The sequence below is a fragment of the Nostoc sp. genome (assembly GCF_036917635.1).
Classification (GTDB): Bacteria; Cyanobacteriota; Cyanobacteriia; order Cyanobacteriales; family Nostocaceae; genus Nostoc.
In genome coordinates, this window is sequence record NZ_JBALCW010000037.1 from 1 (window position 1) to 57,671 (window position 57,671).

General features: G+C 41.1%; 54 protein-coding genes and 3 pseudogenes (1 of these 57 running past the window's edge). 36 read left to right on the forward strand and 21 right to left on the reverse strand.

Going from position 1 to position 57,671, the window contains the following annotated elements; genetic code table 11:
- The first annotated feature begins 962 nt into the window (after window positions 1–962).
- The 4 genes from V7K32_RS09935 (at window position 963) to V7K32_RS09950 (ending at window position 5,204) form a co-directional block, all read left to right on the forward strand.
- On the forward strand, window positions 963–1,532 hold the full coding sequence (locus V7K32_RS09935) for a photosystem I assembly protein Ycf4 (RefSeq protein ID WP_334992629.1): 570 nt from the start codon (window positions 963–965) through the stop codon (window positions 1,530–1,532).
- A 149-nt stretch (window positions 1,533–1,681) separates the two neighbouring features.
- The gene (locus V7K32_RS09940; protein ID WP_334992631.1) at window positions 1,682–2,479 is read left to right on the forward strand and encodes a peptidylprolyl isomerase; all 798 of its coding nucleotides are present in this window, start codon (window positions 1,682–1,684) and stop codon (window positions 2,477–2,479) included.
- Between the two features lie 75 nt (window positions 2,480–2,554).
- Complete coding sequence (locus V7K32_RS09945) at window positions 2,555–3,709, forward strand: beta-ketoacyl-ACP synthase (RefSeq protein WP_334992633.1); 1,155 nt, start codon at window positions 2,555–2,557, stop codon at window positions 3,707–3,709.
- Window positions 3,710–3,914: 205 nt separating this feature from the next.
- Window positions 3,915–5,204: a Glu/Leu/Phe/Val family dehydrogenase gene (locus V7K32_RS09950; RefSeq protein WP_334992635.1), complete on the forward strand. Its 1,290-nt coding sequence runs from the start codon at window positions 3,915–3,917 to the stop codon at window positions 5,202–5,204.
- 264 nt (window positions 5,205–5,468) lie between these two features.
- Here the strand turns inward: V7K32_RS09950 and V7K32_RS09955 are convergent, their stop codons facing one another.
- Window positions 5,469–6,368: a LysR family transcriptional regulator gene (locus tag V7K32_RS09955; RefSeq protein ID WP_334992637.1), complete on the reverse strand. Its 900-nt coding sequence runs from the start codon at window positions 6,366–6,368 to the stop codon at window positions 5,469–5,471.
- Window positions 6,369–6,477: 109 nt separating this feature from the next.
- Between V7K32_RS09955 and V7K32_RS09960 the strand changes: the two genes are divergently transcribed.
- From V7K32_RS09960 to minE, 9 genes are all read left to right on the forward strand, one after another.
- Complete coding sequence (locus V7K32_RS09960; RefSeq protein WP_334992639.1) at window positions 6,478–7,368, forward strand: aspartoacylase; 891 nt, start codon at window positions 6,478–6,480, stop codon at window positions 7,366–7,368.
- 74 nt (window positions 7,369–7,442) lie between these two features.
- Window positions 7,443–8,210, forward strand: a complete 768-nt coding sequence (locus V7K32_RS09965; RefSeq protein WP_334992641.1) for a hypothetical protein — start codon at window positions 7,443–7,445, stop codon at window positions 8,208–8,210.
- Between the two features lie 466 nt (window positions 8,211–8,676).
- On the forward strand, window positions 8,677–9,297 hold the full coding sequence (locus V7K32_RS09970) for a Uma2 family endonuclease (protein ID WP_334992643.1): 621 nt from the start codon (window positions 8,677–8,679) through the stop codon (window positions 9,295–9,297).
- Between the two features lie 84 nt (window positions 9,298–9,381).
- Complete coding sequence (locus tag V7K32_RS09975) at window positions 9,382–9,879, forward strand: DUF29 domain-containing protein (protein ID WP_334992645.1); 498 nt, start codon at window positions 9,382–9,384, stop codon at window positions 9,877–9,879.
- A gap of 41 nt (window positions 9,880–9,920) precedes the next feature.
- On the forward strand, window positions 9,921–10,583 hold the full coding sequence (locus tag V7K32_RS09980) for a hypothetical protein (protein ID WP_334992647.1): 663 nt from the start codon (window positions 9,921–9,923) through the stop codon (window positions 10,581–10,583).
- A 56-nt stretch (window positions 10,584–10,639) separates the two neighbouring features.
- Window positions 10,640–11,962: a four-carbon acid sugar kinase family protein gene (locus tag V7K32_RS09985; RefSeq protein ID WP_334992649.1), complete on the forward strand. Its 1,323-nt coding sequence runs from the start codon at window positions 10,640–10,642 to the stop codon at window positions 11,960–11,962.
- 145 nt (window positions 11,963–12,107) lie between these two features.
- Complete coding sequence (gene minC / locus V7K32_RS09990; RefSeq protein WP_334992651.1) at window positions 12,108–13,148, forward strand: septum site-determining protein MinC; 1,041 nt, start codon at window positions 12,108–12,110, stop codon at window positions 13,146–13,148.
- A 167-nt stretch (window positions 13,149–13,315) separates the two neighbouring features.
- Window positions 13,316–14,122 carry a septum site-determining protein MinD gene (minD, locus tag V7K32_RS09995; protein ID WP_100900385.1) on the forward strand — a complete coding sequence of 269 codons (807 nt, stop codon included), beginning with the start codon at window positions 13,316–13,318 and terminating at the stop codon, window positions 14,120–14,122.
- A 35-nt stretch (window positions 14,123–14,157) separates the two neighbouring features.
- On the forward strand, window positions 14,158–14,448 hold the full coding sequence (gene minE, locus V7K32_RS10000; RefSeq protein ID WP_334992653.1) for a cell division topological specificity factor MinE: 291 nt from the start codon (window positions 14,158–14,160) through the stop codon (window positions 14,446–14,448).
- 484 nt (window positions 14,449–14,932) lie between these two features.
- Here minE and V7K32_RS10005 read toward each other — a convergent pair whose 3' ends face one another.
- On the reverse strand, window positions 14,933–16,261 hold the full coding sequence (locus V7K32_RS10005; RefSeq protein ID WP_334992655.1) for a hypothetical protein: 1,329 nt from the start codon (window positions 16,259–16,261) through the stop codon (window positions 14,933–14,935).
- A 431-nt stretch (window positions 16,262–16,692) separates the two neighbouring features.
- On the reverse strand, window positions 16,693–16,935 hold the full coding sequence (locus V7K32_RS10010; RefSeq protein WP_334992657.1) for a hypothetical protein: 243 nt from the start codon (window positions 16,933–16,935) through the stop codon (window positions 16,693–16,695).
- Window positions 16,936–17,115: 180 nt separating this feature from the next.
- Between V7K32_RS10010 and fmt the strand changes: the two genes are divergently transcribed.
- A complete protein-coding gene (gene fmt, locus V7K32_RS10015; RefSeq protein WP_334992659.1) occupies window positions 17,116–18,117 on the forward strand; it encodes a methionyl-tRNA formyltransferase in 1,002 nt (333 codons plus the stop codon).
- A gap of 54 nt (window positions 18,118–18,171) precedes the next feature.
- Here the strand turns inward: fmt and V7K32_RS10020 are convergent, their stop codons facing one another.
- Together V7K32_RS10020 and V7K32_RS10025 are read right to left on the reverse strand one after the other, a co-directional pair.
- On the reverse strand, window positions 18,172–18,537 hold the full coding sequence (locus V7K32_RS10020) for a DUF6464 family protein (RefSeq protein ID WP_334992661.1): 366 nt from the start codon (window positions 18,535–18,537) through the stop codon (window positions 18,172–18,174).
- A 107-nt stretch (window positions 18,538–18,644) separates the two neighbouring features.
- Window positions 18,645–20,156: a hydroxysqualene dehydroxylase gene (locus V7K32_RS10025; protein WP_334992663.1), complete on the reverse strand. Its 1,512-nt coding sequence runs from the start codon at window positions 20,154–20,156 to the stop codon at window positions 18,645–18,647.
- 289 nt (window positions 20,157–20,445) lie between these two features.
- On the opposite strand from V7K32_RS10025, the gene V7K32_RS10030 reads away from it, so the two are divergent.
- From V7K32_RS10030 to ribD, 5 genes are all read left to right on the forward strand, one after another.
- On the forward strand, window positions 20,446–21,348 hold the full coding sequence (locus V7K32_RS10030) for a class I SAM-dependent methyltransferase (protein WP_334992665.1): 903 nt from the start codon (window positions 20,446–20,448) through the stop codon (window positions 21,346–21,348).
- A gap of 329 nt (window positions 21,349–21,677) precedes the next feature.
- The gene (gene modB, locus V7K32_RS10035) at window positions 21,678–23,492 is read left to right on the forward strand and encodes a molybdate ABC transporter permease subunit (protein ID WP_334992667.1); all 1,815 of its coding nucleotides are present in this window, start codon (window positions 21,678–21,680) and stop codon (window positions 23,490–23,492) included.
- A 150-nt stretch (window positions 23,493–23,642) separates the two neighbouring features.
- Window positions 23,643–24,143: a hypothetical protein gene (locus V7K32_RS10040; RefSeq protein ID WP_334992669.1), complete on the forward strand. Its 501-nt coding sequence runs from the start codon at window positions 23,643–23,645 to the stop codon at window positions 24,141–24,143.
- Between the two features lie 693 nt (window positions 24,144–24,836).
- Window positions 24,837–25,436 (forward strand): MBL fold metallo-hydrolase, encoded by a 600-nt coding sequence (locus V7K32_RS10045; protein ID WP_334992671.1) that lies wholly within the window; start codon window positions 24,837–24,839, stop codon window positions 25,434–25,436.
- 217 nt (window positions 25,437–25,653) lie between these two features.
- Window positions 25,654–26,865, forward strand: coding sequence for a bifunctional diaminohydroxyphosphoribosylaminopyrimidine deaminase/5-amino-6-(5-phosphoribosylamino)uracil reductase RibD (ribD, locus tag V7K32_RS10050; protein ID WP_334992765.1), 1,212 nt, complete (start codon window positions 25,654–25,656; stop codon window positions 26,863–26,865).
- Between the two features lie 42 nt (window positions 26,866–26,907).
- On the opposite strand, the gene V7K32_RS10055 is transcribed toward ribD, so the two are convergent.
- Entirely contained in the window at window positions 26,908–27,126 is a 219-nt protein-coding gene (locus tag V7K32_RS10055) for a hypothetical protein (protein ID WP_334992673.1), read from the reverse strand.
- A gap of 153 nt (window positions 27,127–27,279) precedes the next feature.
- On the opposite strand from V7K32_RS10055, the gene V7K32_RS10060 reads away from it, so the two are divergent.
- Complete coding sequence (locus V7K32_RS10060) at window positions 27,280–27,480, forward strand: hypothetical protein (protein ID WP_334992674.1); 201 nt, start codon at window positions 27,280–27,282, stop codon at window positions 27,478–27,480.
- Between the two features lie 463 nt (window positions 27,481–27,943).
- On the opposite strand, the pseudogene V7K32_RS10065 reads toward V7K32_RS10060, so the two are convergent.
- Window positions 27,944–29,387, reverse strand: a pseudogene (locus tag V7K32_RS10065) (amidohydrolase).
- Window positions 29,388–29,468: 81 nt separating this feature from the next.
- On the opposite strand from V7K32_RS10065, the gene V7K32_RS10070 reads away from it, so the two are divergent.
- Together V7K32_RS10070 and V7K32_RS10075 are read left to right on the forward strand one after the other, a co-directional pair.
- A complete protein-coding gene (locus V7K32_RS10070) occupies window positions 29,469–30,248 on the forward strand; it encodes a cysteine hydrolase family protein (RefSeq protein WP_334992676.1) in 780 nt (259 codons plus the stop codon).
- 268 nt (window positions 30,249–30,516) lie between these two features.
- Entirely contained in the window at window positions 30,517–30,972 is a 456-nt protein-coding gene (locus V7K32_RS10075) for a cupin domain-containing protein (protein ID WP_334992678.1), read from the forward strand.
- A gap of 307 nt (window positions 30,973–31,279) precedes the next feature.
- On the opposite strand, the gene V7K32_RS10080 is transcribed toward V7K32_RS10075, so the two are convergent.
- Window positions 31,280–31,621, reverse strand: a complete 342-nt coding sequence (locus V7K32_RS10080) for a winged helix-turn-helix transcriptional regulator (protein ID WP_334992680.1) — start codon at window positions 31,619–31,621, stop codon at window positions 31,280–31,282.
- Window positions 31,622–31,740: 119 nt separating this feature from the next.
- Window positions 31,741–32,484: a ferritin-like domain-containing protein gene (locus tag V7K32_RS10085; protein ID WP_334992682.1), complete on the reverse strand. Its 744-nt coding sequence runs from the start codon at window positions 32,482–32,484 to the stop codon at window positions 31,741–31,743.
- A 114-nt stretch (window positions 32,485–32,598) separates the two neighbouring features.
- Between V7K32_RS10085 and V7K32_RS10090 the strand changes: the two genes are divergently transcribed.
- Window positions 32,599–33,168 carry a thermonuclease family protein gene (locus tag V7K32_RS10090; protein ID WP_334992684.1) on the forward strand — a complete coding sequence of 190 codons (570 nt, stop codon included), beginning with the start codon at window positions 32,599–32,601 and terminating at the stop codon, window positions 33,166–33,168.
- 225 nt (window positions 33,169–33,393) lie between these two features.
- Here V7K32_RS10090 and V7K32_RS10095 read toward each other — a convergent pair whose 3' ends face one another.
- A complete protein-coding gene (locus tag V7K32_RS10095; protein WP_334992686.1) occupies window positions 33,394–34,275 on the reverse strand; it encodes a carbohydrate ABC transporter permease in 882 nt (293 codons plus the stop codon).
- A gap of 24 nt (window positions 34,276–34,299) precedes the next feature.
- On the opposite strand from V7K32_RS10095, the gene purN reads away from it, so the two are divergent.
- The gene (gene purN, locus V7K32_RS10100; protein ID WP_334992688.1) at window positions 34,300–34,950 is read left to right on the forward strand and encodes a phosphoribosylglycinamide formyltransferase; all 651 of its coding nucleotides are present in this window, start codon (window positions 34,300–34,302) and stop codon (window positions 34,948–34,950) included.
- A gap of 261 nt (window positions 34,951–35,211) precedes the next feature.
- Here the strand turns inward: purN and V7K32_RS10105 are convergent, their stop codons facing one another.
- Together V7K32_RS10105 and V7K32_RS10110 are read right to left on the reverse strand one after the other, a co-directional pair.
- On the reverse strand, window positions 35,212–37,797 hold the full coding sequence (locus V7K32_RS10105) for a GAF domain-containing protein (protein ID WP_334992690.1): 2,586 nt from the start codon (window positions 37,795–37,797) through the stop codon (window positions 35,212–35,214).
- Between the two features lie 514 nt (window positions 37,798–38,311).
- Window positions 38,312–38,914: a CPBP family intramembrane glutamic endopeptidase gene (locus V7K32_RS10110; protein ID WP_334992692.1), complete on the reverse strand. Its 603-nt coding sequence runs from the start codon at window positions 38,912–38,914 to the stop codon at window positions 38,312–38,314.
- Here V7K32_RS10110 and V7K32_RS10115 point away from each other — a divergent pair.
- Complete coding sequence (locus V7K32_RS10115; protein WP_334992777.1) at window positions 38,878–39,006, forward strand: hypothetical protein; 129 nt, start codon at window positions 38,878–38,880, stop codon at window positions 39,004–39,006. The genes V7K32_RS10110 and V7K32_RS10115 overlap by 37 nt on opposite strands.
- A gap of 8 nt (window positions 39,007–39,014) precedes the next feature.
- Here the strand turns inward: V7K32_RS10115 and V7K32_RS10120 are convergent, their stop codons facing one another.
- From V7K32_RS10120 to V7K32_RS10135, 4 genes are all read right to left on the reverse strand, one after another.
- Window positions 39,015–40,091, reverse strand: a complete 1,077-nt coding sequence (locus V7K32_RS10120) for a DUF3326 domain-containing protein (RefSeq protein ID WP_334992694.1) — start codon at window positions 40,089–40,091, stop codon at window positions 39,015–39,017.
- Between the two features lie 73 nt (window positions 40,092–40,164).
- The gene (locus V7K32_RS10125) at window positions 40,165–40,341 is read right to left on the reverse strand and encodes a hypothetical protein (RefSeq protein ID WP_334992696.1); all 177 of its coding nucleotides are present in this window, start codon (window positions 40,339–40,341) and stop codon (window positions 40,165–40,167) included.
- 147 nt (window positions 40,342–40,488) lie between these two features.
- Window positions 40,489–40,809: a 2Fe-2S iron-sulfur cluster-binding protein gene (locus V7K32_RS10130; RefSeq protein WP_334992698.1), complete on the reverse strand. Its 321-nt coding sequence runs from the start codon at window positions 40,807–40,809 to the stop codon at window positions 40,489–40,491.
- Window positions 40,810–41,129: 320 nt separating this feature from the next.
- Window positions 41,130–41,423, reverse strand: a complete 294-nt coding sequence (locus V7K32_RS10135) for a helix-turn-helix domain-containing transcriptional regulator (RefSeq protein WP_334992767.1) — start codon at window positions 41,421–41,423, stop codon at window positions 41,130–41,132.
- Window positions 41,424–41,596: 173 nt separating this feature from the next.
- Between V7K32_RS10135 and V7K32_RS10140 the strand changes: the two genes are divergently transcribed.
- Window positions 41,597–41,740 (forward strand): hypothetical protein, encoded by a 144-nt coding sequence (locus V7K32_RS10140; protein ID WP_334992700.1) that lies wholly within the window; start codon window positions 41,597–41,599, stop codon window positions 41,738–41,740.
- 7 nt (window positions 41,741–41,747) lie between these two features.
- Here V7K32_RS10140 and V7K32_RS10145 read toward each other — a convergent pair whose 3' ends face one another.
- Window positions 41,748–42,521, reverse strand: coding sequence for a Uma2 family endonuclease (locus V7K32_RS10145; protein ID WP_334992702.1), 774 nt, complete (start codon window positions 42,519–42,521; stop codon window positions 41,748–41,750).
- A 253-nt stretch (window positions 42,522–42,774) separates the two neighbouring features.
- On the opposite strand from V7K32_RS10145, the gene V7K32_RS10150 reads away from it, so the two are divergent.
- The 10 genes and pseudogenes from V7K32_RS10150 (at window position 42,775) to V7K32_RS10195 (ending at window position 54,158) form a co-directional block, all read left to right on the forward strand.
- On the forward strand, window positions 42,775–43,308 hold the full coding sequence (locus tag V7K32_RS10150) for a hypothetical protein (RefSeq protein WP_334992704.1): 534 nt from the start codon (window positions 42,775–42,777) through the stop codon (window positions 43,306–43,308).
- A gap of 3 nt (window positions 43,309–43,311) precedes the next feature.
- Window positions 43,312–43,908, forward strand: a complete 597-nt coding sequence (locus tag V7K32_RS10155; protein ID WP_334992706.1) for a TIR domain-containing protein — start codon at window positions 43,312–43,314, stop codon at window positions 43,906–43,908.
- Window positions 43,853–44,299 (forward strand): annotated as a pseudogene (locus tag V7K32_RS10160) (DUF4351 domain-containing protein); the annotation flags it as partial. The gene V7K32_RS10155 and the pseudogene V7K32_RS10160, both read left to right, overlap by 56 nt.
- 556 nt (window positions 44,300–44,855) lie before the next feature.
- Window positions 44,856–45,251 carry a hypothetical protein gene (locus V7K32_RS10165; protein WP_334992708.1) on the forward strand — a complete coding sequence of 132 codons (396 nt, stop codon included), beginning with the start codon at window positions 44,856–44,858 and terminating at the stop codon, window positions 45,249–45,251.
- A gap of 90 nt (window positions 45,252–45,341) precedes the next feature.
- A pseudogene (locus V7K32_RS10170) lies at window positions 45,342–45,851 on the forward strand (DUF4351 domain-containing protein); the annotation flags it as partial.
- 425 nt (window positions 45,852–46,276) lie between these two features.
- On the forward strand, window positions 46,277–48,928 hold the full coding sequence (gene acnB, locus V7K32_RS10175; RefSeq protein WP_334992769.1) for a bifunctional aconitate hydratase 2/2-methylisocitrate dehydratase: 2,652 nt from the start codon (window positions 46,277–46,279) through the stop codon (window positions 48,926–48,928).
- 57 nt (window positions 48,929–48,985) lie between these two features.
- Window positions 48,986–49,432 (forward strand): DUF29 domain-containing protein, encoded by a 447-nt coding sequence (locus V7K32_RS10180; protein ID WP_334992710.1) that lies wholly within the window; start codon window positions 48,986–48,988, stop codon window positions 49,430–49,432.
- 261 nt (window positions 49,433–49,693) lie between these two features.
- The gene (locus V7K32_RS10185; RefSeq protein ID WP_334992712.1) at window positions 49,694–51,484 is read left to right on the forward strand and encodes a DUF262 domain-containing protein; all 1,791 of its coding nucleotides are present in this window, start codon (window positions 49,694–49,696) and stop codon (window positions 51,482–51,484) included.
- A gap of 284 nt (window positions 51,485–51,768) precedes the next feature.
- Window positions 51,769–52,278 carry a universal stress protein gene (locus V7K32_RS10190; protein WP_334992771.1) on the forward strand — a complete coding sequence of 170 codons (510 nt, stop codon included), beginning with the start codon at window positions 51,769–51,771 and terminating at the stop codon, window positions 52,276–52,278.
- A 476-nt stretch (window positions 52,279–52,754) separates the two neighbouring features.
- Entirely contained in the window at window positions 52,755–54,158 is a 1,404-nt protein-coding gene (locus V7K32_RS10195) for a hypothetical protein (protein WP_334992714.1), read from the forward strand.
- 80 nt (window positions 54,159–54,238) lie between these two features.
- Here the strand turns inward: V7K32_RS10195 and V7K32_RS10200 are convergent, their stop codons facing one another.
- From V7K32_RS10200 to V7K32_RS10215, 4 genes are all read right to left on the reverse strand, one after another.
- Complete coding sequence (locus V7K32_RS10200) at window positions 54,239–54,541, reverse strand: hypothetical protein (RefSeq protein WP_334992716.1); 303 nt, start codon at window positions 54,539–54,541, stop codon at window positions 54,239–54,241.
- A 575-nt stretch (window positions 54,542–55,116) separates the two neighbouring features.
- The gene (gene coaE, locus V7K32_RS10205) at window positions 55,117–55,713 is read right to left on the reverse strand and encodes a dephospho-CoA kinase (RefSeq protein WP_334992718.1); all 597 of its coding nucleotides are present in this window, start codon (window positions 55,711–55,713) and stop codon (window positions 55,117–55,119) included.
- A 42-nt stretch (window positions 55,714–55,755) separates the two neighbouring features.
- Window positions 55,756–57,402 (reverse strand): uroporphyrinogen-III C-methyltransferase, encoded by a 1,647-nt coding sequence (gene cobA / locus V7K32_RS10210; RefSeq protein ID WP_334992720.1) that lies wholly within the window; start codon window positions 57,400–57,402, stop codon window positions 55,756–55,758.
- Window positions 57,403–57,610: 208 nt separating this feature from the next.
- Window positions 57,611–57,671, reverse strand: partial view of a tetratricopeptide repeat protein gene (locus V7K32_RS10215; RefSeq protein WP_334992722.1) — the 3' portion only. Its footprint extends 1,148 nt past the window's final position; only the last 61 of its 1,209 coding nucleotides appear in the window; the start codon falls outside the window, past its right edge; the stop codon is at window positions 57,611–57,613.

Sequence of the window (57,671 nt, forward strand, 5' to 3'; positions counted from 1 at the left end):
GACCAACCTACGAATACGAAGCGATCGCGCTTGAGCCAGTCGTCTAAAACGTCAAACCACCCTCTACTAGGGGCGCGTCCAACTGCGATGGTCATCGGACTAAAATCCTCTTTTTACTAAAATTGCAACGTTTGTAAGACAGTGCGGAGAGCCAGTCTAACCGACTGCCGTGAGGAATTAACGTTTTTTTTGACAATCTCAACAGCGTCAAAGCAACTGAGATTCTGAGAGAAATGCTGATTAGTGAAATCAGCATTTCTCTTTGTTTATGCCATTACACGTACCATCGGCTAGTAATCTAGCTTGGGGTAACTTAATGATTCTTAACTTATCATACTACTCATGGTTTTTGCCTGATACACACCAAGCAAATCAGTCATGAAACACAAAGCTTATAAATAATATGAATATCAGAAATTTTACAATTTGACACAACTTTTCTCAGAAATGTAAAAAAATTTAGTCTACATGAACGTAGGCAGTTCTTGCAGTTCTTGCAGGGGAGAAATAATTTTTATCAGCGATTGAGTGAAGAAATTTAGGACTTAGTATCCTGATAAACTATATGGGTAGCAGGAACAGGGAAGGGCGCAGTTGAGTTTTTGTCAACAATGTTTGGTAAAATGTGGATGGTCACTTCGCCGCCACGGTCGTTGATACACCTCAAGAAAAACTATGGGAAACGTTGGACAGGGAAAGCAAGTTGGCACATCTTGAACTAATACAAATAGCCTAAGTGGTTTGTCCGATAGTGCAAGTAAGCCATTACCCGGGACAGTAAAATTTGTAGGGTACAGGGCAAAAAATTCATCGTCTGCGGTAAAGTATACCGTGGACTTAAAACAAAGCTTCAGTGCCTCCTCAGCAATAGCCGGATTGGTACAGAAGCACACACTTTATGCAAGACCATTGAGTGTGCTTTGTATGTGACAGCGAGTATCTCATGGGGCAATGGTAGTTCAATGACGGCATCAACAACGATTAACAAAGGCGATCGCCTCCTGCATCAAAATATTCTCGGTTCTCGTCGGTTCAGTAATTACACCTGGGCAACTATCGTTACCTTGGGAGCAAGCGGCTTTTTATTGGCTGGGATATCCAGTTATTTAAAAGTTAATTTACTCATAGTTTCCGATCCAACTCAACTGGTATTTGTCCCCCAAGGATTGGTGATGGGTTTATATGGCACTGCTGGCTTGCTATTAGCCACATACCTGTGGCTAGTAATTTTATGGGACGTGGGAGGCGGTTACAACGAATTTAATCAGGAAACTGGCACAATCAAAATATTCCGTTGGGGATTTCCTGGCAAAAACCGCCGAATTGAAATTGACGGCCGCATAGAAGATGTGCAGTCTGTGCGAATAACCGTCAAAGAAGGTCTTAATCCCCTTCGCGCCCTCTATCTACGCATTAAAGGCCGGCGAGATATACCCTTAACACGGGTTGGACAACCGTTATCTTTAACCGAGTTGGAAACAGAAGGCGCAAAATTAGCCCGCTTTTTGGGAGTGTCATTAGAAGGATTGTAAGGAAGTGGGGAGGGATGAGGGAGCAGGGGGAGCAGGGGGAGCAGGGGAGGTAGGGGAAGAAGAATTATTGATTAATCCCCAATTCCCAATTCCCAATGCCCAATACCCCTGAAAACGATAAGATACTCTGGTTAAATCGGTAACAGGCAATGCGGTTAAAAATTTCACAATTTTTCCTTTCTCTTGTGATTATCAGTGCCTTGATGTTGGGAGGATGTTCAACACAGCAAGTCGCTTCTAATACATCTTCTCCAATCTCGACAGCTACCTCGACCACAAGCGAGGCAAGCGCCAAGACAACTAGTGAAGCAACATCTGTATCTCAAACTAATAGTGATATTCCTGGATTGGCAGATTTACCACGCCTCGAAGGCCGGGCTACTGTGGTACTCACGGTTAAAGGCTCACCGATTACCATCGAAGTAGATGGCACTGATGCCCCCATTACAGCTGGCAACTTTGTAGATTTAGTGCAGAAGGGTGTCTATAATCGTTTATCTTTCCATCGAGTTGTACGCGAACCACAACCATTTGTAGTTCAAGGGGGCGATCCTCAAAGCAAAGACCCGAAAGTTTCACCAGATAGACTGGGAACCGGCAGTTATATTGACCCAAAAACGGGAAAGACTCGTTATATACCTTTAGAAATTAAGCCAAAAGGTTCAGATACTCCAATTTACAATAAAACCTTTGATGCTACTGCTCAACCCGTTGTATTGCCCCATAAACAAGGTGCAGTAGCGATGGCGCGATCGCAACCACCAGACTCCGCTTCTGCTCAGTTTTACTTTGCTTTAGCGGATCTAACCTTCTTGGATGGTAACTACGCCGTGTTTGGCAATGTCACTCAAGGCTTTGATGTCGTGAACAAAATTCAGCAAGGCGATCGCATTGACTCTGCTAAAGTCACCCAAGGTGCTGAAAATCTCAAAATACCAGGGAAGTAGGAGGAAGGGGGCAGTTCTTGCAGGGGATAGGGAAGTAAATTCTTCCTCATCCCCCTCATCCCCCCAAATTGCAAATTGGTTAAGATTTGTGTCACTGGTATTGGTTTAATTTCCGCCTTGGGTGGAAGTTTAGAGGATAGTTGGCAAAATTTGATTGCAGGTAAATCTGGAATTCGATTACATCAACCATTTCCAGAACTTACACCACTTCCTCTAGGTTTGATTGGTCAAAAACCATCTGAGTTAACAATGTTGACTCAGATGGTTGTTGCTTCTGCTTTGCAAGATTCTGGGTTAGTTTCAGATGCAGCTGATTGTGCTGTAGTCATTGGATCGAGTCGCTCTTATCAAGCATCTTGGGAAATGATGGCGCGGCAAATGTATGAAGAGGTGGCGAATTTGCCCGTGTCCTCTTTTGGAAATTGGCTGGATACATTACCTCACATGAATGCGATCGCAGCTGCAAGACAAATCGCTGCATCAGGTATAGTTTTAGCACCGATGGCAGCTTGTGCAACTGGAATTTGGGCGATCGCTCAAGCGGCTTTACTTATCCAAACTGGGCAATGTCAACAGGCGATCGCAGGCGCAGTGGAAGCACCAATTACACCCTTAACTTTGGCTGGGTTTCAGCAGATGGGTGCTTTGGCAAAAACTGGAGCTTATCCCTTTGATTTGCACCGGGAAGGCTTAGTTTTGGGCGAAGGCGCAGCTGTGTTTGTCTTGGAATCGGCAGAGTTGGCAGAACAGCGCCAAGCAAAAGTGTATGGTGAAATTCTTGGTTTTGGCTTAACTAATGACGCATATCATGGTAATTCACCAGAACCTGAAGGGAAAAGTGCGATCGCTGCTATCAAACAATGTCTAGAACGTAGTTGTCTCTCACCAGGCGATATTGATTATATTCATGCTCATGGCACAGCTACCCAGCTAAATGACCGCATAGAAAGTATGGTAATCCAGCGTTTGTTTCCTCAAAGAGTACCAGTTAGTTCCACCAAAGGAAGCACAGGTCATACACTAGGGGCATCTGGAGCTTTAGGTGTAGCTTTTTCTCTCATGGCCTTAGAGCATCAAATTTTACCACCTTGTGTAGGATTGCAGCAGCCAGAATTTGATTTAGACATTGTTACAACTGCACGTTTAAGTAAAATTCGGCAGGTATTATGTTGCAGTTTTGGCTTTGGTGGACAGAATGCAGCGATCGCCTTAGGGACTGACAAAGAATAATTTATGTACGAAATTGTCGGGGCAATTCATGAATTGCCCCTACTCACGTCGAGGAAATGTTTGTTTGTCCAAAGACTTACATCATAATATAAAATATAAAACTGTAACAAAAACTACAAAATAAATATTTTTCCCAAAAAGAAGGATAAGCTAGTTACAGAATGATATCCGGTTCGTAAAGATACCGTGATTAGGAGAAAATTTTATGATTTCAAAATCAGCGCTACCGCTAGAACCTGCTTCTCCAGCACATATATGCCCATTTGACCAAGCTTGTAGCTACTTAGAAGCGGCAGCTAAAGAATTAAATTTAAATCAGGGTTTGCTGGAAATTCTCAGCCATCCGCGTAAAGTTGTGACGGTTTCAATTCCTGTGAAACTAGATAATGGGGAAATACAAGTTCTCGCTGGACACCGGGTGCAGCACTCTGATGTCTTAGGCCCATACAAGGGGGGAATTCGTTACCATCCGGCTGTGACATTGCGAGAAGTATCCGCTCTAGCAATGCTGATGACCTGGAAATGTGCCTTGTTAGGTATTCCTTACGGTGGTGGGAAGGGTGGCATTGCTATAGATCCTAAACGCTACAGTGTTGGCGAATTAGAGCGAATCAGTCGCCGTTATATCAGCGAGTTGATTAAAGATATTGGGCCTGCGGTAGATATTCCTGCCCCAGATATGGGTACTTCTGCCCGTGAGATGGCTTGGATGATGGACACTTACTCTGTGAATGTTGGCCATGCTGTCCCAGGGGTTGTAACTGGGAAGCCGCTTTCTATTGGTGGTTCGCTGGGACGAGAAATGGCAACCGGACGTGGTGTGATGATTATTGTGCGTGAGGCGCTAGCAGATCAAGGTAAATCTTTGGTAGGAGTGCGAGTAGCTATTCAGGGTTTCGGTAACGTTGGTAGTGCCGCAGCAGAGTTACTATATGAAGCAGGCGCGAAAGTTATCGCTGTTTCAACGGGTGCTGGGGGAATATTTTCCGAAGTTGGTCTTGATATTCCCAAATTGAAAGTCTACGCTGCTGAAAATCGCAAGAGTATTATGGGCTTCCCGCAATCTGTACCAATTAGCAATGCAGATTTATTAACTTTACCCTGTGATGTCTTAATACCAGCAGCTTTGGAGAATCAAATCACTGAAGAAAATGTGAATCAGGTGCAAGCGCAAATTGTCGCAGAAGCGGCTAATGGGCCAGTTACTCTTGAGGCTAACTTGGCGTTAGAGGCGCGGGGTGTGACAGTGCTACCGGATATCTTGGCGAATGCTGGCGGTGTGGTAGTCAGTTATTTGGAGTGGGTGCAGGGTCTTTCTTACGTATTTTGGGATGAAGAGCGCGTCAACCGCGAAATGGAGCATTTGATGGTGCAAGCCTACCGCAAGGTGATTCACCAGTCGGAGGTACGGCAAATTTCTCTACGATTAGCTGCTTACACTTTAGGGGTAGGTAGGGTGGCTCAGGCGCTGACTGACAGAGGTCTTTATCCTTAATAAGCTGTCGTGCATTTAATTTGCACAGCTAGGGCGCTCATGTTGCCCACCCCACGAGAGATTTATTTTTTGGAGGATGCAAATTAAAATATTTTCAGCTTATTTGGGCATTTCATCTGGAAACTAGTGATCTGTCAAATTCATTTTGACGGTTAAGGAGACGCGATAAATCGCCGCTTAATCTATCCGTCAATTATGTCTTGATAGACTACTAGGTTTCCAGATGATCTTTCAAACTATTGTTCTACTGTTGGTATCAGGTTTTTAACTGCCATCCCCTCTGCGGCTTATATCCCTGACAACCTCTAGAAACTCATTTAAGACAGTAGATTGGTCATCACGCCGCCAAAGCGCAACAATCCCGATTTTCAGGTTCTTTCCTTCAATTGGTCTATACACAACTCCCTGACGCTGAATATTTTGGGCATTTTTTAGCAGCAAAGACACCCCGACTCCACCCGCAACTAAGCTCAATACGGTCAGCATCCAAGTTGCTTCTTGGACAACTTTTAGTTCATGACCAAAAACCTGTTCACAAAAATTAATAATTTGCTTATAGAAGTGGACTACCTTTGGTGAAGGTAAAACAAAAGATTCATTCGCTAATGCTTTGAGTGGAATTTGAGATTTAGCTACTAGTGGATGTGACTCAGGTAAAGCAATCACTAGTGGCTCCGACAAAATGGTTATAGACTCTAAATCTGGGTGATTATCATTGGGCAAAAAATCAAAACCAATATCAATTCGGTAATCAAGCAACTGCTGTATCTGCTCATTCGGTGCTAACTCAGATAAAACTAGCTCGACATCAGGACGATGGGAGCGAAAAGCTTGCAGTACATTTGGCAGAACACTGTTAATAATTGAACTATTAAGTGCGATCGTTAACTCTCCTATCTCGCCGAGACTAGCTCTGTATGCTCGTCTCTTCGCCCGTTCAACCTGCCTAATAATCTCAGAAGCATCTTCAAAGAAAACTTTTCCCCCAGGCGTTAACTGGAGTGGTCGTCTCTCTCGGTCAAACAGTTCAAATCCTAAGTCCTTTTCCAAGCGACGAATATGCTTGCTCAGATATGGCTGATCGAGATCCAAAAGGTCAGCAGATCGACTGAAGTTGAGTTCTTCAGCCAGAACAGTAAAGTATTTTAGCTTCTCTAACTCCATACGTATTAAGCACTATGCCAATTTAATCTAACTTTATGCCAATACAAGCTTGTAAAAGCATAGTATTACTTTTATCATGCTTTTACAAGTATTGAGCGAGTAACTATACATGAACCAAAGCAACCAAGAAATCCACCGGGCCGTAATTATTGGTGGAATCCACGGGAATGAACTAACAGGAGTATATATAACTAAACTCTTTGAGCAATTTCCTCACCTAATTCAGCGATCTAGCTTTGAAACACTAACATTGTTGGGCAATCCGAAAGCCTTTGCAGAAGGCAGGCGTTACATCGACAATGACTTAAACCGCACCTTCAACAAGAAATATCTGCAAAATCTGGATCTCTCTAGCAATGAAGATAGGCAGGCAAGACTGATTATCGAAATCCTCAAACCGAAAAATAAATCGCAGACAAGCATCTTTGTGGATTTGCACAGCACGACTGCAAACATGGGATTGACTCTAATTCTTATTAAGCTTCATCCTTTCTTGTTGCAATTAGCAGCATATCTGAGTTCGATAAATCCTTTAGTGAAGGTTCTTTATATTCAATCTCATGAAGATGATTCTTTCTTAATTTCCCAATGTGAATTGGGTTTTGCTGTTGAAGTTGGTTCAGTACCTCAAGGTGTGTTGAGTGCAGATTTGTTTCAGAAAACGGAGAAACTGATTTATGAAATTTTGGATTATGTAGAGGCGTTCAACCAAGGTTCAATTCCACTAAAAAACGACACGCTCACGCTCTATCAACATGTAGGGACTATTGATTATCCCAGAAACGAGCATGGAGAGATTCAAGCGATGATTCACCCAAATCTCCAGTTTAAAGATTATAAACCTCTCAATACTGGCGAACCAATTTTTTTAACTTTTGAGGGCAAAACTATTGCTTATGAAGGTAAATCAACAGTTTACCCAGTGTTCATCAATGAAGCAGCTTATTACGAGAAAGGTGTTGCCGTGTGCTTGACCGAAAAACAACAAATTAGTGTGTAGCTAAAAAGTAATAGGCAGTGCAATTTGAATATTGATCTCATCTTACCCTAGACAAATTACGGGAATCATTTATTATGAAAGAAACAACCACAGTTTTGACAGTTCTGGTATCTGCAACATTGGCAACTAATAACTTTGTTTCTGCTAGTGAACAAAGGCATAATCAAGCGTTCTCTTCCAATAACAATATTTTCCAACAAAATTTGCCAGAAAAAAAACCACAAACATTACTTGCAGAAAGTAGTGATTTGGTAGCGCTAGCACAAAAAGTCGATGGGGAAACAGGTTTAGCAGTAAAAGAGTGGAACCAATTTTTTGAGGCAATACCACGAGGCACCATGAGTAGAAAAGAAGTTCTTATTAGATTAAATTACCTTATCGAAGCTTCGCAAAGAATTAGCCAGCACCATAGTAATGCATATCAGATTGCAAAGCAAATGCCTCCACTAGCTTCAAGAGCCTATAATGATCAGGTTTTTCTTAAAGGTTTAATTACACTTAATTTTAGTGCATCGCAAAAATTTTTAAAATTTAATCAAATTTTTTCTCAATTGAAATCACTTGTAGAAGCAAATGATTCAGCAACTTACGCTAATTTCTACCACCAAGAGGTTCCAGCACTTCTGAAGTCCTTTAGGGACTACGATGCGATACAGCTTAACCTTACGAAACAGCTTGTATGGTACTTGGGATACCGCTACTATCCCTACTTGGGTGGAGATCCAGAAATAGGATATGCGGTAGCAGATTCAATTAACCAGCAAACACGCGCACTTAGAGACGCAGGAAATGCTATGGGTTGTCTTCCCTCTGATAATTGTAAGTTAGTTCCATCTCGCTGAGTATAGTCGGTTTAGAGCAAAGCATAAATCAAGAGGATATAGCGGTTCTCGTTCACGTGAGGTACACCCGTAGGGGCACGGCACTGCCGTGCCCCTACACCTGGTGATGTTATGTTGTACCGCATCTGAATGGGAACCGCTATAGACGCAAAGCGGCTTGTCGCAAGACATCGCTTCTGAACTTCCAGATGATGCATGGGAGATATCAATTTTACCTGATGGACAAGTGCGAGTCACATTGAGTTGGCGTTTATAGCTATTCTGACTCCTGACTCCTGTTTCGATAAATACGCGACTTGGACTTTCATTGTATTGAAGCTCAATTGAGCTAAATTAAAAAGATAGTAGCAAATTGGCTAGTGTATGGTGAAACCAATAATCCAATCAGCAATTCAAACCCTATACGATCAAGATTATTATCTGTGGCTGATGACAACGATAAACTCAAAACTCACAGAAGAAATATATGGCTCAAACATTACATAAACTAATTACATTCGATGAATTCGTTGCTTGGTATCCTGAAAATCTACAGCAGAAATACGAATTACATGATGGAGTAATAATTACAATGTCCCCTCCTGCTGGACTACACGAAGAAATTACAGGATTTTTGGTTAGAAAATTGAGTGTCGAATCAGACCCATTAAATCTACCCTACATCTTCCCAAAAACAGCATTTATTAAGCCGATTGAAAATGAATCAGCCTTTTCACCAGACGTGCTGATATTAAATCAACCCAATTTAGTAAATGAACCTCTCTGGAAAAAATCATCTACCGTAACCCAAGCAGCTTCAATTCCATTAGTTGTTGAGGTCGTTAGCACTAATTGGAGGGATGATTATTTTATCAAACTAGCCAGATATGAAGAAATAGGTATCCCTGAATATTGGATTTTAGACTACGCTGCACTGGGAGGAAGGCGATTTATTGGTAATCCCAAACTGCCCACTATCTCGCTTTACTCGCTTGTTGATGGTGAGTACCAGTTAAGCCTGTTTCGTGGGAGCAATCGCATTATTTCACCTACTTTTCCAGAATTTAATTTAACCGCAGAGCAGATTTTTAATGCTGGTAATATTTAAATGACTTTTTTTAATTCGCCAAATGCCTCTAATGCTTATTCAGAGAGAGCTAAATTAAAAAAATAGTAGGAGTTCAGGTAGTGTATGGTCAAATCAATAATACAATCAACAACTCCAACCTTATACGACCAAGATTATTATCTGTGGCTAATGACAACTATAAACCAACTTCGTACTGGTCAGTTTTCATCTGTGGATTTAGATAATTTGTTAGATGAATTAGAAACTATGGGTAGAAGCCAGAAGCGAGCGGTCAAAAGTTTGTTAATTCGACTTTTTGAACACTTGCTTAAGATAACATACTGGGATGTGGAACGGGAGCGCAATGAAGGGCATTGGAAAGCGGAAATTAGGACATTCCGTAGAGAGATTAAGGATGAACTCAAAGATAGTCCTAGCTTAAAGCCTTACATTTTAGAAATATTTGACCAATGTTATCAAGAGGGAAGGAAAGAAGCAAGCGATCGCTCTCAACTTTCTATTGACATATTCCCCTTGATACCCATTGGTTCTTTAGAACAAATCTTAGATGAAAACTGGTTTCCTGAATATAACCACAATCATCACGCCAAATCCGATTAAAATAAATACGCAACTTGGGCTTCCATAGGAGTTATCCAGCCGTGCAGCCGGACTTAATAGGCTTGGAAATTAGTAAGGGGGAACTGAGACGTTTAACTGGATTCGATCCAGAAGACGTTTTTCGTCCCTCTGTTTTGCGAGATAGCAAGAAGCGATTAGGGTTTTTTATCAATGAAATGCTGGTGACGCTGGCGCTAACGCCAATAATTGTTGGTTTTATTTACGTGCTTATTATTCTGCCAACAATTGGTTCTTCAATTCGACTAGGAATTCTTTTAGTCATTTTAGTGCCAATGCCGATATTAGTGGGGCGATGGCTATGGCGACAATTAACGTGTCCTGAAGGACTGACAATACTTTTAGACGAAGTTGATAAATATCATGACCTGGTTGCTGCTATAGATATTAATGACCAATTGGCAGCATCAGGAAACGTAGAAAGCAGTTTCCACGACCGAGATAAAGTAACCGCCGCCTTGCAACTAATTAGAGAAGATTTAGTCCGCGCCCTGAAAACGGAACGAATTTTGCGGGATAATAAAAAATTGCTTGCGAATAACCAAGAGTTATTTGTCAATAATTTAGCCAGTCTGCAAGCTTTACAAGTTAGTAGTCAAGCAGGCGAATATGCTCAACTGCTAAATCAATCATTGCAAATTGCGATCGATGTACAAGCAGAAATCAGAAAATTGCACAAAGGCTGAGTAGAGTTTTTCTTTGCTGATGACTTTTTCAAAAAACAATCGCCCCGTTGACCTAAATGAGCAACAAACCAAAAATAATTGTCTTGGATGATGACCCTACAGGTTCTCAAACAGTCCACAGCTGCTTGCTGCTAATGCAGTGGGATGTGGACACTCTCCGCACGGGGTTGCAGGATGATTCGCCGATTTTCTTTGTGCTGACTAATACTAGATCCCTAACGCCAGAGTTAGCGACATCTGTCACCAAAGAAGTTTGCCAGAACCTGAAAATCGCTTTAAATGCTGAAGGAATTGACGATTTTCTAATTGTCAGCCGTTCTGATTCTACTTTGCGAGGACATTATCCCATTGAAACTGATGCGATCGCCCAAGAACTCGGCCCTTTTGATGCTCATTTTCTTGTACCAGCTTTTTTTGAAGGTGGACGCATCACTCGTGACAGCGTGCATTACTTGATTATCGGCGGTGTAACCACCCCAGTGCATGAAACTGAATTTGCCCGTGATTCAGTCTTTAGCTACGATCACAGCTACTTACCCAAGTATGTCGAAGAAAAGACTCAAGGACGAATTAATGCCGAAGTTGTGGAAATATTTCTCCTAGACGATATTCGCGCTGGTAGTTTAGAACGCTTACTAAAACTGAGTGGTAATCAGTGCGCTGTCGTCGATGGTGAAACTCAAGATGATCTCAACCGCTTTGCAGTAGACATATTAGCCGCAGCAAGTCAAGGGAAACGCTTTTTGTTTCGCAGTGCAGCAAGTATTCTAACGGCTTTAGCAGCTTTACCACCCCAACCCATTGCCGCCGAAAAGATGGCGCAGTACGTGCGAGAAGGCAAACCAGGTGCGGTGATTGTTGGTTCCCATGTCCAAAAGACTACTGAGCAATTAGAGGCACTGTTACGACTAGAAGGAACTGTGGGAATCGAAGTGAATGTAGCGCGATTACTTGATCATCCAAATCAATCTGCGGCATTGCTAACTGAAATCCAAGAAAGTACACGGGCGGCACACGAAGCTGGCAAAACACCAGTGGTTTATACTAGCCGTCAGGAACTGAATTTTAAAGATGTCAAGACACGATTGGAATTTGGGGAAAAAGTTTCAGGTTTATTGATGGATATTGTCCGCGGTTTACCATCTGATATAGGATTCTTAATCAGCAAAGGTGGCATTACCTCTAATGATGTCTTGAGTACTGGACTAGCTTTAACTTCAGCCCGTTTACTCGGTCAAATTTTAGCTGGTTGTTCAATAGTGTTAACGCCATCCAATCATCGCCAGTTTCCTGATTTACCTGTGGTGCTGTTTCCAGGTAACGTTGGCGATGCTGATGCTTTGGGGACAGTTTATCAGAGGTTGACCATGCCAATTTGAGATTTAAGATTTTAGATGAAATAATCTTTTGGTTCATCCCAGACTAACGTCTTGCTACGCATCACCCCTTGTAGGTAATCCAAATCCAAAATCCCAAATTTAAAATCCCAAATCTGTGTATTCTTTGTCTTTTGGCTAGTACTTCATGACTTCTGATTCTGCGGTTCCCAATCTAAAGTCAAATTCTGCACTTCCTAATGCAGAATCAAACTCTATTCTTTCCGAGGTAGAGGGAAATCTTACTGTTTCTGATCTAGAGTCAGATCCTATCCCCCCTGATGCGGAGTTAAAATCCGTCCTCCTTTATTTAAAATCAAATACTGTCCTTGAAGATGTATCAAATCCTGCTAACCCAGATGTAGAGTCAAATACTGATGCAGCATCAGATGATTTTATTCTTACTGATTTAAATCCCAATGAGTCAGCAATATCAGGGCATCGCGTAAATGACAATAGTCAAGTCCAGTTAAAAAGTAAGGAGGGACGGCTGTTATTAATTCTGCCTCCAGAATCTCAAGTATCTGCCTCAGAACTCACTTGGTCTGATATTTGGCAACAAATAAGACAGCGTTTGAATGCAAGCGATCGCTTTCGGATATCTAACACACCTGTGTATCTAATGGCACAAGACCGCCTAGTAGATGCCAGACAACTCCAAGAACTCGCCGAGGCTTTGAGTGAAGTGCAACTGGGGCTAATCTCAGTCTCGACTAGTCGTCGGCAAACTGCGATCGCTGCTGTGACATCTGGGTATTCTGTAGAACAACTACAACCCGTAACTTCCTTGAATTCCGGGCCAACGGCTACAGCCATACCCCAGGAAGATGCCCTTTATTTGGAAATGACAGTCCGTTCTGGAGTAGAAATTCGTCATCCTGGTACAGTAATTATCTTGGGAGATGTAAATCCAGGTGGTATTGTAATTGCAGATGGAGATATTATCATCTGGGGTCGCCTCCGGGGAATCGCTCATGCTGGTGCTGGAGGCAATCGTGAGTGTCTGATTATGGCATTGCAAATGGAACCAACTCAATTACGGATTGCAGATGGTGTAGCTAGGGCACCAGAAAAACCACCAATGCAGTATTCTCCAGAGGTGGCACATATTACGCCCCAAGGAATTCGCATCGCTAGGGCTACTGATTTTTCCAGAAACCAATTTACCAAGAGCAATCAAGAGCCATAAATATTTACTTAAAGAATGAAGTATAAAGGATGAAATAACATAAATATTCATGCCTCGCCCCGATCGGGGAGAACAGATATTTCTTCATACTTAATACGATACTTCATACTTTATACTGCAATTTACTGTTTTATATTTTCTGAACCCTTATTGACCGCATTTCTATCATGACTCGCATTATAGTGATAACCTCCGGCAAAGGAGGAGTGGGTAAAACCACAGTTTCAGCAAATCTGGGCATGGCTTTAGCCAAAATGGGGCGTCAAGTTGCCTTGGTTGATGCGGATTTTGGTCTGAGAAATTTGGATTTGCTGCTAGGGCTAGAAAACCGCATCGTCTATACCGCGGTGGAAGTCTTAGCCAGAGAGTGCCGCTTAGAACAAGCCTTGGTGAAAGATAAGCGCCAACCCAATCTCGTACTTTTGCCGGCAGCCCAAAATCGCTCTAAAGATGCAGTCACGCCCGAACAGATGAAGTTATTGGTGAATGCACTGGCGCAAAAATATCAGTACGTGATCATCGATAGCCCTGCCGGTATTGAAAACGGGTTTAAAAATGCGATCGGGCCGGCAAAAGAAGCGCTAGTTATCAGCACACCAGAAATTTCCTCAGTTCGTGACGCTGATCGGGTAGTGGGTTTACTAGAAGCCCAAGGTATCAAACGTGTTCATTTAATAATTAACCGCATTAGACCCGCAATGGTGCAGGCAAATGATATGATGTCAGTGCAAGATGTTCAGGAACTTCTCGCCATTCCCCTGATCGGGGTAATCCCTGACGACGAGCGTGTTATTGTATCTACCAATCGCGGCGAACCCTTAGTATTAGCAGAAAATCCCTCTTTAGCTGCCACAGCTTTTGAGAACATTGCTCGGAGATTAGAAGGGGAAAGTGTCGAATTTCTGGAGATCGACTCCTCCCAAGACAGTATCTTCGCCCGGATACGAAGGTTATTCAGGACAAAGATTGTTTAACTTATTTTCCAGTCTCCGCCCCAGACCTATTCGTAATGATTGAACTTCTAGAACGACTTTTTTCTCGTGGCTCTGATAGCAGTCGAACTCAAGTTAAACGTCGCCTGCAATTGGTGATTGCTCACGATCGCGCTGATTTAGATCCTCAAACGTTGGAAAAAATGCGGCAAGAAATCTTAGATGTGGTCTGCCGCTATGTCGAAATTGAAACAGAGGGCTTGGAGTTCTCCTTAGAAAGCAACCAACGAACGACAGCTTTAATCGCTAATTTGCCCATCCGCCGGGTCAAAGGCGCCATACCTGAATGGGAAAGGGGTGATAAATAAGTCTCTATAGTTTTATTTTTAAGTATTTTTATTGTAGGATGCAGTGATATTGTTTGTTTGTAGTAAGGACTTTAGTCCTGGCTTTGAGGACTGAAGTCCCCACTACAAATTGGTTATTATTGGTAATTTGACAGACACCATATTGCTGAATAAAAAAATCTCCCGTTGTCAGCAGTGACGACAACGGGAGTATATTATTAAGATAAGTAGGTAGGCGTAATTAAACATTAAGATAAAACCTCACTCTCAATCCCTCTTTGAACTCAGGGAGAAGAAAGCCGGAGGCAGGGTGAAGTTTTACATTTAACAAAGTTTGGGGGTTTAATTCCCCAGCAATACAGGCAGCACGTTTTGTGTCGGGGTTAAATCCCCCGAAGTTTTGTGGACGAAAACCGTCCCCACAAACTTCTCTTCGTTACAAAACGTAATTGCGAATTGCGAATTGCGAATTGGTTTAATTTGACCCACTTACTTATTTAATAAATTATCGGTAGGCTACTTGTGGTCCTGCCCAAATTTCTGTAACCTTTTTACCAAAAGTAATCGGCTGATCTTCGTCTGTTGTGGGTAAAGTCTTACCATCATTAGTAACTTGCATTAATGGCCAGTTTTCCTCACCTAATTCACCTGCACGGAATAACACATGATCCGGTTGCCTTTTACTCCAACCTAACAATACTGCAATTTTTTCATGTTCCTCCTCTTTAGCATTAGCAGGAGCAACTGTGTTAGCTTGATTTTTTTGCCGATCCCAAATCACTGCACTATCTGTAGAATCACCTGTATTAAATATACCTTCAAACTTGCGTGCTAAGAAGCGATCGCCTTTTTCTGACCAGCTAACTGGAACTAATACCCCAATTTTACCACTCGGATCAGTTTCTTCTGACTCTGACGCCGCCGCTTTTACAGCCTTTACCTTTAATAAAGGATCGCTAACAGGAGTAGTTGAAGCCATCACCCACAACCTCTTGGTTTGCATATCTTGGACAAACAGAACGCTGGTGACACGGCTATTGTACATTTGAGGTTTTACCTCCAGTTGCACTCGGCTATAAACAGCATATTTCCCATCTGGAGAAACCACGGGTACGCTGCGGTAGTGACGCACTCCCGAACCACCCTTAGAACTAATAGCTTCTTGAGTCGCTGTAATCCATTTCCAAGGAATAGGATGAGGACTACCTATGGGATCTATTTGTTCTGCTTGTGACTCCTCGCGTGGTTCAACAACAGGTATTTCCGTCGCTGTGGTTGGTTGTGCTCTAAGAGTTGGTGCTACTTGAGTTGCTGTCAATGATTGAGTAAAAGACTTTTCTCTAGAGAGATAATTTTCTTGTTCTTTCAAAGACTTGATATTAGCAGCTTTGAGTTTTTGGATTAAATTAAGCTGACTAACAGGAACATCTGTTACTGGTGCGAGTTCGACTGCTGCCAAAGAATCAGGAACAGTTAAATCGCTGCTTGACACAGAACTATGGATTTGAGCCAAAGACTCTATTTTATCGGCAGGTAATACTTGCGGTTCCTCAATAGCAATACTTTGTGTTGGCACAGAGTCAAATTCTTCTATTAAGGAGTCGGTTTGCTCTGTTTTTGATATTTCAGCTATCTCAGGTTCCCCAACTACAGCTATTTCCTTTGATACAGAGTCAGAATCTCCAGTCATCGAAGTTAGTTTAGCTACTTCGGATTTTACCGGGAATGAGTGAGCCGATGCCCCTAGTAAGGGTGCAATCAGTATTACAACGACAACGTAATTGAGAAATGGTTGCGTGCGGAACCATCCTGACAGCAAAAGGGGTTTAAGCATTTGTAGACTCTCTAGAGGGGCGGTTGCTATGTGAGAAGCAATACCTATGCAGCAATGGGCAGGCGGTAATTATATGTATAACAAGAAACTAAAAACTTTGACGAGACTTTTACTTCAAAGTTAGCAGAGTTTTACAAAAATAATTTAAGTATCATTGTCTACACCTTTTATTACTTAGGTACTGGATGTTTTTTTACAAAAATATGCGAGTATAGTAAATATGCTGACAAGTCAGTAATTACTATACAATATCTAATCTTGCTAGTTGCTATACCTAACCACACCAAAAATAGGTATTAGTGAAGGGATATTCAGCGTCTAATAATGCTGGCAACTAAGAGTGAGATAAATCGGCGATTGGGGATCGTACTAGCGATCGCTAGTACACAACAAACAAGCCAGGTTATACACTAATATAAGAGGCCAAACCCTCATAATGGTAAACCTGAGGCGTTATCTGAAAAGCTGGTAAAGCAGACGTACAATACATCATACTCAGAAAACACTGCTCTCAGCAACCCAAAGTTATCAACTGCAATCTCAACTACAGAAGTAGTTAAAAGACGCAATAGTTTTTTAGGAACCCAATTGCATTTAAGGGCAATTTGGGGCATATTATCGGGAACACAACAAAATTGACTCGGTAGATGCTCTAGCGGCTCGTGACGAGACACCACTAAACAATTAGCTTCACTAAAGGTAGATGCAGTTTATATTACCTGTTACACTTCTTAACTTAACTATTAAGTTAAATCTTGTAGCCTTTTGTTTCACCAATACGAAAATATTGTACCACCAAACAGCCGATATTATTTACTATTAATTAATCACTAACGATTAACAACTAATTATTAATGAAAATTGTATTCTTTGGTACACCCCAGTTTGCTGTACCCACATTAGAAAAGTTATTGAATCATCCAGAATTTGAGGTGTTGGCAGTTGTTACCCAACCAGATAAACGCCGGGATCGGGGAAATAAACTTACGGCAACACCTGTAAAAGCGATCGCTACTGCTCACAACTTACCAGTATGGCAACCCGAACGGGTGAAAAAAGACACCGAGACTTTAACCCAACTCAAACAGTTAAATGCAGATGTGTTTGTTGTTGTTGCTTATGGACAGATATTATCGTCAAAAATCCTAAATATGCCCAAATTGGGCTGCATTAATGTGCATGGCTCGATTTTACCCAAATATCGGGGTGCAGCGCCGATTCAGTGGTGCTTGTACAACGGTGAGAAGGAAACGGGGATCACGACAATGTTAATGGATGTGGGGATGGATACCGGCGCAATGCTACAAATAGCCACTACACCGATTGGATTACTAGATACTGCCCAAGATTTAGCCTTCATATTAGCTGCGATCGGTGGGGATTTGTTGGTAGAAACTCTGTTGAAGTTGCAACGCCAGGAAATTCAACCAATTACCCAAGATAATTTAGCAGCTACTTATGCACCTCTGATTCAAAAACAAGATTATGCTTTGGATTGGTCAAAAAGCGCGATCCAATTACACAATCAAATCAGAGGCTTTTACCCTAACTGCACCGCTACCTTTCGTAACAACCTGCTAAAAATCACCGCTTCTGCTCCCCTTGGTTCTGTAGGCGATCGCGTCCCACTAGAATTACAAGAATTGCTCCATAAATTACCTAATTTTTCAAATACATCAGACACGCCAGGAGTTGTAGTCAGCATTGCCAAAGGAATTGGTGCGGTCGTCCAGACTGGCGAAGGTTTGTTGCTGTTACGAGAAGTTCAGCTAGCCGGTAAACGTCCCCAGTCAGGATGGGATTTTGTTAATGGTACCCGCTTAACAGTGGGAGAAGTTTTTGGTGCGGGTAGTTGAGGGGAATGGGGGGATGAGGGGGATGAGGGACGAATAACTCCAAACTCCAAACTCCTAACTTGTGACTTCTAACTTTTCATAAAAGCGGCAAGATTCGCAAGGTCCATCTGGGTTGACTGCACAGCGCATGATTTCTGAATGAGCATTGTAGGAACAGGAGGCATCGCCAACTACCCAACGTCCCCCTACCAAACTTTTCTCAGATGGCCGTTTAGCCGACTGCACGTAAATAGCAATATTATGCAAGCGGTAGCGCCCACCTTTAAGTTGATATCGATGGCGACGTTCTAAAACCGCGTAGGTTTTACCTTCAAAATCGAGATAGTTTCCGGGTTGGGGTGTCCAATCAAGTTGCACTTTACCGAGGGACTCGCGCGGATGCGTCAGAATCACCTCGGTTTGTAAAGAGTCTGGCTCCATAAGCTTATGTGATTTGATTTACATTATAAAGATGGTATCGCGATCGCTTTCTTTAGCTTACCGAATTTAGATTAGAATTATTAATTAACTCTTTGCGTCCTTACAAATTAGGGCAACCAAAATTTAGGTAGAATCGATTTGCCCAAGTCACGCAAAGTTTGGTTGAGCGATCGCGCCACTTGGATATGCAATTCATCCTCTTCTACAGCTAAAATCTCAGATGGCTGACCTTCACCTAAATAAGACACTACCAAATTCGCCGCCTCCAAACCAGTAACATAAGCCTTTTCCTGTGACCAGGAACCATGACGGTTGACAATCCAATCCCCACTCATAAATACATTTTCAAAACTTGTCTTAGCGGGCAACATATAACGATAGCTGCCAGGTGCAAAGTGAGTTACCGCTTGAGGCAGCCTAATTACACTACTATCAATTATCTTTGCCTCCCGAAACGCCGATACACAAGTTGCTAAATAACCCTGAACTATTGCTAAAATCTCCTCATCACTCAAACCCAGAAACTGATTCGCGTGATAGAAATCAGCTTCAATTACTGTTCCCGGCTCATCCCGATATTCATCATGTAGAGCATTCAAATCAAAAAACGTCCAACCTGTACTCTGGTCAAATCCAAAACAAGCATTAGAAGGACGAGGAATATCAATTTTGCGGTCAAACCATAGTCGCGTTGCTAAAACATCAATTGCTCCTAAATTGCTCAAATTACGGAATTCTTCACGACTTTGTAAACTAGGGCTAGTTGAAACAATTTTCTTCATGCCCGCGATGCCAACTGCAAAAATCACCGCATCTGCTTCAATTACTTCATCACCGCAAACCACACCCTTGGCTCGATGATTGCTATCAACAATTAAGTCTGTAACTCGGCGTTTGGGTAATACTCGCGCACCAGCTTTTTCAATCCGTTCCACCCAAGGACGAAATATTTTTTCTCCAACAGTTCCTCGACACCAAACTACATCAAAATCTGGTTGATGAGCCAGAATAAAAAAGTAAAGCATTCCTAAAGTTGCGGCGGCTGAACATTGTTCACCAGGGGCAAACAAGCCCACCAATAACATTGGTTCAAAAGCATCGCGGTAAAGTCGGAAAGAAACGTTAAAATCTTTGAATAATTCACGGGCAGTTACAAAGTCATAGCGTCGCCAAGCTGCATCAGAATTGTCAAAATCAACAACAGCATAAAGTAAAGGCAGGGCGCTGAGACGGTCAATTAGTGGCAGCCGCTTAAATTGAGTGTAGAGAAAAGTTCCTAGTGGCGAGGGAAGCCGGGGTAAGTCTTGAAAAATCGGTGATTCAACTTCCAAACCTGCTGGCGAATATTGCGAAGAACGAGTCCAAGTAGTAAAAGGATTAATTTCTAATTCATTGATGAGGGAAAAAATATTTCTGTAAGGATACCAGAAGCCATGAATCCCAGCTTCAACAGATTTTCCGGCGGCTGTTTGCCAACCTGCCACCAGTCCACCGGGATAAGGTCCTGCTTCTAGAAGCGTCACATCATAGCCTTGTTTTGCCAAATGGTAGGTTGCTCCTAAACCAGCCCAACCAGCACCTACAACTACCACCCGTTTTTGTTGTGACCCTTCTTGCATCCCAGCCTCCGATTGTTGCAGTCTATCAACTAATGTATACGAACTTGTGTTCTGATGATCGGGCGGCAGGTTGCTATTACAACGGTTTTCGTACCCTGCGGGAATGGATGCAATAGGCGCTTTGGTAGCATAGCTGTGCTACCCTACGAACCATATTCCATTGAATAAAAACAGTTATAGACTTTGAGAAAGGCTAAGGTAGAGCAATTCAGTAAAGATCGCTTGCGGTTAATGCTGAGTTAAGAGTATAACAGAAAACAGACTTGACTATTCATGAGGAATAATCCTAATGACTCAATTAGCAAATGAAAAATTCAGTCTGAATGACTTTGAATTACGAGATGGTATTTATTTTCCGAACGACTATGAACAATTGAATAATACTCAACATAAAAAAAGATGGGACGCAATTGGTAAAACATATTATGGTTCCCAAAAAGTTGAAAAACTTGCAGATACATCGCCCATCAAACAAGATTACACTCTGTTAACTGGCACACCTGGAGGTACTTGGAACAAATTTCCATTGAATAAATCTGTTGATTCTATTTTAGAAATTGGTTGTGGTTATGGTCGCGCACCTTTACATCTATCTAAAGCGAAAAATTTGAGATGCGAGAAATATTATGGAATTGATATTTCAGAACCTTTGTTGCGGCGGTTAATCAAGGTTAAACAAGAATACAATTTTTTTCCTGAAGCTGAATTTAACTTAATTTGCAATTCGGCTGAAATATTGCCTTTAGAAGATAATTCTATAGATTTGGTAATTTCTAACTGCGTTTTTATGCATATCCCAGATGCACAATTAAGAAATTTGCTGGCTGATATATCTCGCGTACTAAAACCTGGTGGAATTTTCGTTTTTAATCATTCCTTCCACAACAAGTCTTGTCCTTCTCATATTATCCATAATTTTATCAGAAGGCTGAATCCATTTGTGAGAAATCCAGTTTATCTCAAGCAATATACATCTGCTGAAATAAATGAAATGTTAGCGACTGCTGGGATGAAGGCTAAGTGTCCCCAATACAGCGTCGAACCAACGCAAGAATATGCAATTTTGCCGGAAACAATTAAAGCAATTCCAGTGCCGTTTGCTAATGCCATCAATAGAAGTCTTAAGCCATCAGATGCTTTAAAAGAAATTTTGGCTTATGGTTTTAGCGCCTACAGCACTCAACTTGACTAATTAAAATGTTGTCACAATGAAATGAATACAAACCTAACTTTTAACGCGATTTGGAAAACCTCACTTCTATTTCTCTCTTCCTTTAAGGAGAGAGACTTTGAATTTTATTTTCTCCCTTAGAGCATTGGGAAGAGGATTAGGAGGTTAGGTTAATCGTTAGCTTTTCCACATAGCCTGAATTGTCAGAATACAAAGGAACTACGGAAGCACAACCAACATTGTTGTGCTTTTATTTTTGCAATAAATGTAATTTACCAACTTTTACCAACATGTTTTAACTAAAGTTGGTAAATTAGGGATTAGTTGAGCTAATTCTTCGCTTTGCAACTATGCCATTGGATTTATCGCCTCTTTGGATATCACTCAAAACTTCATTACTTGCTACATTTATCACATTTTTCTTGGGTATCGCTGCTGCCTACTGGATGCTGGGATATCGTGGCAAAGGTAAATCGTTGATTGAGAGTATCTTTATTGCGCCACTGATTTTACCACCTACGGTTGTCGGTTTCTTGTTGCTGCTATTTTTTGGCAAAAATGGCCCTGTAGGGAAACTCATGGAGGCTTTTGACTTCACCATCGTCTTTACTTGGTATGGTGCTGCGATCGCAGCTACCGTAGTTTCTTTCCCTTTAATGTATAAAACTACATTGGGAGCTTTTGAACAAATAGATGGTAATTTGCTGCGAGTAGCTAGAACCCTTGGTGCAACTGAAGCCACAATTTTTTGGCGCATTAGTTTTCCCCTAGCATTACCCGGAATTGTAGCCGCCACAATGCTCGCTTTCGCCCGTGCTTTGGGAGAATTCGGGGCGACGTTGATGTTGGCTGGTAATATTCCTGGACTTACGCAGACAATCCCAATGGCGATTTATTTTGCTGTGGAAGGGGGAGCAATGAATGAGGCTTGGTTCTGGGCGATCGCTATTATGGTGATTTCTCTATCTGGAATTATTGCAGTCAACTTCTGGCAAGAATTGAGGGAAAAGAAGGGGGGAGTAGGGAGCAGGGGGCAGGGGGCAGGGGGTAGGAGGCAGGGGGAAAATCTTTATCCGTTGGACTCTACTTCTGAGTCGCGTGGATTGTTTGTCAACATTGAAAAAATACTTCCTAGCTTTGATTTAAAAGTTGCTTTTACTACTGATGAGCAACCCTTGGGATTATTAGGGGGTTCTGGTGCAGGTAAGAGCATGATTTTACGCTGCCTTGCGGGGATAGAAACGCCGACAATCGGGCGGATAGTTTTAAATGGGAGAGTCCTTTTTGACTCAGAACAAGGAATTAATTTACCTAGCCGCGATCGCCGCATTGGTTTTTTAGTGCAGAATTATGCTCTGTTTCCACATATCAGTGTGGCGCAAAATATCGCTTTTGGCTTGCCTAAAGGACTATCGGTTGGGAGTATTAGAGTGCAAGTAGAGGAGCAATTAATAGCGATGCAGTTGCAGGGATTAGGCGATCGCTATCCGCACCAACTCTCAGGGGGCCAACAACAACGGGTAGCTTTGGCAAGAGCATTAGCAAGTCAACCGGAAGCATTACTTTTGGATGAACCGTTTTCGGCACTTGACACGCATCTGCGTAGTCAATTAGAGCAGCAAATGACAGAAACTCTTGCTGGCTATCAAGGTGTGACTCTGTTTGTCACCCATAATATGGAAGAAGCTTATCGGATTTGCCCGAATCTATTGGTATTGGAGCATGGTAGAGCCGTTCATTATGGCAGCAAACATGATATTTTCCAGCATCCAGCTACTGTGAGTGTCGCCCAACTTACGGGATGCAAAAACTTCTCCCGCCTTATTTCTCACTCATCGCAACAAGTGGAAGCGATCGATTGGGGTTGTACTCTGCAAGTAATTGAACCTGTCAAAAGTGAATTATCCCACATCGGCATTCGCGCCCATCAGTTCATTTTTACCAAAGACTCATCACAGGAAAATACCTTTCCCTGCTGGGTAGTAAGAACAAGTGAAACGCCTCACCGGATGACGTTGTTTCTCAAACTACATTCGGCTGGCAAGAATTCTCAAGACTATCATCTGCAAGCTGAAGTCTTCAAAGAAAAATGGGCGACGATGAAAGACCAAGCTTTTCCTTGGTATGTGCGTTTAGATCCTCTGCGCTTGATTTTGATGGAGTGAACGCAGATATGGGCGGGATATAGGGAAGTTTTAAAAATTGCTTTAATATTATAGGGTAAGATGTCTACTCCACAATAAATAGTTGGGTATTCTATGGTAGCGGGATGATTTATCCCACACTTTAGAAGCTGGAAAAGGAGGTGCATTAAAATGGGATTCTCCTTAAATCGAAAACAAATAAGCATTTTGCTGGAAATTGAAATTCAAGATGTTGGCCGTTTTTATATCTATGAAGATAATCAATCTAACATTTTAATGGATACCCTTGTACTCAAGTTACAGGATGACAAAATAATTCAATTTATGAAAACACAGGAGGAATTATATATTTATAATCTTTCTTCAACAGATAAACCAGTAATAGATTTTGAGGTAGATTCAGAAGATATTTTCATTCAAGAACAAACAGAAGTAAAACTTCCAAGCTCCCCTTTTAAAATTAAAAGTATCACAGAGTTTTGGGCTGGTAGAGATGAAAAAAAATTTTTAGTTGGTTTTATTCTACATGGTGATGCTCAAATATCATTACTATCAATTTGTACAGAAACAGACGAGATAGAATTAATGGAACATGATGCTTTTTATGAGCGAATTCACTCCCTAGCATTTTACTACAGCACTGTTATAACTCATTGGTATGATAAAGCATAATATAGTGATTCAACGACAAAGATCCATTTCCCGACTTTTGAGGGAAATGATTCAGCTTGTGTTGGCTCTAGCTTATAAGAGAGGCAACTGAATTAACCAACAAATAAAATAGGTACTAAACAGCTTAAGAGCACCTATTAAATAGGTACAGTACCTATTTCTTCTGCCAACGGGCATCCGGGCCGCGCCCCAAACATTCGAGCCGCCCCTCAGTCCGCTCAAGGCGCAGAATGCAACGAATTAAGTCAATACCCACGGTTGGGCATTGTGACTGTAAATCCTTAATAGAAAAGGACTTCGATACAATGACCAGCCAAATAACAGAACGCGCTTTTAAACTGCCATAGTTGACTCCCTAATATCACAATGGTGGCTATTAATTAGGCGATGCTGCCAGCTTGCGGCTAAAGTTGGCATTAGATAAAACTACTATTTTCCACTTTATTGAGATTTCTCAGCTAGAAGCATGGTAAAAGCTGATAGACATTCATGGTGCTGAAGTTCAATCTAAGGGACTTCCAACGGCTGTGCCAAGAATTGGAAAATCGCGGGATGTTAGACGTGCTGCGCTATGGCATCATTGACTACATAGTATAGTTAAATTCCAGATTCTGGGGGAATGCAACCTTATTATCTATATACTTAATTATTGATATAAATAGTCAATTACTGAAGTACTGATCCAGAATCATCATGAAATCTTTGCACCGTCCCGATCTCTATAGCTGGTCTAATTTCAATCCGGCAAGAAATATTGATTTCAATGGGATTGCCTGGATTCGCCCAGATGGCAACATCTTGATTGACCCAGTAGCCCTATCAAACCATGATTGGAATCATCTAAAATCCCTCGGTGGTGTGGTTTGGATTGTGCTGACGAATTCTGAGCATATCAGGGCAAGTAAAGAAATTGCCGATCAAACCTATGCTAAAATAGCTGCCCCTGTGGCAGAAAAAGATACTTTCCCTATACCTTGCGATCGCTGGCTGTCTGATGGTGAAGAGTTCGTACCTGGGTTAAAAGTAATTGAACTCCAAGGCTCGAAAACTCCTGGTGAATTAGCTCTGTTACTGCAGGAGACGACTTTGATCACAGGGGATTTAGTCAGGGCACGCAAAGCAGGTAGTTTAACGATTTTACCAGATGACAAGCTGCTGAATCGAGAGGAGGCTATTGCTTCTGTGCAGAGGTTGGCTCAACTGAGTCGCGTAGAAGCAGTGCTGGTGGGGGATGGTTGGCCCGTCTTCCGCGATGGACGCGATCGCTTAAAGGAACTTGTAGCGACGCTGTAAATGCTAGGGTAGCACAGTTAGCTGTGCTACCCTACAGGAGATTGTGGTTCAAATAGATGAAAAAAAGCTGTAAGAAGAATTGTAAATATTACAGATTGATACAGCTAAATAATAGCGCCTGGATTTAACTCTGTTTAATTACCCTCAGCAAAGCGCGATTCTCCTGTGAAAAGGCTGTGCGATCGCGTGCAGAATATTTACAGTGTTGCCTAAAATTATGGATAATTCCCCAGTAGTCGCTCAAGCAGATGCCTCCTTAGCAAATTACACTCAGGATATACATCTAGTGGAGTCAGCAGTTGGATTGAATTCACCACCAAAGGAAAAGATCGGAAGTGACTTTGACTCTCGCATGATGCTGCGGTGTTTAGAACTTGCTCGCCGCGCTTTAGGACGGACTTCGCCAAATCCGTTAGTAGGAGCGGTGATTGTCAAGGATGGCGAGATTGTCGGCGAAGGGTTTCATCCTCGTGCAGGTGAGCCTCATGCAGAAGTGTTTGCCTTGAGGGCAGCAGGGGATCGCGCTCGTGGTGCAACAATCTATGTCAGCCTAGAACCTTGCAACCACTACGGACGTACTCCCCCTTGTTCTGAAGGATTGATCCAAGCAGGGGTAGCAAAAGTAGTAGTGGGGATGGTTGATCCTAATCCCCTGGTAGCTGGAGGTGGTATTGCCCGTTTACGTGCGGCGGGGATCGAGGTGTTGGTAGGAGTAGAAGAATCAGCTTGTCATCAGCTAAATGAAGCTTTTGTGCATCGCATTCTCTACAAACGACCTTTAGGAATTTTAAAATATGCCATGACTTTAGACGGCAAAATTGCTACTACCTCTGGTCATAGCACCTGGGTAACAAGCCAAGAAGCCCGCAGTGAAGTACATCAGCTGCGGGCGGCTTGCGATGCAATAATTGTCGGCGGTAATACAGTTCGACAAGATAATCCTTATTTAACCACCCGTCAGCTAGAGGCACATAAACCCCTGCGGGTGGTAATGAGTCGCCATCTGAACTTACCGGAAAATGCCCATCTGTGGCAAACTGCGGATGCTCCCACTTTGGTATTGACAGAGAAGGGTGCTAATCCCAACTTCCAAGAACTGTTGCTCAAGCAGGGAGTGGAGGTGGTGGAATTAACATCACTTACACCAGATAAGGCAATGGCGTACTTGTATGAGCGGGGTTTTTGTAGCGTATTGTGGGAATGTGGCGGAACCTTAGCTGCAAGTGCGATCGCTCAAGGAGCAGTGCAAAAAGTTTTAGCATTTATTGCCCCAAAAATCATTGGTGGTAGCATTGCTCCCACACCTGTGGGCGATTTAGGTTTTACTACCATGACTGAGGCGTTGTCTCTAGAACGTGTTCGTTGGCGTGTAGTCGGCTCTGACTGCTTAGTGGAAGGTTATTTTCCCCAAAAAGCCAATAGTCAATAGTAATAACACTTGACTATCAATCAATTCATCGTGATTTTGCTATCATGAACACTGACGTTCATGGGCAATATCACGTATAAGGGCTAGCCGAGATTGAATGTAGTGGCACAGAAAATCAGTTTCGTTAGAATCTAACAACACTTGTGTTTCGGTTTGTTTTATTAACCACTGCACCAAGCTAGCATCATCCAGTTGTAAGAGGAGTTTGGCTTGGGCAGTTTCAACCACTGACCAAAGCTGACGCATGATTGTAGGAGTCATCAGACCTCAATTGAATAATTAGCTTTGCTGTCTTTAGATTACACAATTACCATCGCACTTGACGACATGAATGTAGAAGCTGAGACAAGTATTATTAAAAAGTTAATAATGGTATTTATAACTTTATGAAGATTAAGAATTTGAAACTCAGTTTTGAAAATGGGGATTGGCGATCGCTACTGCTTAGGTTTTGAAAATTTGTGGGTTGGGTTGAACTTAAGTGTTACCCAACAAAGCTTTGATTATGTTGGGTTTCGTTCTTCAACCCAACCTACATTAGAGTTATTTTTTAGACAAAACCTATACAGTATTGGATTGGAGATTATTAGGCGATCGGGTGCGGTGATTTGTTAGGTGGTGTTGGGTTTATCAGGATTTTCGCCAAGGATTTCCTGTGCAGCGTGTCGGATGTGCAGAATACTCACTGTAGATACTTCTTACTCCTCCAAAATAGTGAAAAGGATGCGGTATGAGTTTACTAAGTATAAGTAAGTGGACGCAAATAATCATTACTGGCTGGTAGTTGCGCTAAAGCGCAAGAGGGCGCAACTACCAGCCAAATACAGAGATTTTACTTTTCGTTACATAGTTTGCTTTTGGGACTTCCAAATAAAAAAATACTCAACTACTTCTTGTGGGGTGGGCAACATGAGCGCCCTTGTATATGGGCGGGCAAGATGCCCACCCCACAAGATTGGGTAATTTATTTCTTGGAAGTCCCTTTATCTTGCCTACCTACTTATATTTCCCCTTTTCTAACTCAATATTAAACACCAAAGCACGAGTTTTTTGCCGCAGTTCTGTATTTATTTGTGTTTCACAACCCCATAACCGTGCGATAATGAGCCTCGATTTCGGCGACGGTTTCAGACTTGCGCTTTGTCTCCCATTGACTGCGATTAAATAATTCTTGTCGCAATTCATCAACGTTAATTGTGGTAACTTTACCATCGGCAACAATTTGCTTGCCATTTACCCAAACGCTATCAACAACATTCGTAGGACGACCTAAGACTAATAAGCCAATAGGATCTGTACGGGGTAATAATGATAAATTTGTGAGGTCATAAAGTACCAAATCGGCTTGTTTACCCACAGCAAGGGAACCGAGTTTGTCTGCTATATTTAGTCCCTTTGCACCTCCCAAGGATGCCATTTCTACAGCTTGTCTAGGTGTAATCCAGTGTTGATAATCTGAGTCTGTAATATTATGTAAAATAGAACCCATTTTGATTGCTTCTAGCAAATCTTGAGAGTCATTACTAGAAGCACCATCGCAACCAAAAGTTACATTTACTCCAGCTTGGCGATATTTTAAAATTGGGGCGATGCCACTGCCTAAACGCAAATTACTTAAGGGATTATGAACAACTGTAGATTGAGTTTCGGCAAGGATGGCGATATCAGCATCATTTAACCATACGCAATGAGCAAGTGTTGTGCGATCGCTCAAATATCCGATTCTTTTCAAATGTTCCACAGCAGTACAACCGTACTTTTCTTGGGCGAGTTTTTCCTGTGCTTTGGTTTCGAGTAAATGGGAGTGACGACAAAGATTGTAGCGATCGCTTAACTCAGTACATCCCTGAAATAAAGCATCAGTACACAATTGAATCCCTGTTGGTGCAACTAAAATATTTATTACCCTGATCCGGGCGATGAAACTGCCTTACCGCTTCTTCGATGATTTCCAATGTTGCCGCAGTTGAGCGAAAATAAGGTTCATGCTTTTGGGCTGATTTCCCAGATGGCATACCTGCGCTGAGGGATTCATCTTGAATTAAGGGGGCGATAAAGGCACGAATTCCTACTTCTCTATAAGCGCGGGTGGCAATGGCGATCGTTTCTAACTCAAGTCCGGGAATTAACACGAGGTGATCTACTACACTCGTCCCGCCAGAAAGTAGGGTTTCCACCGCAGTACCCAAGGCGCTTAGATAAATTTGTTCGGGATCGAGGGGGGTAAAATCATACAGTTCTGCCAACCATAATTCTAAAGGGAAAACTGACATGATTCCTCGCTGCCACATCTCGGATGAATGGGTGTGGGCGTTGAAAAAGCCAGGTAGCAGCAGCTTATTTTTGCCATCTATAACAGTGCCGATTGCTTGTAGATTCGGGGTGTAGGCGGAGCCGGTCGTAGACATCGCTGCGATGCCTTCGGCGAGCTTCGCTAACGCACCATCTACAATCTGTACATCTACTGTTGCATAATCATCACTGAGAGGAATCAAAACATTCTGGATGGTGAAATTTACCATATTTAACCTTAATTAAGTAATCGTCTTTTAAACTAAGTTTCAAGTTACAAAATAGAAAATGGTGTCGGGTATTGTAATTTTATGAATTTACCATTACGGACATTGGGAGTTGCACCAAATGCGTGGATAGTGAATGATGCGATCGCAGATATCACTCGTCCTCAAAAAGCGCCACAACCCTTTATTTTATCAACAGAAACTAAAACCCTGCGCCTAGACTTGGCAAAAGCTGCTATCCTCGTCATTGATATGCAAAACGACTTCTGTCACCCTGATGGCTGGTTAGCGCATATCGGCGTAGACGTAACTCCAGCGCGTCAGCCTATTGAACCTTTGAACAACTTACTTCCAGAACTGCGTGAAGCTGGTGTTCCGGTAATTTGGATAAATTGGGGAAATCGTCCCGACTTGCTTAATATTAGTGCTAGTTCGCGCCACGTCTATAATCCCACAGGGGAGGGTGTGGGATTGGGCGATCCACTACCAAGCAATGGTGCTAGAGTACTTATGGCAGGTAGTTGGGCCGCAGCAGTAGTAGACGAACTAGAAAAAATTCCCGAAGATATTTGTGTGGACAAATACCGCATGAGCGGATTTTGGGATACACCCTTAGATAGTATCTTGCGGAATCTAGGAAAGACAACATTATTTTTTGCTGGTGTTAATGCCGATCAATGTGTGCTAACTACGTTATGTGATGCCAGCTTCTTAGGATATGACTGCGTGTTAATTAAAGATTGTACCGCTACCACTTCTCCTGAATATTGTTGGCTGGCAACATTGTATAATGTCAAACAATGCTTCGGTTTTGTCACTGACTCCCAAGGGATTTTAACAGCGCTGCATCATGGTGAGGAGTGAATCAATTTTGGATTTTGGACTTCGGCTACGCTCAGTCGAATGATTTTAGATTGATCCCATGCATTAATGCTCTTTCTTCGATCAATAATTTTAGATTTTAGATTTGTTCTAGCGTTTAAATTCGCTTGCTCTCAGACTTTTTAAAATTTTGGACTTCGGTGTAATAGCTCAATCCAAAATCCAAAATTTAAAATCTAAAATTATGTGATTCACAACTCAGATTTTAGCAATTTTCATACCCATCGATAATTTTAGAGGGGATAAATAAATGTACGCTACTCGTTGTGTAATTCCGGTTATCAAATCTAGCAAGGATTACCAAGTATATCGCATCAGTGCCGACGCCTCGAATCGATTAGCAATTATCTTCGATTCGACAAATGCTAATACTTCCTTGACTTGCTGTATAGAAATTTTCGATGTAGGTGGACAAACACCCCCAAATCGCCATCAGTGGGCAGTGGAAATGTTTTTTGTCCTCAAAGGGGAGGGGATCGCTATATGTGACGGCAAGAGTGCCACGATCAAAGCTGGAGATAGTTTATTAGTGCCTCCCACTGGGACTCATTTGATTAAAAATACTGGTTCTACTCGCTTGTACACTTTGACTGTTATGGTTCCCAATGAAGACTTTTCGGAATTGATTCGCAGTGGGATTCCGGCGGAGTTAGATGCAGAAGATATGGCAGTACTAGGGAGATATGATGCTTTGATGCCCTGTTAAACTAATTCGTAATGACGCTCGCGGACTCGCTGATGGGGAGGCAGGGGAGGCAGGGGAGGCAGGGGAAGCTGGGGAGGCAGGGGAGGCAGGGGAGGCAGGGGAAGCTGGGGAGGCAGGGGAGGCAGGGGAGGCAAGTATCAAAGACTTGTTCACGAGTATCAAAGACTTGTTCACGAATCTTAATTTAACTGCGCCTTCCTTGGATACTCACGTTAAATTATAGTTAGAAATTATTCTCCCCTGCAAGAACTGCAAGAACTGCCCCCGGCTGAACTTAAGTGTTAGCCAAGATGAACAAGGAGCAATATTAATGGTGATTTGTTTGCGCTAAATGTTCAACAGCCCATTCATGCATAGCATAGAGAATTGGTTGCAAAGTTTCTCCTAAAGGTGTTAGAGAATATTCTACCTTAGGTGGAATTTGGGGATAAACTTCTCTATGAATAATGCCGTCTTGCTCCATTTCTCTGAGTTGCTCGGTTAGCACCTTTTGCGTAACTCCAGGTAAAGCCCGTTGCAACTCACCAAAACGTTTTATGCCAGTCATTAATTCTCTAATAATTAAAACTTTCCAGCGGCCGCCAATCACCTTTAGGGTAGTTTCTACTTCACAAGTCAGCCTGCGCTGGTTTTCTGTTTCAGCTTTCATAATTTTTTGTAGGAAGTACCTTAATTTTAAGAAGGCAAGAGGTAGAACTCTTGCCTTTCAAGCTAGATGTTGAATGTTCTCAATTTTTTGAAGATTAGATACTCAAAAATATCTATCACTTACGTAGCTACCAACTCAGAATCTATTTCCGACGGCGCACTATCCTGGACTAGCGATCGCGTTTCACCATTAGGCTGGAGAATACCGCCAACCATTGCCAACAAGGCGTTTACCTTGCGAGTTCGCCACATATCTACGAGTTTTTGCACTTTACTAGCAGACATCCGTCGCATCATCGCTTCATAGAGATAAGCAGCATGTCCTGTTTCATCTTGGGCAATAGAAAGCATTCCTAACTTCAAGTTACGAGCAGTTGACTCGTTATCAGGTAATACTTTCGCCATTCTGGCAAAGTCTTTACTAGCATCTAACTCCAGAATGTATGTGCTAGCCATAAACACATCCCAATCAATAACAGCCGGTTTTAGCTGTTCTTGGGTGTAGCCTTCAAAGAATGCTGCGAAAAAGGGACTACGCTGTTGTGATTTTTTTGTGGATGTAGTTTGGGGTTGACGCTTAAAATCTATAACTTGTTTATTCATCTGTTGTAAGGCGTGGGCAAAAATTTGACCATGCCTAGTTTCATCTAATGCATGTTTTGCTAGTTTTTCGGCTAGCCATGTATCGCCTTCGGCAGCTGCGCGATCGCTAAGTGCAGATAAAAACGGCACTGAGCCAGATTCGGCCAACTGAAACCCCGCAAGGATGTTGGGGCGGGTTTTCGAATCACGAATTTGAGCAGCAGAGTAATAGGCAAAGACACCTGAACCAGCTAGATGCAGAACGTGAGTCAAGAAGTTCATCAGAAATTCCCGCAGACAATTGGAAGGTTACAATTCTTATTATGTCAACGGTTAACAAATATATCTTTTCATTTTGCTAGTATCATCCCACAGAGGTAATGCAGGTGAGTTTGGATGGAGAAATTAACTAAACCGGTGCGATTTTGGTTTTGTGCAACTATCATAATTTTGGGTTTGATAGGCTGCGATCGCTTTATCGGTACTTCTGGAGAACCTGTTGAGCGAGTGAGTGATGGCGATACCTTAGTAGTGAAAGATACCAATGGCAAAAATATTACCGTGCGTTTTGCTTGTGTAGATGCGCCAGAAATAGCTCATACTAACAAAGAAAAGCAGAGTAAACGCAGTAGCGATCGCAATCAATTTACTTGGGGTGTAAAAGCTCAAGAACGGGTACAAGAACTGGTACAACAAGGAGGCGATCGCGTGACTTTGAATATCACCGATAGCGATCGCTATGGGCGTAAAATTGCCGAAGTCCGTTTAAAAAATGGCACTTTTGTGCAACAAGTATTGTTGCAAGAAGGTTTAGCAAAAGTGTATCGTCCCTATTTAAACAAGTGTCCTAGCAAAAACTTAGTTCAACAAGCTGAAGCTGAAGCCAAAGAACAACGGCTTGGCGTTTGGAGCGATACTAAATTTGTGAATCCTTGGGAATATCGCACTCTATATAAGAAAAAGTAAAAACTCTAGCTGTTTTTAATTGAATGCACTACATTTTTTGGTATTGCATATTTGCGGAATGATTTATACCAATTCTATATGAAGATGCGCTACATATTTTAAGTATAAGAAAAACGAACCGCAAAGCACGCGAAGGACACGAAGAAAGAAAGAAGTTAAAAGGCTTTAGCGCAGCCTTACAAAGAAATAGTATTAGCAACTTCCAAAATTCCCCCCCTGCCTCCGCTACTCCTCTCCCCAAGTTTGCAGTTGCAAATAAACGAGTACCAGTGTCACTGCTAGTAACACCGTTGTGGCGGCGGCGGCATAACCAAAATCAAATTGGCCAAAAGCCTCTTGGTAAATGTAGTAAACCAGCAAATTAGTCGAATTCAGTGGTCCACCGCCAGTCATCACAAAAACTTGCTCAAAACTCCGCAATGTAAAAATCGCGGTAGTGATGATTGCAAATATCACAGTAGGGCGCAATCCAGGCAGAGTAATATACCAAAATTGTTGCCAAGCATTTGCTCCATCTAAATCTGCTGCTTCATAACGACTGAGAGGAATTGCTTGCAACCCTGCTAAAAAAACTACCATATTGAAACCGAGTTGTTTCCAAATACTCATTAAAATAATTACTGGCATTGCCCAAAATGTGTCTCCTAACCAAGATATGTTTATAATGCCAAAAAAATCTAAAAGTCCGTTAACTGGCCCTGATGTTTGAAACAGCCAGCGAAATCCTAAACCGGCTGCCACAAGTGAGATAATTGAAGGCAGAAAATAGGCACTTCGCAGGATGCCCCGGAAAGGAATGGAGCGGTTTAATAAAACTGCTAATCCCAAAGAGATAACTAAACTGGGAATGATCGTGGCAACAGTAAAATAAAAAGTGTTACCCAGAACTTGCCAGAAGTCGGGGTTAAGTAGCAAGCGCCAATAGTTTTTTAAGCCTATCCAATAAATACCTTTTAGAGTGAAACTACCAGCAGTGAAACTGAGGTAGAACAAATAGGCGATCGGCCAAATAATAAAAATCCCTAGTAAAATTAGTGCTGGTGTGAGAAAAATCCAGGCGGCTACTGTATCAGTATCCAACCACGACTTAGTATATTTTTTTTGCATCTATAATTTTTCCTCTTAGCTGTTATGAACCTTTGCCCTGATTCTACCCCTAGCTTGGTTTATCCTAGTATTAGCGATATTTGCCAACCAATTACCCCTTTAAAACTGGGAATTATGGCTTCTGGGAATGGCAGCAATTTTGACGTAGTTGCCCAAGCTATCCAAGATGGGCAGCTAAATGCTCAAATTCAAGTTTTAATTTACAATAACCCTTCGGCGAAAGCAGCCGTAAAAGCAGCCAAAAGAGGTGTAGAAGCTGTTTTATTAAATCATCGCAACTATCAAAGCCGAGAAGAGTTTGATGAGAAAATTGTGCAGACATTGCAGCACTACAATGTAGAATGGGTGATTTTGGCAGGTTGGATGCGATTATTAACATCAGTTTTCATCGATGCCTTTCCTGATAAAATTATTAATATCCATCCTAGTTTGTTACCTAGTTTCAAGGGAATCCATGCTGTAGAGCAAGCCTTGGCATCTGGGGTAAAAATTACTGGTTGTACAGTGCATATAGCTTGTTTAGAAATGGACAGTGGCCCAATATTAATGCAAGCCGCAGTACCAGTATTGCCGGATGATACAGCAGAAACACTCCATGCCAGGATTCAAATTCAGGAACATCGGATTTTACCATTAGCGATCGCTCTAGCAGCTTCTTCGTCAAAAACTAAGTAAGTGGGCGCAAATAATCATCACTGGCTCGTAGTTGCGCTAAAGCGCAAGACAGCACAACTACGAGCCAAATACAGAGATTTTACTTTTCGTTACATAGCTTGCTTTTATCTTGCCTACCTACTTACACTCAGCCCAATACAGTTGGGTTAAAAGAGGACAAGGAGCAGTTCTTGCACGGAGAAAAGGGGAAAAAGAACCTGCATCAAGCTTTTGACTTTCCCCCGCTAGAAAGCTCCCTGCTCCCTTGCCTCTTTTACAAAGCTATTCACCAGAGTTCGCTTCAGTAGCTTGATACGCTTGTAGGAGTCTAGCATGATCGAGAGTAAATCCTACTTGCATAGCTATCTGGGCAAATAAGTCAATCTCAGGCTGTTGCCAATCACGGGGGCTAGAACACTGATGTGCAACTAACAAGCCAAATAGCTGCTCATCTTTCATAATGGGTGCTACTAAATTTGCTTTCACACCAAAGGATTCCAGCAGTTTAATGTGACAATCAGCCAAACCGGCCTGATAAATGTTGTTTATTGCGACAACACGACCAGACTTGTACTTTTCTATATAATTTTCAGTAAAACACGGATCGTAGATTTTAGACCGCAAAACTTTGGGATAACCTGGAACTACTGATTCAGCAATTATAATTCCAAACCAATTAGCGTAAAAGCTATAAACCAATACTCGCTCAACACTCAGTCCTTTGCGAACCTCTTCTACAGTCGTTTTGATGACATCCTCTTCCTTAAGCGATTGGCGAATACTGCGGGTAATATCCACCAGTAACTGACTTCGCTTACTTTCAGCTTCGATTCGTTGCAAGAGTCTTGCATGGTCCAGAGCAAATCCCACTTGCATGGCTATTTGGCCAAATAAATCAATCTCAGATTGTTGCCAATCACGAGGTTTGGAACACTGATGTGCAATTAATAAACCAAATAGCTGTTCATCCTTAAGAATCGGAGCAACTAAATTTGCTTTGACAGCAAAAGATTCGAGCAGGCTAATGTGATAATCAGCCAAACCGGCTTCATAAATGTTATTTACTGCTAAAACGCGACCAGACTGATAATCATCTACATAGCCTTGACCAAAATAGAGGTCTTCGATTTCAGATCGTAAAACTTTTGGGTAGGTGAGAACAACTGATTCGGCAATCACAGTTCCAGACCAATCACCATTTAAGCTATAAACCATCACTCGGTCAGTAGCCAGTACTTTGCGAACTTCTTCCACAGTGGTTTTGAGGACATCCTCTTCGTTGAGCGATTGGCGAATGCTACCTATAGTATCCGCCAGCAATTGACTTTGCACATTCTCAGCCTCGATTCGTTGCACGAGTCTTGCATTGTCGAGAGCAAATCCCACTTCCATCGCTATTTGAGCACATAAATCAATCTCAGACTGTTGCCAATCACGGGGTCGGGAGCATTGATGTGCAATTAATAAGCCAAAAAGCTGTTGATCTTTGAGAATGGGTGCGACCAAATTTGCTTTCACAGCAAAGGATTCGAGCAGATTAATATGACAATCACGCAAACCTGCTTCATAAATGTTATTTATGGCTTGAACGCGACCAGACTGATACTTTTCTACATAATCCTGAGCGAAACATGGGTCTTGAATTTCAGACCGCAAAACTTTGGGATAACCTGGAACCACTGATTCTGCAATCACAGTTCCAGACCAATTAGCGCTAAAGCTATAAACCAGCACTCGGTCAGTACTTAATGCTTTACGAACCTCTTCCACGGTGGTTTTGATGACATCCTCTTCGTTGAGCGATTGGCGAATGCTGCGGGTAATTTCGATAAATACCTGAGCTTTATCTGCTTTGGTATCAACTTGTTCTAGAAGTTTAGTGTAGTCAAGGGCAAATCCTATTTGTATAGCTATCTGAATGAACAAATCAATCTCAGACTGCTGCCAAAAGCGAATTCTAGAACACTGATGTGCAATCAATAAACCGAATAGCTGTTTGCCTTTGAGAATAGGTGCTACTAAATTAGATTTGACAGCAAATTGCTCTAGCAACTCAATATCATTATCGCTGAGATCGGCTTGATGAATATTATCAATGGCATGGATGGAACCATTCTGATATTTTTCTATATACCCTGCTTCAAAGCCAGGTTCAGAGACTGTAAACCCTAAAATTTTCGGTAAACCAGGTGCAACTGATTCTGCGATAAATGTTCCATTGTTATAGTTAGAGTTAAAGCAAAAAATGGTTACGCGGTCAATGCTTAAAGCTTTACGAATTTCTTCTGAGGTAGTTTTGAGAACATCTTCTTCATTGAATGATTCTCGAATCCATCGCGTAATTTTAATTAATAATTGGGAGTAATCAGCTTCGGCTTCTTTCTCCTTTATCAAAACTGAAAGCAGTTCTGTGAATAAGTTTATATTTCTCTCTAACATCACTAATTCATCTTCGCTAGCGATGAAATATTGAGTATATTCACTGTCTGGACGTAGCTTGTTTTTGATACTATTAGAAATGGCAGCAGCTTTGCTGACTCGACTAATAGCTCGATTAGTCACAAAAACAGCGATCGCACCTGTTAAAATTGCTGTTACTCCCATACCACTTAACAAGAGTAACAATTGTCTCTGTAGAGCTTCAGTTTCTGTTGAACTTGTTGCACTCTCAAGTCTTACTTGCGGAATTTGCTTGGTAATTAAATTAATGCCGTAGTAGTAAGTAGCTGTTCCAATTGCAACCACAGGAAGAATACTAATGCTTATTGCCCAAACAATTGCTTTAGTTTTTAAACTCCATTTTTGGCGCCCCGTCAGCCTTTGTTCACGATTTCGTCTTGCTTGGTTTTGAGAAAAAGACTGATTCATAAATGAAACCTGGTTTGCTGCAATTGAGAATCAAGTAAATAACCTCTCCACCAAATTCTACACAAAACTTATTAAACAAGGACTCGCTTTCAGGGGTATTTTGAGGCACTAACCTCAGTTATGCCCTATAACACTTTCGTTACTTTTTAAGGCTCTTAACAAAAGAGAAGCTTACTACTGGCTTTTTTTAGTTTTGCGTAGCGGCACGAAGTGCGGGAAAGAGTTGGGATTTACACCATTGTTTAATAATGATATAAATACATTGGACAGAGCATGGCTATGCCATGATCCTACGAAAATCTATCTATATGACGGATCATAGTTTTCGTGAATTGATCTTAAATGTATGTATTATAGTCTAATTGAGTGAACTCCCTACACTGAGTCTTTGAGTGTAGTGTAGGCTTCCTCCCCAACAGAAAGCGCAACAGTAGATTCCTTGCGTCCTCTAGGGACTATTAGCTCAGTGTGCGATGCGTGGGTTGGGCTACGCCTACGCACTATTCCTAGAAGCTCAAAATTTATTTTTTAATTGCCGTAATTGCGACATTTTCCAGAAATAGCTAGAAATCCAATTGGTAATAATGTGAGCGACAATCGGCACTAATAAGTTGCCCGTGAGCAGAGCACTATAGGCGAATATCATCCCGACAATTGTTGCCCAAATCACATAAGGCCATTGTTGAGAACCGCTAAAATGCAAGATGCCAAAGCAAAGACTGGATATAATGACAGCCACATGATCTAAGCCTAAAGCTGGCAGCATTACACCTCTAAATAATAATTCTTCACTCAACCCTGGTAGTAACCCCAGCCAAATTAAGTCCGGTAAGGCCAAGGGCTTCAGTACCACTTCTAGATAATAATCTGCACTTTGACGATAGGCAGTCCAAACGCGATAAGCTACGCCACTTAACGCGGTGATGGCGAATCCTAACCCTACACCTAAGAGCAACTCTCTTTGGTTCAAGTCCCAAGAAAATAGGGAAAAGTTGCCAAGGTATAACGAAAGTTTGGCGACTATTAACAAAATGATTGCAGTCGTTCCCATCGCCCCAAGTACTTGGATGCGCGTCAGGTATGGAATTTCTGGCTCTTTCTTTTGTTGTTCAATCACGGGTTTTAGGGGGAGATGAGGGAGATGAGGGAGATGAGGGAGATGAGGGAGATGAGGGAGATGAGGGAGATGAGGGAGATAACAACTCATAACTCCTAACTCATAACTCATAACTTTTAATTACTGGCTGCAAAGGTAATAATTTGGGACGGAGAGCGGAGGGATTAATACCTGCTTTGTGTGCTGCTAATACACCCACTGCTTCTAAATATGAGTTTACCTGTATAGCTTTGATCCTCAAAGGTTGGGGAGGAACTTTTATTAGAGTTTTATTTTCTTCTACTGTAATTATTTGGCATCGTCTTTGGCTTAAACTGAGTAAAGCACTGCTACCACAAGCAGTTGCAGGTGCGATCGCAGCATCTACTTCATCTACCCAAATATCTTCTTGCTGTGATGCAATTTGTCTTTTTTCTATTATAAATTGTGGCGCACGACTTAATCCGACAAGGACGCATGGTAAAAAGGTATAGCCCAATTCTTCGGCGGCGGAACGGGGAGATAAATCTGCTTGGGGAGGTTCGCTCAAAAGGGCGGGAGAATGGGCGCAAGAAATTTGAAAGGTTCGCACTAGCAAATGACTAATTACGGCTTCTGCACCCGCTAAAGGATCAACACCTTCACCGTGGCGATATTTCTGTACTGCTTCTGAGTCTATATCATCAGGGAAACGGGCAACAACTGCGATCGCTTCTGCACCCGCTTTTTTAATTAATATCTCAGCCGCCCGTAACAAGCTATCTGGGTTGCCAATTGTTCCCCAACTAGCTCCTGATGCTGTAGTCCGTAATTCTACATTCAATGGTGCATCTGTAATTACATAATCTGTTATGGTTAATCCCAGAGTGGCTCTAACTGCATCGGCTGCTTGTATATGTCTTAGTCGTAACTCTGGCTCAATGCCTTGGTCTAAAAGCAAACCTACTTTGTTGTTACGGACTGGACGTAAACCCCAGCATCCAGAGGCGAACTTGTCAAGTCCGTAACCTTCAACATAGAAAGCGTTTGGGAGATTCCAATATAAAGAAGCGCCATTAAGGACATTGGGGTGAGTAATTAGGCGATCGCAAACCTGTGCTATAACTCTGGCAACAGGTAAAGCATCTCCTGCATAACCCCCAATAGCAGCTCCAACACCAGTTGGTACAATTAAGATAGCGGTGTATGGACGATTCATCTTAAGTTATGAGTGCTGAGTTATGAGTGCTGAGTTGATGAATCACAAGCCATCAAATATTGTCCAGACGCGATTAATCGCGTTTCGTAACAACGGCTTCAACTGTAGCTTTTTGTTCCTCAACATCCACAGAGGTAACTGCCCAACGCAGGGGTTCCCCTTCTTTCTTCAACTCTGTTTCAATTACTTCTAATAATTCTGCGGGAGTTTCTTGTAAATCAATTTCTGCGGTAATAAAATGAGTCGTCATCTTGGTATATCCTGTTGATTTGTACTTTCTAGAATAACTGATATCAGTTGCTATGAAATACTTATGTGATTTCTCAGTTTTGGTAATCTGCGTGAACAGTTATTCAGTTATGAATAATCATCCGATATACTGATAACTGCTCACTGATTATTTGCCTTTGCCAAATTGTAGCTGATAAACTATGTCTTCCTTTTCTGTCTGAAGTTTCAAATCAGAAAGGGGTTTGGCAACACAAAGCAATACGTAACCTTGCTTTTGCAAATCTGGACTAACGCCCATACCATCAGTTTGATCCACAGTTCCCTGGCTTATTTGACCGGCGCAAGTTGTGCAAACACCTGCATTGCAAGAATTCGGCAGTTCTAAACCAGCAGCATCAGCAACTGATAAGATGGTTTCATCTTCAGGAACTTGCAAAGTATGAATTTTGCCTTGGTGATTAATTTCTACGGTGTAAGTTTTGGACATATACAAAGGAAGTGTGATGCAACAGACAAATTTATTATCTTATCCGAATTTGTTAAAAATATCTAGATATTTACCATAAAATTTAGATTAAACGCTGATATTATAGCAAATAATTCGTAGAATAGTTAGATAAATTACTATAATTAACAGTTTGATGTTTTATCTTAAATTTTCCTTGCACTGACTTACGCACCAAACTGGCGATATCTAGCCGCACATTCTTGCAACATCTTACGATCGCTGTAAACCAACAATATAGACTATCTAGCGATGATTGGACTCACCAACAAACTTTGGTGATTAAGGTTACAACATTAAGCTTACGGCTTTACTGTTACTGCCAAATGTAACCCTAAAGCATCCAACAAAGAATTTAGACTGTAAAACTCAATTTCGCTTTTCTCTAATAGCATCTGGTCAAGTTTATTGTATAGTTTCTTGACTTGTGCAGAAAGCTGATCAACTCCACCATCCGCTTCTATGACATTTTTCAAAGCCTTACTTAACATTTTCGGATTGTTTTCTTCTAAAATAACTTCGATATAAACTGCTGCTTCTAGTGGATTTTTTAAGTCTTGAATCAGTTTTTCATGATAGTTTGTACTTTTAGGCATCATCGTTGAAATTTTCCCAAATGCGCGATCGCGTTATTCGTTATCATTGATCAATCCAGGGTACGATCGCGCCTGTTGCTGCGAAAATATGATTTCAGGCTGATTTTGCAGCGATGATGAGCTATTTTACTATAATAAACCTAAATAAATTAGTTAAATTTACTATAAATAATATGCGCGTAGGCGTAGCCCGCCGTAGGCATCGCGTTTCATTAGAGACTGTATCTGTAAGTCTGCCTTTTAGCATTGGTTCGATGGCTTGGAAAGTTGACACCACACAAAAGAAGGCGGCTTGGTCACTTTATGGCAAATTGTGAATTGTCTTTATAGATTATTAGGGTCAATATTTAATTCTCGTAACTTAGCGGCTAGGCGTTCCGCACGCTGTTTTTCTTGCTCTGCACGCTGTCTTTCTTCGTCCGCACGCTGTTTTTCTTGCTCTGCACGCTGTCTTTCTTCGTCCGCACGCTGTTTTTCTTCGTCTGCACGCTGTTTTTCCTGTTCTGCTAATTCTTGCGGTGTCGGCACTAACTGCCCTTGTGCCGTAAAATAGCGTAATTGATTATCCTGCACGCCTAAATATAAATCTAACTGCTGACTCCATAACCAACCTTGGGGGTTTGGTTCTATTGGTTGGTAATGAGCGTCTACTAAATGAAACCCCGCAAATTCTAAATTATTAGGGTCAAACCAAAAATACTCCGGTGTGCGAAAGATGTCTTGGTAGATTTGTTTTTTTAAGCCTTTGTCTGTGGTTTTTGTGGAAGACGAAAGCAATTCGACAATGATATTTGGATATTTACCGTCTTCTTGCCAAGTCACCCAACTTTTACGAGGTTTATTTTCGCATCCTAGCACCACAAAAAAGTCTGGCCCGCGAAATTCCTCTGATTTAAGCTGACGTTGACTATAATAAATTGTCAAATTCCCCGCCGCATAGAAGTCATTGCGGTTTTTCCACCACAATTCTAAGCATTGTAATAACAAAATAATTTGGCGTAGATGTAAATCGCTTTCCAATGGTGGTTCGTCACTATAGATATCTCCTGGTGGAAATATTATATCTTTTGCTGGTTCTAATTCTTGGGCAAGTGACATGACTTTCTTGGGGCTAGGGGTGAGATTTCGGATAAACGGCTACGGGTGGATGCATAGATGTAATTACTATCATAATCTTGCTGATTTATATTTATGCGCGATCGCATTATCCGTTATGATTGATCAATAATCAATGCAGAGTGCGATCGCGCCTGTTGCTGCGAAAATATGATCTCAGGCTGATTTTGCAGCGATGATGAGCTATTTTACTATAATAAACCTAAATAAATTAGTTAAATTTACTATAAATAATATGCGCGTAGGCGTAGCCCGCCGTAGGCATCGCGTTTCATTAGAGACTGTATCTGTAAGTCTGCCTTTTGGCATTGGTTCGATGGCTTGGAAGGTTGACACCACACAAAAGAAGGCGGCTTGGTCGCTATATGTGGAATTGGTGACGCGCATTGCTGTGCAACCATTAGAAGTTGACCAGGGTTTGGTACGAGAAGCTTTGAACTCTCTTTATAGTTTATTTGGTACAACCCGCGAAGTTCTCAAAGCAGCCGGGCTGAATGTGGGGGCTGCTCGTGATTCAGTGGGGGGAATTGCGTTGGCGCAGCCCGCCGCAGGCATCGCAGTGTTGAATAATGGGTTAAGGCCGTTTTTGGCTAAATGGCATCCGTTATTGCAAGCGTGGGAAGGTAGACGACCTGTAGGGGTGAGTCCCAAGGAACATGAGCAAAGTTGGTCTGAGGAACCCAAGTTGCGAAGTGAGTTGGAAGCTTTGCGCGGTGGGTTGGAAGATTACGCTAAGGCGTTGGCGGTAATTGCAGGTGTGGAGGATTAATAAGTGGAACAGTCTAATTATCAGCATGACATCTTTATCAGCCATGCAAGTGAAGATAAAGATGATTTTGTGAGACCACTAGCTGAAAAGCTACAACAAAAACACTATCGTATTTGGTATGACGAATTTTCTCTGACACTGGGAGATAGCTTAAGTAGCTCAATTGATAAAGGACTGAAAGAATCTAGATTTGGGCTAATTGTTATTAGCCCAAAATTTATCGAAAAACCTTGGCCGCAGAGGGAGTTACAAGGGCTGGTGCAGAAAGAATTGCAATATGGAAAAGTAATACTTCCAATATGGCATAAAGTTACATACAAGCAAGTTTCAGATTTTTCTCTAACTCTTGCTGACAAATTAGCGGCGAAGAGTTCCGAGGGTCTTGAGAATGTTACTAATCAAATTGTTCAAGCACTAAAAAAAGCTGGTGTAGTCGCCTTATCAGAAAGAGGTATTGACTACAACAGATACAACATACTGCGCGACCTACTAGAAGCAAAAAACTGGCAAGAAGCTGACAAAGAAACCTATGGGGTGATGATTCGCGATACACCAACTACCGCAAACACCAGAGACTTTGTGGTTGAGGCTTTTGGGTAGGGGAAGTGTGCAATCACAAGCGATTATCGAGTTGCAAGCGTTACCATTAGATCATCCATACCAGAAAGCAACCCTAGAATTAGTTTACAACTTGCGCGAAAATTTGAGAGTAAACCAACAATTAGAAGCAGATGATAGGGAGTTAATTATGCGACTAGAACCACTTTATCAAAGAGATAGAGAACAAGCCAAAGAAGAGGGAAGGCAAAAGGGAAGGCAAAAAGGAGAACAAGACTTAATACTGCGTCTACTAAATCGCCGTATTGGTGAAATTGATGCCTCATTAACCCTGCAAATTAAAGGTTTGTCCATTGAACAATTAGAGAATTTAGGAGAGGCATTGCTAGATTTTTCTAGTGTTGCTGATTTAGAAGCTTGGTTAAACCAATAATAATGTTGGGTTACCCCCTGGGGTAAGCAAGCTACGTTCCTCAACCCAACCTACGCTAGTTTTAGTTTTTAGCTTTAACTACACTATGTAGGGATGATTGCACTCACCAACAAACTTTGGTCATCAATGTTATAACATTGACTCTTAAGGTTACAGCATTAAGCCTTAAAGCTAGAACATAAAGCCTTAAGGTGATAACATTTAGGCTTCTAGGTTAAACATAAAGCCTTAAAGTTACAATATTAAGCCTTAGAGCTAGAACATAAAGGCTTAAGATTACAATATTAAGGCTTAAGATTAAAGCGATCGCTGTTGACAAGAAGCAAAGATGCGATGTCTACGACGGGCTATGCCTACGCTTATGCAACAATATTGTAGTTTTCCTGCAACTTAAACATAATATTATTTCCCTGAAAATCAACCTTTGGTGATTAAATACCGAAAAACTACCGACGTAAGTAAAAAAAAATATTTAAAAGACTGCGTTTTTTGCTGAACCAGAATATAGATTAATTGAGACACAATAGCTTTGTAGAGTTATTAAAGGTCTAAATTTATGTCTCGAAAAAAACGTAGTTCCCGGATTTTAGAAAAAGCTGAGTTTAGAGTTGCCGGACTGAAAGCTATCGATCCAAATATCAATTTTGAGCATACTTACAATTTGCAAAACCTGGCTCAGTTAATAGAGCAGTTTCATAATATGCTTGATAATTATAACGCTGCGATCGCAATGATTGACTCTTCTAAACAAAAGCTGGATGAAACGGAAAAAACTTTAAATCAGGTTTCAGACAAAATGCTGATGGGGGTTGGTTTTAAATACGGCAAAAACAGCACTGAATATGAACTTGCAGGTGGCGTTAGAGACAGCGAACGCATCCGTAAAAGCAGATTAACACGCTTAAAATCTAATACAGATAAAACATCAAATGAAAATACAATAACCGCTTAGTAAGCTAAAAATATTTTAATTTGCATCCTCGAAAAAATAAATTTCTTGTGGGGTGGGCATCTTGCCCGCCCTAATTGTGTAAATTAAATTATGCAAAAAGACAGTTGGTTGTCGGGAGTACATTTTCTCCCCGATGCCTTGCGGACAGCAATTGTGGCAATACACCAACTACCGCAAACATCGGAAACTTTGTGGTTGAGGCTTTTAGGTAGGGGAAGCGTGCAATCACAAGCGATTATCGAGTTACAAGCGTTACCATTAGATCATCCATACCAGAAAGCAACCCTAGAATTAGTTTACAACTTGCGCGAAAACTTGAAAGTAAACCAACAATTAGAAGCAGATGATAGGGAGTTAATTATGCGACTAGAACCACTTTATCAAAGGAACAGAGAACAAGCCAAAGAAGAGGGGAGGCAAGAAGGAAAACAAGACTTAATACTGCGTCTACTAAATCGCCGTATTGGTGAGATTGATGCATCATTAATCAAGCGAATTAAAGATTTATCCATTGAACAATTAGAGAATTTAGGAGAAGCATTGCTAGATTTTTCTAGTGTCGCTGATTTAAAAGCTTGGTTAAACCAACAATCAATCTAATTGATTATTACTAGACTTAACACAAGTGCGGCTGTACAGACTTGTGTTGAGCATCTCGACTTACCTCGGCTTACTTCGACTACGCTACTTTGGCTCCCTTCGGCTTCGCTCAGGGCAAGTCGCTCAGTACAAGTCAGTACAAGTCGCTCGGCACAAGTCGCTCGATGGAACCGGAGTCGAAATACAAAACCCACCAACCTGGGTTAAAAAGCCTTAATTTTCTCTTAGTCCACTGAGGTGGACGAGAGTTTGTTTAGTAGCAAATTCCATTCGCCCAATACTTTTTATTTGGTATAAAAAAACTTGTTAATAAGCGATTCCCAGTAAGGCTTTCAGCTATAAATATAAGCTAAACTTTGATAGCCAAGAATTGCCTAAAAATATTTCATAATTAAAGGGAGAAAATCCCAATGGAGAACACAAAAATGCTAGAACAATACCGTAAGCATCTTGCAGAACGCGGACAACTCGGTATTCCCGCCTTACCATTGGATGCGAAGCAAACCTCAGAATTATGTGAATTACTGAAAAATCCGCCAAAGGGTCAAGAGGAGATATTATTACATTTATTGAGCGATCGCGTTTCTCCGGGTGTAGATCCAGCAGCTTATGTCAAAGCTGGATTTCTCACCGCGATTGCCAAAAAGGAAATCACCAGTCCCTTGGTTTCGCGGATAGAAGCAGTGCAATTGCTGGGGACAATGGTAGGTGGTTATAATGTGCAATCCTTAATCGATTTATTGCAATTTCCCACGGTTTCCCTCTCAGATTCATCCGAAACACCTCTGGTAATGGGCGGACAAGGAAAGGAACCCATCGCCGCCTATGCCGCCAACGCCTTAAGCAAAATCCTCTTGGTATATGATGCCTTTCACGATGTTTTAGAGTTATCAAAAACCAATCCTTTCGCCAAGCGGGTGATAGACTCTTGGGCGGAAGCTGAATGGTTTACCCTCCGCCCCACAGTTCCAGAAGCGATTACCGTCACTGTTTTTAAAGTTCCTGGCGAAACCAACACCGACGATTTATCACCCGCCCAAAGCGCCACAACTCGCCCAGATATCCCCTTACACGCCTTAGTGATGTTAGAGTCACGCCAGCCGGGAAGTTTACAAACCATAGCCGAGTTGAAAAAGAAAGGGCATCCGGTAGCTTATGTGGGCGATGTTGTTGGTACTGGTTCCTCGCGTAAATCTGCCATCAACTCAGTATTGTGGCACATGGGAAATAATATACCTTTTGTGCCAAACAAACGCGCTGGGGGTTATGTTTTAGGTGGTGCGATCGCGCCAATCTTCTTTAACACAGCTGAAGATGCCGGTGCTTTGCCTATTCAGTGCGATGTCACCAAACTCGAAACCGGCATGGTAATTACCATCCATCCCTACAAAGGCGAAATCACCACTGATGTAGAGACGTTGCATGGAACGTCTTGCGAAGTCATTTCCACCTTTGCCCTCAAACCTGATACTATCCTCGATGAAGTCCGTGCAGGTGGACGCATCCCCCTACTTATCGGCCGTACCCTCACCGACAAAACTCGTCTTGCACTTGGTTTAGAACCCAGCACAGTTTTTACCCGTCCTCAGCAAGCCTTAGATACAGGTAAAGGCTACACCCTAGCCCAGAAAATGGTCGGTAAAGCTTGCGGATTACCTGGTGTGCGTCCCGGCACATCCTGCGAACCCATAATTACTACCGTTGGTTCCCAGGATACCACAGGCCCGATGACCCGCGACGAATTGAAAGAACTCGCCTGTCTTGGTTTCAGTGCAGACTTAGTGGTTCAAAGTTTCTGCCACACAGCCGCTTATCCCAAACCAGTAGACATCAAAACCCATCACGAACTCCCCGACTTTTTCGCCTCCCGTGGCGGTGTCGCCCTCCGTCCCGGTGATGGTATTATCCACTCTTGGTTAAACCGGATGCTGTTACCCGACACCGTGGGAACTGGTGGCGACTCACACACCCGCTTCCCTTTGGGTATTTCCTTCCCCGCAGGTTCGGGATTAGTGGCCTTTGCAGCCGCCTTGGGTGTGATGCCTTTAGATATGCCAGAGTCAGTATTGGTAAGATTTAAAGGTGAATTGCAACCCGGTGTCACTCTGCGGGATGTTGTGAATGCTATACCCTATGTGGCAATTCAAAAAGGTTTGCTGACAGCAGACAAGCAGAACAAGAAAAATATCTTCTCTGGGCGAATTCTGGAAATGGAAGGTTTGCCAGATTTAAAAGTTGAACAAGCCTTTGAACTTACAGATGCCAGTGCCGAGCGTTCTTGTGCCGGATGTACAATTAAGCTGAGTGTAGAGACAATTTCAGAATATTTGCGTTCTAACATAGCCCTGTTGAAAAATATGATCGCGCGGGGCTATCACGATGAGCGTACCATGCTGCGCCGTGTCGCAAAGATGGAAGAATGGTTAGCAAATCCCGTGTTATTAGAAGGTGATGCTGATGCCGAGTATGCTGAAATAATTGAAATTGATTTGAACGAAATCAAAGAACCAATTGTTGCTGCTCCCAATGACCCCGATAATGTTAAATTATTATCGGAAGTTGCTAATGATCCAGTGCAAGAAGTATTTGTCGGTTCTTGTATGACAAATATCGGTCATTATCGGGCAACAGCGAAAGTTTTAGAAGGCGCTGGTGAGGTGAAAACTCGCTTGTGGATTGCACCACCAACGCGGATGGATGAATACCAATTAAAAGAAGAAGGTGTATATAGCGTTTTTGGGGCTGCGGGTGCGCGTACAGAAATGCCGGGATGCAGCTTGTGTATGGGGAATCAGGCGCGAGTTGCTGATGGGACAACAGTGTTTTCTACCTCTACGCGCAACTTCAATAATCGCATGGGTAAAGATGCGCGAGTGTATCTTGGTTCAGCAGAATTAGCCGCAGTTTGTGCATTACTGGGGCGGCTTCCGACAGTGCAGGAATATTTGGATATTGTGGCGAGTAGAATTCATCCTTTTGCTGATGATTTGTATCGGTATTTGAACTTTGATCAAATCGCCGGTTTTGAAGATGAAGGGCGCGTGATTTCCAAGGAAGAACAAGCTTTGTTAGTATAGTTTAATTAGGTGGGTGTTATCCCCACCTAATTTGTAGCGTTTCCCAGAGGAATATTAATGACCATTCCATCTTTTATAAATGAAAAAAATCTTTATGAACAAGACTTTTACCTATGGACACAAACAATTGCCCAGCAGTTAAAAGAAAATAATTTTAATCAAATAGATATACCTAATCTAATTGAAGAAATTGAAAGCATGGGGAGAAGTGAAAAACGCGAGTTAAAAAATAGATTAATTGTGCTATTAATGCACTTACTCAAATGGCAATATCAACCAGAAAAACGTGGTGAAAGTTGGCGGAGTACCATTTATGAACAACGTATCTGTATTGAAACATTATTAGAAGATAGTCCCAGTTTGCAACCTATACTTGCAGAATTATTTGAAAATTGCTATCAAAAAGCTTGTCTTAAAGCATCTGATGAAACAGGGATTAAATTAAATGTTTTTCCTAAAGAATCTCCGTTTACATTAGAAGAAACTTTAAAAAATAATTATTAAGTTGGAGGAATGAATTTTACACTGTTATATCATGTCTGTTTAATTACTTATTAAAGCCGAAGAACCCCACCCCGCCAATGTCGTTGAGAAAATTAAGCCGTTTGAGGGGGATTTATGTTGGTATCTCAATTTCAATGAAATTAAGGGGTTTGAAGATAAAGGTCATCTGATTTCTAAGGAACCGGAAGCTTTGTTAGTATAGTTTAATTAAGGTTAGTTTTATACCCACCTTGTTAATCTTACACAGCTATTAACCAGTTTATGTCAACTATTCCTACCATTGAGTCAAAAAATTTAAGCATTTCAGGTGTATTTCAAGATTTTTATACTGTCCCAGATTTTCAGCGTGAATACATTTGGAAAAAAGATAATGTTACAAAACTACTTGAAGATTTATTTGAAGGATTAGGTTTATATGAAGGAGAACTTACTACAAATTCTTCCGAATATTTTCTAGGGTCAATTGTTGTATGCCCAGATTCTACCGATGATAAAAAAACTTTTCAATTAATAGATGGTCAACAAAGATTAACAACTATATATTTGATTTTCTGTGCTATCAGAGATCATATTCAGAAATTAGGAGATAAATCAAAAGCCATAGAAGATTTAATTATGGGTTCTACACATGATGTTAATACTGGTGATGATATTGATAAATATCGTTTATCACTCCAATATGACAGTTATGGTGCAAATGTTATGAAGTGTATATTGTTGGGTAAAAATATCGATCGTTCCTTATTACAATCATCTCAATCAGCAAAAAATATAGATACAGCGTGGAAGATAATACAAGATTTCGTATCTGAAAACTTAGAAGACAACTTAAAACATTTAAAATATGTTTTTGCAACTATCAGCAACCGAGTTAAATTGATTAGAATTGAGAGTCCTAATTTAAGTAATGCTCTGAAAGTTTTTGAAACTATTAATGAAAGAGGTGTTGGATTAACCCCAGTTGATTTACTCAAAAATTATTTATTTATTCATACAGCTAAAGATACTGATCGCGAAAAACATTGGCTTACTTTAAAGAACAAGTGGGAAGAACTTTTAAAGAAGTTATATCAAAATAATCAACAACCATTACAATTTTTACGCTATTACATAATATCGCATTATCAAATTGATTTATCTAACAATTTTCCAGAAGAGGAAATATATGATTGGTTTTTAGAAAAGGGAGAAGAATATCAAATTCAGAAAGAGCCTATTAAGTTTTTAAATGATTTAATTATAGCAGCAGATCATTACTGCCAATTTACTCAAGGTAAAAATGTTGATGGTTCAGAAAACATATATCTCAAAAATATTTCCAAGATACAAGGCAAGGTAAGGCAACATTTTATATTATTACTGGGAGGACGTTTTTTAGAAATAAGTTTATTTAATAAGTTATCCTCGTATGTTGAAAATTTGCTTTTTGCTTATACAATCACAAGAAAAGCAAGGTGTAAAGATATTAATCTTACTCGTGAATTTGCAAAATGGGGAAGAATTTTAAAGGGAGTCAAAACAAACGATGAATTGGATAGTTTTATTAACAAATACTTGAAGCCAGAACTAGAATCTCTAAAAGAAGATTTTAAAAGCTCATTAATTGAAATATCATCTACAAATTTAATTAAGTTTAGATTGAAATATATTTTAGCTAAAATTACTCAATTTGTTGAGGATCAAGCATTTGGAAACGCTAAACCTCTTGATTGGTATTTAGATAAATCAGTTACTATAGAACATATTTTACCTCAGTCTCAAAAAGATATTTATTCTGAAAGATTGGGTAATTTAACTTTATTGGAAAAAACCATCAACAGTTCCATTTCTGATAAATACTATCATGATAAGGTATCAGGATATAGAGAATCACAAATAATAATCACTCGTTCTTTAGCGGGAATACCTTCGGTTGGTAATAATACACAGTTAAATCGTGCGATGAATGATCTTAATTTAGTCAATTTTACAACATGGGATCATAGCTCTATTGATAAACGTCAACAAATTTTGGTCAACATTGCTATAAAAGTTTGGGGTATGGAATTATAGAACTTGTTATTATTCTGATGAAAGCTACTTCACAGCATAAACCCTTCACAAAATTGAGCGAATTAAACTTAACCGTAAAAGTTTGGCTTTTGAACGTTCTGTAGAAGTTCGCACCCTCCCACATTCCACACAGACCTAACCCCCCAGCCCCTTTCCATACTAGCGTTGGGGGAGAAATCCGGCTCCCCTCTCCGCTTCAAAGAGGGATTGGGGGAGAGGTCAATGCACGCGATCGCGGTAAACTATTTAAAGTCAATTACGAATCAAATCAGAGATTTATTATGATGTTTAAAAAGATTCTAGTTGGATTAGATCGCTCAGAAATAGGACAACAAGTTTTTCAAGAAGCGTTAGATTTAGCAAAGTTAACACAGGCTAGCTTAATGCTACTGCATGTCCTATCTCCCGAAGAAGAAGGTAGTCCTTACCTACCTATGCTGTCTAATTTAGACTACTATCCGGGATTGAGCAGTCAAAACTTCGAGTTATACGAAAAGCAATGGGATACCTTTAAAAATCAAGGAATCCAAATGTTGCAATCTTTCTGTGCCCAAGCTAACACAGCAGATGTTACTACAGAATTTACCCAAAATATTGGTAATCCTGGTCGAATTATTTGTGACTTGGCTAGTAGTTATGGCGCTGACCTAATTGTTATCGGGCGGCGGGGTCATTTTGGGCTGATGGAACTATTTCTCGGTAGTGTGAGTAACTACGTTCTTCACCATGCTCCTTGTTCAGTACATGTTGTACATCTTTCAGTTACTCATAAAACAGATGAAGTTGTTAAATAAACTCTAAGCATTTTCAGCGTTAACTAACTACTACTTTGTGAAGCTAGTAATTAAGAGTTTGTGGTAAAGACTTTAGGGCTTAGAAAATAAAGACTAAAGTCCAAAATTAGAGTTGAGAGCGAAAAGTCAATCTATTTCCCCCAATTGGTCAGGGGATTAAGGGGGATCTTTAAAGTCTATGCACCTGAACCGAATGATATTACCTATCATTGAGGTTTCTTCTGATTGAGCTTCTTTAAGGGACTTCCAAATAAAAAAATACTCAACTACTTATTGTGGGGCGGGCGAGACGCCCACCCTTGTATATGGGCGGGCGAGACGCCCACCCCACAAGATTGGGTAATTTATTTGTTGGAAGTCCCTAAAGCTATTTTATAAATAGTTACTTAATGTGATCTTTGCGAATAGATATGAGGAATAAGTTTCACCAAAAGATATGCTGTTAAGTAGCACTTTGATCACAAATAATTTGTCTAATGAAAAATACTTCTGCAAAGGAAAAACTTACAGTTATTCCCCAATTTGGCAAGGCTAATTTCCGACTCACGAAGAAAAAGATTTTATTTACTATCCTGATTTTCTGCCTTGGTTTGGCGGGAATGGGTGGTTTATGGTTTAAGTCCAGATATCAATTTGATAATAAGATGAGTGTCAAACTCCAAGAATTATCTAATGTCGATTATCCAGCAAATCCCGCACCATTAGGCAAAAATTTTCAAAGATATTCTCAGAGAAAATTAACAGTTATTAAGAGAGATGATACACATTTCGATTTTGTGCTTGAGCCAACAGATAAAAAAACGGCACAAATAATTATAAAAAATGTTGATTTAGAGCTATTAGTCCCTAAAGCACCCAAATGGGTTAAAAAAGATCAAGGTTTAGAAAGAATCGCTTTTACAGACCGGGAGTGGAACAGACAACAGGTTAGTTTTCCTGCTAATTCTAAAAATATAGAAATTACCGGAGGAGACGGTTTTGAAAAGCAAAACCTGGTAGAGATCGCTTTGGCTAATAATTGCCTAAATGCCGGATTTTGGGAAATTTTACTTTTCACTAAAGAGGATGATAAGAAATCTCTTTATTATCAAAATTGGTTTACCTTCCCCATAGGACATTACAAAAATATTTTTGAAAAAATTAACAATATTTCTTATTGGGAGCATTGGTGGAAATTGGAACACTGGCAAGATCCAAGTGGCACGATAGTAAAGACTAATCTTCTGAGAAAAGTAATTGATCAAAAGGAAATTGCTACTCAGTTTCCACTTGATGAAAGGATAATTGTATCAGGAGAGCAAAGCAGAAAAGTTAGAACTACGTTAGCGACCAATCTCAGAACATGGAGAGATTTTTACGACCCTAAAAATGAAATAAAATTTGCAACTTTTCGGAGTCCAGGATTTTACGATCAAAGTAAACCTTGGGGAAATCAATACTGGAGAATAGGCAAGTTTGACAAAGCCATTTTAAGGAACATTAAACCGATTGGTGTTGAAGAAAATTTACAGGAAATTGAATTAGTATTCACAGATACTAAGACTAGTGAACAAAATAGATTATTAATCAGTGGAGTTAATCTTAAAAAGCTTCCTCAATTGCCTGTAGCAGACTATCCTAAAGGCTTATATATGCCGATGGGAATTGGGATACCTCCTTTTTATCAAAGCTACGATGACTTAACAAAAAGTCATCCAGATGTCAGCCCCTACTTCAGCGTTTTAGTAGATTCACAAGAACGTTGGATAGATCATCACCACTTAGCAGTTGATGGTTCAGTGATGCACCTTGATAAAGAGAACCCAAATCTTTTGCATCTTTACTTGCTATCCTACGAAAGGAATACTTTGATAGCTCATTTTTTGATAAATCTAAAATAGATACATCACTTCTCTTATTCTCTAGTAAGAGAAGGAAAATCTTCCCCGATGAAATTGAAGCAACTGGTTGACTTGAATATTTAGTCAGCCAGTTTTTTTAGTAAAGCTATCCACATATCAGATGGATCAGAGTAGTAATCAATTTCTTCAACTTGATATTGATAAGATCCACAATCTTGTCGTAAAATAATGCGATCGCAAGGTTTAATACCTCGCCCTATTCCAGTCATGTAGCCGATTATTCCTTCATTGAGGTGTTCAAATACGTAGTCGATTCCCCAAAGTTGTTGGCTGTAATCGTGTATTTTATTCTTGTTTTTTAATTTCTTTGTTGGAGAGCTAACTAGAGCTAATTTATTTAAAAAACTAAAACTTAAGTTCATATCTGTTCTGATTTTAAATAAGGTAGTTAATAACAATTTAAAAATCAAACTAATAATTCATTCAAAAGCCATTTTGTTTTAGACTTAATTCTGAGATATTAATTTTTAATTGATTTGAAATTGGATTTTCTGTGAAATAAAGCATTGATGTCATTAATGAGCCTATCTGTATCAGGCAAAAATTCACTGTTACTAATGCTATTGATTAGTTAATTACCTTCTATTTTGAGTATTTTTACTAATCCTAAATAATTTACAAGAAAATTTATCCCTCGGCTAAAGCCTTCCCCCCAAACCATTAGGGGGACTATAGGCGATCGCAACAAGTTCAAGTTCTCACGAATAATTTAGGATTGCTATAATACAATAACAGAAGTGATAGCAGCTATTTTTTTCCGATTCACTTAAATTTACAGTAGGATAAACCGCAGCTTCAACTGTAAAACCACCGAATTATGGGACAGAATGTGGTTAGATATGAGTGTTTTGGATTAACTAGATAATATTCATTATTAAAAATTTTATGTCTTGAGAATATTGTTGATGTATAATTTATTTTTTAATCTTAAAAATATCTAGTCTCTACTTGGGGTTTTTAGAGCTACATCTATTTGTTTCAGTAGTACTTCTTGGGTGGAAGAGTTATCTAAAACGACATCTGCATGAGCAGCTTTTTCTTCGATAGATAATTGGCTGTTGATCCGGGCTTCTGCCTGTTCTCTATTTAAATGGTTTCGTTGGATCAATCTTTGTAGTTGTTGCTCTTGGGAACAACGCACTACCCAAATTTCTGTAACCAAATCAGTCATCCCAGCTTCAAATAATAAAGGCACTACTAACACCAGTGTTTGTGAAGAGGATTGGGCAATTGCTTTGAGGAAGCTTCCGCGCACATCAGGATGAATCAAATCCTCTATCCAGTTGCGTTCATCTTGGCGATTAAAGATAATTTCGCCTAGCTTTTGGCGGTTGAGGCTACCATCTGGTAGTAAAATTTGTTCGCCATAACGTTGAGCGATCGCACCCAGAATAGGCGAACCTAAAGATACTGCCTCTCTAGCATAAATATCTGCATCCAAAATCGGCAGGTTATAAACGCTAGCTAAATAATTGCTGACAGTGGTTTTGCCTGTAGCAATACCTCCGGTTAAGCCGATTATACGTTTTGTCATTTGTCATTTGTTAATATAGCGCTTGTCCCTCATCTCTCTCATCTAATAATTTGTTGCCCATGTTATCAGTGCTTGGGTTAAACCATCTAAAGTATATTCTTGGGCTTCTACATCTACACGTCCGAATAAAGTATGACAAGTTTGAGAGGTTTGGGGACCGATGGAGGCAATACAAACTCCTTCTAAGAATTGGCTAGAATCAGAGTTGTTGGAAAATATATTGTTAGTAAGTTGACAGAAAAATTGTACAGTTTTAGAACTGGCAAAAGTAATCACATTTATCTTGCGGTTTTGGAGAGCTAATTCTGCCGCAGGTGGAATACCATTAGGACAACAAGATTGATATGCAGCAATTTCAATTACCTTTGCTCCCTTGAGAGTTAATTCCTTAACTAAAACTTCTCTACCGCCGCTTTCAACTCTGGGAAATAAAACTTTTTTACCATCCAGTAAATCTGGAAAATTTTCCACTAAAGAATCGGCAACAAAATTGGGGGGAATAAAATCTGGTTGAAGAGAGCGTTGTTTAAGACTTTGGGCTGTTTTCTCACCAACAACGGCAATTTTCACCCCAGCTAAGGCGCGGGTATCTTTACCTTGGGTACTTAGCCTTTCAAAAAAGTAGTCTATGCCATTGGTAGAAGTGAAAATTAACCAGTCGAAGTGAGATAAATGAGCGATCGCATTATCCAAAGCTTCCCAACTGGAGGGCGGGCCGATTTCTAAGGTAGGCATTTCGATGACTGTTGCACCTGATGCCATGAGGCGATCGCTAAATTGGCTCGACTGTCCCACTGAACGTGTCACCAGAATTGTTTTGCCAGTCAAGGGAAGAGGAGATGAGGGAGGGAAGTTACTTAACATAAATTGCGTTGTGGGAGTATTCTGGTTCTCAGGCAGAACCGGGGAATGCTTTTCTCCAGACTCCGGCCTGATAATTTCGTCTAAATATATATTCTCAGGTTGTAAGTACTTGCGTAGCCCGACAACTTCGCCAATTACAATTACTGCTGGAGAAAGTGATAATTTCGTGGTTTGTTCTATAATATTGCCCAGTTGTGCTGTCCAAATTTGTTGATTAGGAGTTCCTGCCCAACGGATGATCGCAATGGGTGTTAAGTGCGATCGCCCGTGTCGCACCAGTTGATGTACAATTTCTGGCAGATGTTGCCCTCCCATCAAAATTACCAGTGTCTCTAGCCGTGAGAGTGCCTCCCAGTCTAAAACTTCTGGTTCATGAGCTGTAAGCACTGCAAAAGTGCGACTCAACACCGGATCTGTGAGGGGAATTCCTGCTAACAAAGGTGCTGCAAGGGCTGAGGAAATTCCTGGTACTAGTTCAAAATCACAACCAGATGCTTTGAGTGCTTTAATTTCGGAAGTACAACGCCCAAAAATTAACGGATCGCCTGATTTTAGCCGTACAACTTGTTTCCCTTGCTGGCAATGCTTTACCAGTAACTTGTTAATCTCAGCTTGGTTTGTACTGGGTTTACCACCGCGTTTCCCAACATCTAACTTCAAACAATCAGGCGGTACGCACTGCAATAATTGAGCATCTACCAGGGCATCGTAAACTAAAATCTGAGCATTAGCTAAGAGATTGTAAGCTTTTACCGTCAGGTATGCCACATCTCCAGGTCCAGCACCTACGAGGTAAACTTTACCCTTTTCTTGAGTCTTAGTCATTTGTCATTTGTCAATAGTTATTCTTCCTGTGCTTCTTTCCTAGTCCCCAATCCCCAGTCCCCAGTCCCATTAGACATATCCAGAAATTAAATATGCGTAACCTGAAACCCTTGTATAGACGCGAAATTGCACTTCTCTACGAGACGCTCCGCGAACGTGCCGCTACGAAGAAAGCGTCTCTACATTCATTGTCGGAGATGTCTATTATTCAATTCGTTCGGATATTCATTTTTTCGATTAGCTGATCAATTTGCTCAACCATCTCTTTA

Bases quoted from the DNA above. Each gene is read 5' to 3' on its own strand.
- V7K32_RS09935 (WP_334992629.1), top strand. From the start codon at position 963: ATGACGGCATCAACAACGATTAACAAAGGCGATCGCCTCCTGCATCAA.
- V7K32_RS09940 (WP_334992631.1), top strand. From the start codon at position 1,682: ATGCGGTTAAAAATTTCACAATTTTTCCTTTCTCTTGTGATTATCAGT.
- V7K32_RS09950 (WP_334992635.1), top strand. From the start codon at position 3,915: ATGATTTCAAAATCAGCGCTACCGCTAGAACCTGCTTCTCCAGCACAT.
- V7K32_RS09955 (WP_334992637.1), bottom strand. From the start codon at position 6,368: ATGGAGTTAGAGAAGCTAAAATACTTTACTGTTCTGGCTGAAGAACTC.
- V7K32_RS09960 (WP_334992639.1), top strand. From the start codon at position 6,478: ATGAACCAAAGCAACCAAGAAATCCACCGGGCCGTAATTATTGGTGGA.
- V7K32_RS09965 (WP_334992641.1), top strand. From the start codon at position 7,443: ATGAAAGAAACAACCACAGTTTTGACAGTTCTGGTATCTGCAACATTG.
- V7K32_RS09970 (WP_334992643.1), top strand. From the start codon at position 8,677: ATGGCTCAAACATTACATAAACTAATTACATTCGATGAATTCGTTGCT.
- V7K32_RS09975 (WP_334992645.1), top strand. From the start codon at position 9,382: ATGGTCAAATCAATAATACAATCAACAACTCCAACCTTATACGACCAA.
- V7K32_RS09985 (WP_334992649.1), top strand. From the start codon at position 10,640: ATGAGCAACAAACCAAAAATAATTGTCTTGGATGATGACCCTACAGGT.
- minC (WP_334992651.1), top strand. From the start codon at position 12,108: ATGACTTCTGATTCTGCGGTTCCCAATCTAAAGTCAAATTCTGCACTT.
- minD (WP_100900385.1), top strand. From the start codon at position 13,316: ATGACTCGCATTATAGTGATAACCTCCGGCAAAGGAGGAGTGGGTAAA.
- minE (WP_334992653.1), top strand. From the start codon at position 14,158: ATGATTGAACTTCTAGAACGACTTTTTTCTCGTGGCTCTGATAGCAGT.
- V7K32_RS10005 (WP_334992655.1), bottom strand. From the start codon at position 16,261: ATGCTTAAACCCCTTTTGCTGTCAGGATGGTTCCGCACGCAACCATTT.
- fmt (WP_334992659.1), top strand. From the start codon at position 17,116: ATGAAAATTGTATTCTTTGGTACACCCCAGTTTGCTGTACCCACATTA.
- V7K32_RS10020 (WP_334992661.1), bottom strand. From the start codon at position 18,537: ATGGAGCCAGACTCTTTACAAACCGAGGTGATTCTGACGCATCCGCGC.
- V7K32_RS10025 (WP_334992663.1), bottom strand. From the start codon at position 20,156: ATGCAAGAAGGGTCACAACAAAAACGGGTGGTAGTTGTAGGTGCTGGT.
- V7K32_RS10030 (WP_334992665.1), top strand. From the start codon at position 20,446: ATGACTCAATTAGCAAATGAAAAATTCAGTCTGAATGACTTTGAATTA.
- modB (WP_334992667.1), top strand. From the start codon at position 21,678: ATGCCATTGGATTTATCGCCTCTTTGGATATCACTCAAAACTTCATTA.
- V7K32_RS10040 (WP_334992669.1), top strand. From the start codon at position 23,643: ATGGGATTCTCCTTAAATCGAAAACAAATAAGCATTTTGCTGGAAATT.
- V7K32_RS10045 (WP_334992671.1), top strand. From the start codon at position 24,837: ATGAAATCTTTGCACCGTCCCGATCTCTATAGCTGGTCTAATTTCAAT.
- ribD (WP_334992765.1), top strand. From the start codon at position 25,654: ATGGATAATTCCCCAGTAGTCGCTCAAGCAGATGCCTCCTTAGCAAAT.
- V7K32_RS10055 (WP_334992673.1), bottom strand. From the start codon at position 27,126: ATGACTCCTACAATCATGCGTCAGCTTTGGTCAGTGGTTGAAACTGCC.
- V7K32_RS10070 (WP_334992676.1), top strand. From the start codon at position 29,469: ATGAATTTACCATTACGGACATTGGGAGTTGCACCAAATGCGTGGATA.
- V7K32_RS10075 (WP_334992678.1), top strand. From the start codon at position 30,517: ATGTACGCTACTCGTTGTGTAATTCCGGTTATCAAATCTAGCAAGGAT.
- V7K32_RS10080 (WP_334992680.1), bottom strand. From the start codon at position 31,621: ATGAAAGCTGAAACAGAAAACCAGCGCAGGCTGACTTGTGAAGTAGAA.
- V7K32_RS10085 (WP_334992682.1), bottom strand. From the start codon at position 32,484: ATGAACTTCTTGACTCACGTTCTGCATCTAGCTGGTTCAGGTGTCTTT.
- V7K32_RS10090 (WP_334992684.1), top strand. From the start codon at position 32,599: ATGGAGAAATTAACTAAACCGGTGCGATTTTGGTTTTGTGCAACTATC.
- V7K32_RS10095 (WP_334992686.1), bottom strand. From the start codon at position 34,275: ATGCAAAAAAAATATACTAAGTCGTGGTTGGATACTGATACAGTAGCC.
- purN (WP_334992688.1), top strand. From the start codon at position 34,300: ATGAACCTTTGCCCTGATTCTACCCCTAGCTTGGTTTATCCTAGTATT.
- V7K32_RS10105 (WP_334992690.1), bottom strand. From the start codon at position 37,797: ATGAATCAGTCTTTTTCTCAAAACCAAGCAAGACGAAATCGTGAACAA.
- V7K32_RS10115 (WP_334992777.1), top strand. From the start codon at position 38,878: ATGGAATTTCTGGCTCTTTCTTTTGTTGTTCAATCACGGGTTTTAGGG.
- V7K32_RS10120 (WP_334992694.1), bottom strand. From the start codon at position 40,091: ATGAATCGTCCATACACCGCTATCTTAATTGTACCAACTGGTGTTGGA.
- V7K32_RS10125 (WP_334992696.1), bottom strand. From the start codon at position 40,341: ATGACGACTCATTTTATTACCGCAGAAATTGATTTACAAGAAACTCCC.
- V7K32_RS10130 (WP_334992698.1), bottom strand. From the start codon at position 40,809: ATGTCCAAAACTTACACCGTAGAAATTAATCACCAAGGCAAAATTCAT.
- V7K32_RS10135 (WP_334992767.1), bottom strand. From the start codon at position 41,423: ATGCCTAAAAGTACAAACTATCATGAAAAACTGATTCAAGACTTAAAA.
- V7K32_RS10140 (WP_334992700.1), top strand. From the start codon at position 41,597: ATGCGCGTAGGCGTAGCCCGCCGTAGGCATCGCGTTTCATTAGAGACT.
- V7K32_RS10145 (WP_334992702.1), bottom strand. From the start codon at position 42,521: ATGTCACTTGCCCAAGAATTAGAACCAGCAAAAGATATAATATTTCCA.
- V7K32_RS10150 (WP_334992704.1), top strand. From the start codon at position 42,775: ATGCGCGTAGGCGTAGCCCGCCGTAGGCATCGCGTTTCATTAGAGACT.
- V7K32_RS10165 (WP_334992708.1), top strand. From the start codon at position 44,856: ATGTCTCGAAAAAAACGTAGTTCCCGGATTTTAGAAAAAGCTGAGTTT.
- acnB (WP_334992769.1), top strand. From the start codon at position 46,277: ATGCTAGAACAATACCGTAAGCATCTTGCAGAACGCGGACAACTCGGT.
- V7K32_RS10180 (WP_334992710.1), top strand. From the start codon at position 48,986: ATGACCATTCCATCTTTTATAAATGAAAAAAATCTTTATGAACAAGAC.
- V7K32_RS10185 (WP_334992712.1), top strand. From the start codon at position 49,694: ATGTCAACTATTCCTACCATTGAGTCAAAAAATTTAAGCATTTCAGGT.
- V7K32_RS10190 (WP_334992771.1), top strand. From the start codon at position 51,769: ATGTTTAAAAAGATTCTAGTTGGATTAGATCGCTCAGAAATAGGACAA.
- V7K32_RS10195 (WP_334992714.1), top strand. From the start codon at position 52,755: ATGAAAAATACTTCTGCAAAGGAAAAACTTACAGTTATTCCCCAATTT.
- V7K32_RS10200 (WP_334992716.1), bottom strand. From the start codon at position 54,541: ATGAACTTAAGTTTTAGTTTTTTAAATAAATTAGCTCTAGTTAGCTCT.
- coaE (WP_334992718.1), bottom strand. From the start codon at position 55,713: ATGACAAAACGTATAATCGGCTTAACCGGAGGTATTGCTACAGGCAAA.
- cobA (WP_334992720.1), bottom strand. From the start codon at position 57,402: ATGACTAAGACTCAAGAAAAGGGTAAAGTTTACCTCGTAGGTGCTGGA.